Origin of the sequence: Azospirillum sp. Sh1 (assembly GCF_008365135.1) — a bacterium.
Taxonomy (GTDB): Bacteria; Pseudomonadota; Alphaproteobacteria; order Azospirillales; family Azospirillaceae; genus Azospirillum; species Azospirillum oryzae.
Genome location: NZ_VTTK01000028.1, coordinates 1 through 57,154, shown reverse-complemented (window position 1 = coordinate 57,154; position 57,154 = coordinate 1). Strand labels below are relative to the sequence as shown.

Here is a 57,154-nt window from a genome sequence, read left to right as displayed (position 1 = left end):
AAGGCGCGGCTGAAGGCGCTAACCTCCGAATAGCCGAGCAGGGCGCCGATGTCGGCGATGGGGACGTGGCGCTGGCGGATGTAGACGGCCGCCAGATCGCGCCGCACCCCCTCCACCAGATCGGAGAAGCTCAGGCCGTCGTCGGCCAGCCGGCGTTGCAGGGTCCAGCGGGCGATGCCCAGCCGGTCGGCGATGTCCTCGACATAGGGCGGACCTTCCGGCAGCCGCGCCCGCACCTCCGCCTTCACACGGTCGAGCAGCGGCGGCGTGCCGGTGCCGCGGGCGATGTCGATCAGCGTGCCGCACAGCCCGGTCAGCCGCGCCATGTCGCCGCCGGGCATGCGGCGGTCCAGATGGCGGTCGCGCAGCAGGATGGCGTTGGTGCGCTGGCCGAAATGGGCGGGCGCGTCGAACAGCGACTGATGCTGGCGCCAGCCCTCCGGCTTGGGATGCTCGAAATGCACCTCCTCCGGCATCCAGTTCGGACCAAGGCAGGCGCGCACCACATTGGCGAACATGCCCATGGTCAGTTCGGCATCCTGCCGCCGCTCGACGATACGGCCGTCGAGGATGCGGTATTCCAGCCGCAGCAACTCGCCCTCGCGGACGAAGCGGGTCTCGGTCGCCTGCTGGTGGAAGGGAAACAGCCGGGCCAGATGGTCCAGCGCGGCCCCCAGAGTCGGAGCGGCCAGCGCGATGGAGCCGATCAGCCCCAGCATTTCCGGCTGGAACTGCCGGCCGTAGAGCAGGCCGAAATTGTCGTTGCCGGTCTCCGCCGCCGCCACCTCCATCATCGCCACATAGGCGCGGAGGTCGAGCGCCACCGTCGGCTGGCCCAACGCCCGCTCCTCCACGCCGGCGCGGTGGAACACCCGGTCGGGACAGCCCCCCTGCCCGGCGATGAAGTTCGACACCCCGGACGCGGCGGCGGCCAGGATGTTGTGTTGCACAGAACCTGTGCGGCCATCGCCAAGCTGGCCGGCAGTCTGCCCAATAGTCGGTCGGTGCGGCGTCATGACACAGCCCCTCGCAGCCGTTTTGCCGCAGCGCAGCAAACATCGTGCCGGAGTTCAGCCTGCCAGAATTGGTTTGCTTAGGAAATTATACGATCGCCTTACGATCGCGCGGGAGAGCGACAGTCCCGTCAGCCCGGCGCCTGCCGGATCGCTTCGTAGGCAGCGTTCAACCGCTGCAAGACAGACTCCTGGACCGGCGAGCCGCTTGCATCGGCATTCAGGTGACGCGCGCGCAGTTCGCCCATCAGCGCTTCCCACAAGGGCGGGCCGCCCTCTTCGAGAAGCTGCGCGCGGATCGACAACTCTCTGGACGCAGGCGCATGCCGCCGCCCCCATGCGCCCATCTGGGCCAGCAACGGCACAAGCTGGATCGCCGGTTCGGTCAGGCTGTAGATCGCGCTCTGCCGGTGACGCGGGTCGTCGGACTTGGTCAGCAGGCCCGCCGCGAGCAGCCGCTTGAGCCGGTCCGCCAGGACATTGGAAGCGATACCCTCTTCCGAGCGGGTAAGGAGTTCGCGATAGCGGCGCCGGTCGCCGAAAATGATGTCGCGGATGACGATCAGGCTCCAGCGGTCGCCCAGGACCTCCAGCGTCAGGTTGATCGGACACCCCGATCGATGTGCGTCCTGCAAGACCGGTCTCCTTCCGCTTGCAAAGTAGGATCGGTCGCGGTAGCTTTCAACTGCTTGCAAATCGCAAGCAGTTGGAGGTGCCCCGATGTCGCTGACGCTCTATGCACACCCCTTCTCTTCCTATTCCCAGAAGGTGCTGATCGCGCTGTGGGAGAACGACATTCCCTTCACCTATCGGAATCTGGAGGATCCGGACGCGGCGGCGGAGCGGGCGGCGCTGTGGCCGCTCGGTCGCTTTCCCGTGCTGGTGGACGACGGCCGCACGGTCGTGGAATCCAGCATCATCATCGAGCATCTGGATCTCCATCATGCCGGGCCTGTCCGCTGGTTGCCCGGGGATGGTGACGCCGCCCTGGAGGTCCGGCTGATGGACCGCTTCTTCGACAACTACATCATGACGCCCATGCAGGCGCCGGTGTTCGAGTCGCTGCGACCGGACGCGACGCGGCTGGACGAGGTGAAGGAGAAGACCCGCCGGGATCTCGATACGTCCTATGCCTGGCTGGAGGAGAGGCTGTCGGGCCGACACTGGGCGGCCGGCGAGAGTTTCACCATGGCCGACTGCGCCGCGGCCCCGTCGCTCTTCTATGCCGATTGGGTTCACCGGATCGGCCCCGGTTTCCCGCGGCTGCGGGACTATCGCTCGCGCCTGCTGGCGCGGCCGTCCATCGCGCGCGCAGTCGACGAAGGGCGGCCTTACCGGTCCTACTTCCCGCTCGGCGCGCCCGACCGCGACTGACCGGCGGAGAGCGCATGCCGGCGACCACTGGGCAGGCGATCTCTGGGCAGGCGATCTCCGGGCAGGCGGTCTCCGGAAATGGCCGAGATCACGGGCTCAGACCGCCGCCGTCATCCCGCCGCCGCCCGGGGAGTTGTTCTCCCGATGGCAGTGCCGCAGCCGGAAGGCGGTCACCAGCGCCAGCACCCCGAAGGCGATCAGGTACGCCGCCACACCCCAGGCGAGCGCCAGCAGCCCCAGCGCCGGCAGCACCCACATGCTGAGCCCGAACAGGATCGACAGCACGCCGGCCACGCCCCAGGCCCATTTGCCATGGGTGCGGTCCATCCGCCAGGCGCCCATCACCTCGGCGAAGCCGGTGATGACCGACCATGCCGCGATCAGGAACACCAGCGCGAACAGGCTGGCGGCCGGCCACAGCGCGGCGACGATGCCGGCGATCAGGCTGACCACCCCCTCCAGAATGAAGGGCAGCGAGCGTTCATGATGGCGGGAGGCGCGGATGCCGGCCAGGATGGCGAAGACGCCGTCCAGCAGCAGATATGCGGCGAAGGTCAGCGCCAGGGTCGCCACCGTCACGCCCGGCATCAGCAGGGCCAGCACCCCCAGCAGGATCGCCGCCGCCCCGCGCAGGGCCAGAGCCCACCAGTTGCGCGCCAGCGCCATGTTCATGCTGCGCAGACGATTCGCCGGGTCTACCCGCGGCTGGCCGGCCCCAGTCGGGTTTGCCTGATCGATGGACATGGAACGCCTCCTGTTGCCAGTCACGCGAAATGACAACAGAAGGCGAAGGGTTTTGTTGCCCGGTTTGGAAGGCCGGTCAGTTGTTGCGGCCGAAATCCGACCCGCGCTGCGGCTCCTTGAAATAGAACATGTCACGGTCGAAGGTGACGTCGGTGCGCGGGTTCAGCAGCGCCACCTCGGTGGTCGTGCCCTGGGCGTCCAGCACCCGCCACTTGCGCAGCTGGAACGGATGATCCTCGAACACCAGGGTCAGGGTGCCCTTGCCGGGATCCTTGCTCTCCAGCAGGCTGACCTCGATCACGCCGGGTGCCTGGAACACGTCGGTGACGGTGACATCGCCCGACAACCGGATGTTCTTGCGCAGGATGAAGTCGGCCAGCGTCGAGCCGATGGGCGCGCTCGACTGCTGGCGCATCTCGCCGTCCCAATAGAAGACGAAGGTGCCGTCGGCGACGATGAAGTCCTTCAGCGGCCGGTCATATTCCAGCCGCATCCGGCCGGGCCGCCACAGATAGAAGGTGCCGGTCGCCTGCCGCCCGTTGGGGGCCACCTGCAGGAACTTCGACTGCAGGGTGGTGATGCCGTTCAGATACTCCTCCACCTTGGCGACGACCGCTTGGTCCTGCGCCGACAGCGAGACGGGAGTGGCCGGGGCGGCGATGGCGGACGGGGCGAAAGCCGCCGGCAGCGGGGCCAGAAGGGTGGCGAACAGCAGGGCGGCGGAAAGGCGGCGAAGCACGGTCTTCATCCTTGGTCGTAGTGGCCCGTATTGCTTGGCCGGGCAGTGTGGCGGACATAAGGCGTCCGCCCCCCGCTGCCAAGGAGCACCAAAGGCGGGACCACGGAAGTGAGGTCAGGCAGGCTGCGGATTTTCAGGGGCTTTTCTCGACCGTCATCCCCGCGAAGGCGGGGATCCAGGAAACCTCGCAGTTCAGCGGCTGAACCGGCTGGATTCCCGCCTTCGCGGGAATGACGGCCGAAAGACGCTCGTGATGGGAACCAATTTCACAATGGCTGCCCCTTGATCATCCGCGGCAGGTCGCCGACCACGCCCATCGCGTGCTTCATGAAGAAGCGCTTGACCGGCGGCAGCCGGTTGATCACCGCCATCCCCAGGTCGCGCGCCAGCTTCACCGGCGGGATGTTGTTGGAGAACAGATGGACCAGCCCGTCGCACACCGCCGCCAGCAGCACGGTGTCGAAGCGGCGCCAGCGCTGGAAACGGGCCAGCACCTCCGGCCCGCCGACGTCGAGGCCGAGGCGATAGGCGTCGACCACCACCTCCGCCAGCGCGGCGACGTCGCGCATGCCCAGGTTCAACCCCTGCCCGGCGATCGGGTGGATGGCGTGCGCCGCCTCCCCCACCAACGCCAGACGGTCGGCGATGAAGCGGTCGGCCAGCAGGACCGACAGCGGCCAGGCCTCGCGCTTGGTCAGAAGCGTGATCTCGCCGAGATAGCCGCCGGACCGGCGCTGCAGCTCGTCGACGAACTGGTCGACGGGCAGCTTCAGGTAGGTTTCGACCAGCGAGGTCTTCTCGCTCCACACGATGGAACAGCGGTTGTCCGTCATCGGCAGGACGGCGAAGGGGCCGTTGGGCAGGAAATGCTCGACCGCGACGCCCTTGTTCGGCTCGGTGTGGCGGATGGTGCAGATGATGGCGCTCTGGTCGTAGGACCAGCGCCGCACCTTGATGCCGGCACTGTCGCGCGCCATCGACCGCCGCCCGTCGGCGCCGACCAGCAGCCGGCCGCGCACCGTGCGCCCGTCGGCCAGCCGCACCGTCACGCCCGACCGCGTCCGCTCCACCGTCACCGCCTTGGCCGGCGCCAGATGGACCAGCCCCGGCAGCTCGGCCGCGCGGGTGAACAGGGCGTGGCGGATGTCCTTGTTGTCCAGGATCCAGCCGAAGGGCTGGTGCTTGCCCTCCATCGCCAGTTCGGTGTGGTCATAATGGATGAACAGGGGCGAGAACTGGTCGGCGATGCGGATGTCCAGCATCGGGCCGGCCTGATCGGCCATGTGGTGCCAAACCCCCGCCGCCTCCAGCACCATCTTCGAGGCATAGGAGATCGCGGTGGTGCGGATGTCGAAATCGCCGCCGCCCATGCGTTCGGGGCTGTCCTGGTCGATGCAGACCACCGGCACGCCGGCGCTGGCCAGCGCCGCCGCCATGGTCAGCCCGGCCAGACCGCCGCCCAGCACCACGACCTCCGTGGTGATGTCGCCGCCCTGCGGCGGGACGGTCGCGTTGCCCGATTCGGTGCCCGGTACGGCCATGATGCTCGCTGCCCTCTCGCCTTCGATGCCTGTGGCGCGGTCGTCGGCCGGAATTGAGCCTTGTGCCCAAGCCTTGCCGGCGCCGCCACGCGACCAAACAATTGTCGCACGGGCGCGTCCTGTCCAGTGTCCTGTCCCCGGCCGGGCGCGGCCGGCCACCGGACAGATTGTCGCTGAATGTTTTTTGGGCAGATGCCGCCCTTTTGGGCGCCCATTCGACAGGCATATTCCCATCCTTTCAGCGCAATTCAACCGGCACGATTCTTGTAATCGTTGATTTTTGCGGTCGACGCGAACAGGCTTGGGCCATCGGCGGAAGGACGGTACGGTGACAGGCCGGACTGGAACCGCAACGGGGCGGCCACAGCCTTACACGCGGCCGGAACAACGCTTTAAGGGGAAGCCACATGAAACTGGTTATGGCCATCATCAAGCCGTTCAAGCTCGACGAAGTGCGCGAGGCGCTGACGTCGCTCGGGATCCAGGGCCTGACCGTCAGCGAGGTCAAGGGCTTCGGCCGCCAGAAGGGCCAGACGGAAATCTACCGCGGCGCCGAATATTCCGTGAGCTTCCTGCCCAAGGTGAAGGTCGAGGTCGCCGTGTCCGACGACCAGTACGAGCAGGTGGTGGAGGCGATCCAGAAGGCCGCCAACACCGGCCGCATCGGCGACGGCAAGATCTTCGTGCTGGAGATCGCCCAGGCCGTGCGCATCCGCACCGGCGAGACCAACTCCGAGGCGCTGTAAGGCTTCTAGCCCCAGATTGCCGGCCATTACGGGTCCGCTCCTTCCGGCGGGAACGGACCCGATGGGCGCGCAGGCCGCGCGCCTTCCCGTTTTTCAGCCGCCTTCGTTCAGATTGACGAACGCCTCCGCCGCCAGCGCACGGGCATAATCGCGCAGGTCGGCCGGCCAGTCCGCCGTCAGCGCGTCGAACCGCGCGCGGTCCGCGGCATAGAGCGCCCGCACCGCCTCCTCGTATCCCGGCCGGTCGCCGGCAAGTTCCAGCATGACGCGATAGGCGGCCTCCTGCGCCCGGCGCACGCGGTCCTTCGTCTCGCTCCCTTTGCGCGCCTCATCCACCAATTTGCGCAGCGCCACCGACGCCCCACCCGGCTGGGCGTTCAGCCATTCCCAATGACGCGGCAACAGCGTGACCTCCCGCGCCACCACCCCCAGCTTCGGCCGCCCCGGCCCGCGCGGCAAGGGAGGCGGCGGCGGAGCAAGACGCCACGCGACCTCCTCGTCGCTTCCCCGCAGATCGAGGTCGACCCTCTTGCCGGTGGCATCGTCGAACACCAGCACCGGCGGTCCATCCGGCGCCGCGTCCAGTGCGGCCTGCAACGCCCGCGCAACGCTCAGCGCATCCCCGGCGGCAAGCCGGCGCTCGCCCCGGAAGGCAGTACAGAGGGTCTCGGCGGTGACGGGCATGATCGGAACTCCGGTTGTGAGGCCGGATTTATACCCGGATAAAATAGGCGCGTCAATATCACCCGGATGAAAAGGAGAAGTGCCCTCCTCCTCCCCCTGTGACCGTTCGGCCACCTGCCGCGCTCAGCCGCAATCAAAGGCTTTGTGCGCTTGTGCCCCCCGTGCCGCGCCGATAGGATCGGCCCTTCACGAGACGTGGCCGCCTCCCCGCGCCGGGGTGCGGCATCCGGGGTGCGAAGAGGGTTGCGGTCGCCATGGTCCTCACCGATTTCAGCGTCAACAGCGGTGCCGTCTTCACCGAGGCGATCGGCAACGACCGGCTCGACCTGCTGACCGACTATCCGTTCACCCGGCTGGCCAACCTGTTGGCGCCGATCACCCCGCGCGCCAACGTCGCTCCCATCCTGCTGACGGTCGGCGAGCCGCAGCACACCCCGCCGTCCATCATCGAGGAGACGCTGCGCGCCACCGCGTCCGGCTGGAACAAGTATCCGCCGGTCGGCGGCACGCCGGAGTTCCGCGCCGCGGTCGGCGACTGGCTGACCCGCCGCTACGAATTGCCGGCCGGGCTGCTGCATGCCGACAGCTCCGTCCTGCCGCTGTCCGGCACGCGGGAGGCGCTGTTCATGCTGGCGCTGCTGGCGGTGCCGACGCAGAAGGCCGGGCGGCAGCCGGCGGTGCTGATGCCGAACCCCTTCTACGCGCCCTATGAAGGGGCTGCGGTGATGGCGGGGGCGGAGCCGGTGTTCCTGTCGGCGACGCGCGAGACCGGCTTCCTGCCCGACCTCGACGCCCTGACGCCGGAGCTGTTGGAGCGCACCGCCCTCTTCTATCTCTGCACCCCCGCCAACCCGCAGGGCGCGGCGGCGACGCCGGCCTATCTCGCCAAGGCCATCGGGCTGGCGCGGCAGTACGGTTTCGTGCTGGCGGTCGACGAATGCTATGCCGAGATCTGGCTGGACGCCCCGCCGGTCGGCGCTCTCCAGGTCGCGGCGGGCCTTCACAAAGCCAATGGGCCCCACGAGGACGGCAAGCCCTGGGCCAACCTGCTGGTCTTCCATTCCCTGTCCAAGCGGTCGAGCGCCGCCGGCCTGCGTTCCGGCTTCGTCGCCGGCGACCCGGCGCTGATCGGCCGCTTCTCCCGCCTGCGCAGTTACGGCTGTGCCGGCATGCCGCTGCCGATCCTGGCCGCCAGCACCGCGCTGTGGCGCGACGAGGCGCATGTGGAGGAGAACCGCGCCGCCTACCGCGCCAAGTTCGCGGCGGCGGAGGCGGAGCTGGGCGGCCGCTACGGCTATTACCGCCCGGCCGGCGGCTTCTTCCTGTGGCTGGAGGTCGGCAACGGCGAGGAGGCGGCGAAGCGGCTGTGGGCGGAGGGCGCCGTCCGCGTCCTGCCCGGCGCCTATCTGTCGCGCAACAATCCCGGCGAGCCGAACCCCGGCGAGGCCTTCATCCGCGTGGCTCTGGTGCAGGACGCCGACACCGTCGCCCAGGCCTGCGCGTCCATCGTCCGCATTCTCGGCTGACCGGCCCCGGCCAACCAGGTCCGATCAGCTCCCTGTATTTTCGGTTTCTACAGCACGAGGTTCCCGCCCCATGGCCCGACCCGCCGGCCCCTCCTCCGCGCGCCCCCGGCCCAGCCTGGGACGGCCCGCCCCCAGCCCGCGCAAGGGGGCGCCCCGCGACGGCATGAAGGAACCGACGAAGGACCGCATCCGCGCCGGCCGCGGCCGGCAGGAGAAGCCGCCCTTCTTCTCGCCCGCCATGCGCGCCTTCGTCGTCGCCCGCGCGCGCGAGGCAATGGGGTTCGTGCTCGGCCTGTTCGGCCTGCTGCTGATGGTGCTGCTGGGCAGCTACGACCCGCATGACGCCTCGCTGAATTCGGTCCCCGCCACGGCGGGCGGCACGCACAACCTGTTCGGGCTCCCCGGCGCCTATGCCGCCGACCTGCTGATCCAGTCGCTGGGCTGGGCCGCCTTCGTCATCGCGCTGGTGCCGATGTTCTGGGGCTGGCGGCTGGGTGCCCAGCGCAAGCTCGGCAACCCGCTGTTCCGCACCGTGCTGGCGCTGTGGGGCGTGTTCCTGGTGTCGATGGCGCTGGCCGGCCTGACCGACGCCTCCACCGATCCGCTCGCCCCGCTTCCCGGCGGCAGCATCGGTCAGGTGTTGCTGCGCGGGGTCGGCAACCTGTTCGGGGCCGAGCCGATGGTGGCGACCGCCGCCGCCGTCGGCGGCGGGCTGGTGCTGTTCCTGGCCGCCGGTCTGACCATCGGCGAATGGATCGCCAGCGTCCGGTCGCTCGGCCGCGGCACGGTGAACGGCCTGCGCATGATCCGCCAGGGCGCCCGCAACGGCGTCGATGTCCTGCGCCGCCACGGCCGCACTGCCGCGCAGGCCGCCTCGGTCGCGGTGGACGATGCGTTGCGCGGCGACGATGCGCCGAAACGCAGCCGCCCGCGCTTCGACGAGGCCGTTCAGGTGACCCCGCTGCCCCCGGCCGGCCTCGACGCCGGCCCGGTTCCCGTGTCCGCCGGCCCGGCTGCCGCCCCGAACGCCGCCGACAAGCCAGTACGCGCCGTTCCGATCATCGCCCCGCCGAAATCCGCCGCGTCGGAGCGCGAGGCGGCCAAGGCCGACCCACGTCAGAGCCGCCTGCCGCTGGGGGAGGAGGACGGCCCGCCGGGCTACGAGCTACCGCCGCTCGACCTGCTGCAGGTGCCGCCCACCGGCATCCGCGGCGAGCAGTTGGACGAGGCGGCGCTTCAGCGCAATGCCGGCCAGTTGGAAGGCGTTCTGTCCGACTTCGGCGTGCGCGGCGAGATCCAGAAGGTCCATCCCGGCCCGGTCGTCACCCTCTACGAGCTGGAACCGGCCCCCGGCACCAAGTCGTCGCGCGTCATCGGCCTTGCCGACGACATCGCCCGTTCGATGAGTGCGGTGTCGGTGCGCGTCGCCGTGGTGCCCGGCCGCAACGTCATCGGCGTCGAGCTGCCGAACGCCAAGCGCGAGACCGTGCTGCTGCGCGAGCTGATGGCGGCGGAAGGCTTCGACAAGCATGGCGGCAAGCTGGCGCTGGCTCTCGGCAAGGACATCGGCGGCCAGCCGGTGGTCGCCGACCTCGCCCGCTTCCCCCATCTGCTGGTCGCCGGCACCACCGGCTCGGGCAAGTCGGTGGCGATCAACACCATGATCCTGTCGCTGCTCTACCGGCTGCCGCCGGAGCGCTGCCGCTTCATCATGATCGACCCCAAGATGCTGGAGCTGTCGGTCTATGAGGGCATCCCCCATCTGCTGACGCCCGTCGTCACCGACCCCAAGAAGGCGGTGGTCGCACTGAAATGGACGGTGCGGGAGATGGAGGACCGCTACCGCAACATGTCCAAGCTGGGCGTGCGCAACATCGAGGGCTACAACGCCCGCCTGCGCGAAGCGCGCGAGGGCGGCGAGTCGTTGACCCGCCGCGTCCAGACCGGCTTCGACCCCGACACCGGCAAGCCGCTGTTCGAGGAGCAGCCGCTCGACCTGACCGAGTTGCCCTACATCGTGGTCATCGTCGACGAGATGGCCGACCTGATGCTGGTGGCCGGCAAGGACATCGAAGCGGCGATCCAGCGCCTTGCCCAGATGGCGCGCGCCGCCGGCATCCACCTGATCATGGCGACGCAGCGCCCGTCGGTCGACGTCATCACCGGCACCATCAAGGCCAACTTCCCGACCCGCATCAGCTTCCAGGTCACCAGCAAGATCGACAGCCGCACCATCCTCGGCGAACAGGGCGCCGAACAGCTGCTGGGCCAGGGCGACATGCTCTATATGGCCGGCGGCGGCCGCATCACCCGCGTCCACGGCCCCTTCGTCTCCGACCACGAGGTCGAGCAGATCGTCAGGTTCCTCAAGGCGCAGGGCGAGCCCAACTATGTCGACGCCATCCTGGAGGACGAGGAGGGCGAGGAGTCCTTCGACGACGGCAGCCTGCCCGGCACCGGCGGCGGGTCCGGCGACGACCTCTACGACAAGGCGGTGGCTGTGGTCTGCCGCGAGCGCAAGGCCTCGACCAGCTTCATCCAGCGCCAGCTCCGCATCGGCTACAACTCCGCCGCCCGCCTGATCGAGCGGATGGAGACCGAAGGGGTGGTCAGCAAACCCAACCACTCCGGCAAACGCGAAGTGCTGGCGCGCAACATCGACGAATAAGTGTTTTCGGGGTGCCCGTTGACAGCGGACGGGTGCCGCACCAATATCGGGGGTAGGCGGGCCGGAGACTGGTACTCCCCGGCCCGCCCGCCCGATCTTAGTGCATCAGAAGGTCAAGCAGCCGCTTGACGATCTCCAGCACCAGGATCAGGAGAGTGAGGATCTTCTCCATCCTCCAGCCCTCCGTTCGTGCGGCGGCGATGGCGGCCCTTCCGCCATCGCGTCCGCCCGCGGACTATGGCGCAGGCGGATACGTCCGCAAACGGGAAATCAATACGGTCGTGTTCTTTTCCTGATTGCGGTCAGCGCCGCACTTCAGCGCCGCAAGGGCACCAGCGATCCCAGCAGGAACAGGGCGGCGGCGGCCACCACCACGCTCGGCCCGCCCGGCAAATCCCAGTTCAGCGAGGCCAGCAACCCGGCGGCCACCGCCAGGATGCCAAGGACCGACGCCAGTACCGCCATCCCTTCCGGCGTGCGGGCGAAACGGCGGGCGGATGCCGCCGGGATGATCAGCAGCGACGTGATCAGCAGGATGCCGACGATCTTCATGGCGATGGCGATCACCAGCGCGATCAGCAGCATGAAGGCCAGCCGCAGGGCGTCGACCGGCATGCCCTCCACCCGCGCCAGATCCTCGTCCACCGTCACCGCCAGCAGCCGGCGCCACAGCAGCGCCAGCCCGGTCAGCGCCACCGCGCCGCCGCCATAGATCGCCATCAGGTCGCCGTCGGTCACCGACAGGATGTCGCCGAACAGATAGGCCATCAGATCGACGCGCAGCGTTTCCAGAAACGCCAGCGCCACCAGCCCCAGCGACAGCGAACCGTGCGACAGGATGCCCAGCAGCGTGTCCGCCGCGAGGTTGCGCCGCCTCTGCAGCGCCACCAGCGCCAGCGCCAGCGTCACGCACACCACCATCACGCCGATCATCGGATTGACGCCCAGCAGGAAGCCCAGCGTCACGCCCAGCAACGCCGAATGGGCCAGCGTGTCGCCGAAATAGGCCATGCGCCGCCACACCACGAAGGAGCCCAGCGGCCCGGCCAGCAGGGCGATGCCGCCGCCGGCCAGCAGGGCGCGGATCACGAACTCATCCATGGCAGCAGCCCCCGTCATGCTCCGGAACCACCTTGCCGTCCTCGGCATGGGCATGGTCGTGGTGATGGACATAGACGGCGAGGTCACGGGCGTGGCCGCCGAACAGCGCATGGTATTCCGGGTGCCGGCTGACGTCCTCCGGCCGGCCGGAACAGCAGACATGGCTGTTCAGGCAGATCACCCGGTCGGTGCGCGCCATCACCGTGTGCAGGTCGTGACTGACCAGCAGCACGCCGCAGCCGCGCCGCTGCCGCACCTGGGCAATGCGGTTGAACAGTTCCGCCTGTCCATGCACGTCCACCGCCTGGTCCGGTTCGTCCAGCACCAGCAGGTCCGGTTCGCCCAGCAGGGCGCGGGCCAGCAGCACCCGCTGCATCTCGCCGCCGGAAATGGTCTGCACCGCCGAATCGGCCAGCCGCGTCACCCCGGCCTCCTCCAGCGCCGCCTCCACCTTGTCGGCGGTCACCGGCCGCCACAGCGCCAGGAAGCGGCGCACGGTCAGCGGTAGCGTGCGGTCCACCGCCAGCTTCTGCGGCATGTAGCCGACGCGCAGGTTCGGGCGTCGCAGCACCCGCCCGCCGTCGGGCGCCACCAGCCCCAGCACGGCGCGCACCAGCGTCGTCTTGCCGGCGCCGTTCGGGCCGATCAGCGTCACCACCTCCCCCGGCTGGACGGCGACGTTGACGCGGTCCAGCACGGTGCGTCGGCCGAAGCGCACGGTCAGATCCTCGGTCCAGGCGAGCGGACCGGCGAACAGCGTGGACTCATCCCGTGAAAGAGTGGGTGTTGACATGTTATGTTATAACGTGACACCAGTTGAACTTGACTTCCCTATGCGCTGAAACCAGCGACCTGTCCAGCAAGTCGAGAGGATCCCTCCCATGCGCCTTACCGCGCTGTCCGCCATTCTGACCGCGGCCCTTGCCGCAACCGCCTCCCTGCCGGCCTTGGCCGAGGCGCCGAAGGTGGTGGTGTCGATCAAGCCGATCCATTCCCTCGTCGCTTCGGTGATGCACGGGGTGGGGGAGCCGACGCTGCTGGTCCGCGGCGGCGCCTCTCCCCACAGCTACACGATGAAGCCCTCGGACGCGAAGGCGCTGTCGGCCGCCGATCTGGTGGTCTGGGTCGGCCCCGAACTGGAAGGTTTCCTGGAAAAGCCGCTGCAGGCCAACGCGCCGAAGGCGACGCGGCTGACCCTGATGGACCTGAAAAGCCTGACCCTGCTGCAAGCCCGCGAGGGCGGCGCCTGGGAGCCCCATGACCACGGCCATGAGCATCACGGTCACGACGGTCATGACCACAAGGACCACGCCCAGGACGACCAGGATCATGGGGACCATGACGAACTGAACAGCCACGTCTGGCTCGATCCCGCCAATGCCCGCGCCATCGTCACGGCGACGGCCGACGCGCTGGCCGCCAAGGACCCGGCCGATGCGGAGGCCTACCGCACCAACGCCGACCGCACGCTGCAGGCGCTCGACGCGCTGGACGCTGAGCTGAAGGCCACGCTGGCGCCGCTGAAGGACAAGCCCTTCGTCGTCTTCCACGACGCCTACCAGTATTTCGAGGCACGTTATGACCTGTCGGCGGTGGGATCGATCACCGTCAGCCCGGACCGCCGGCCCTCGGCCAAGCGACTGTCCGCCATCCGCGCCAAGATCGCCGGGCTGAACGCCGCCTGCGTCTTCTCCGAGCCGCAGTTCGAGCCGACGCTGGTCCGCACGGTGGTGGAGGGCACCAAGGCCAAGACCGGCGTGCTCGACCCCGAAGGCGCCGACCTGCCGGAAGGCGAATCGCTCTACCCGACCCTGATGCGCAACCTCGCCGCATCGCTGCGCGGCTGCCTTGGCGCTTAAGCCCAGGCCGGGCCTGTGCTAAACCGCTGGGAGGGCGGGAAGAAAGCCGGCCGGCAGAGTTGAACAGAGGATGGGCGTCATGAAGATCGGTATCGTCGGGTGCGCGGGGCGCATGGGCCAGATGCTGGTGCGCGAGATCGCGGCGACCGCTGGCTGCACGGTGGCCGGCGGGACCGAGCGGGTGGGCGGCCCGGCGCTGGGCAAGGATCTGGGCGTCCTGGCCGGGATCGACCCGCTGGGGGTGACCGCCATCGACGACCCGGTCGCCCTGTTCGCGGAGGCCGACGCGGTGATCGACTTCACCAGCCCCGAATCGACGGAGCGGCACGCCGCGCTGGCCGCCCAGTCGGAAACCGTGCTGGTCGTCGGCACCACCGGCCTGAACCCGTCGCAGCAGGCGGCCATCGCCACCGCCGCCACCCACACCGCCATCGTCCAGTCGCCCAACATGTCGCTGGGCGTCAACCTGCTGCTGGCGCTGGTGGAACAGGTGGCCCACACGCTGGGCGACGACTTCGACATCGACATCCTGGAAATGCACCACCGCCGCAAGGTCGATGCGCCGTCGGGCACCGCGCTGGGCCTCGGCCGCGCCGCGGCGGCCGGGCGCGGGGTGGCGCTGGAGGATGTCTGGCAGAAGGTACGCGACGGCCACACCGGCGCCCGCCCGCGCGGGGAGATCGGCTTCGCCACCCTGCGCGGCGGCGACGTCATCGGCGACCACACCGTCATCTTCGCCAGCGACGGCGAGCGGGTCGAACTGACCCACAAGGCCTCCGGCCGCCAGATCTACGCCAAGGGCGCCGTCCGCGCCGCCCTGTGGGCGCAGGACAAGACGCCCGGCCTCTACAGCATGCGCGACGTGCTGGGCGTATAAGCGCCAAAGGGGCGGCGGGACCTACACCCCCGCCCCGTCGCACTCCAGCACCGCCAGGAAGGCGTCGACCACGCGCGGGTCGAAATGGCTGCCCGACTCCGCGCGCAGCAGGTCCAGCACCTCGGCGATGTCCCACGCCTTCTTGTAGGGGCGGCGGTGCAGCAGCGCGTCGAACACGTCGGCGACGGCGACGATGCGGCCGGCCAGCGGAATGGCGTCCCCGGCCAAGCCCCGCGGATAGCCGCTGCCGTCGAACTTCTCGTGATGGCTCTCGGCGATCTCCGCCCCCATCGACAGATAGCCGCGGCGGTCGCCGCCGCAGGCGTCGCGCAGGATGCTGCCGCCGATGGCCGCGTGGTCGCGCATCACCGCCATCTCCGCCTCGTCCAGCCGGCCCGGCTTGCGCAGGATGGCGTCGGGGATGCCGACCTTGCCGACGTCGTGCAGCACGCTCGCCAGCCCGATGGTGTCGCAGAACCAGTCGTCCAGCTCGTCCGCGAAGGCGTTGCGGGCGTAGAGTTCGCGGGCGATGGCGGTGGCCCAGCGGCCCAGCCGCTTCACATGGTCGCCGGTGACCTCGTCCTTGTATTCGGCCAGCTTGCCCAGCGCATGGACGGTGGCGATCTGCGCCTGGTTCAGCCGTTCATAGAGCCGCAGATTGTCCAGCCCGACCGCCGCCTTGGTGCAGAGCAGTTCCACCAGCGGCCGGTCGCCCTCGGCAAATGGGCCGCCGAGCAGGCAGAGCGCCAGCGGTGCGACATCGCGGCCGCGCAGAACCGTCACCCCATGCCGGCTTCCCCAGCGCGCTCGACCATCGCCCAGCGCCGCCACGATGTCGGCCACAACCTCCGTCGGCAGGTCGGCCGGCAGCCCGGCCTCCGCCACGATCGCCGGCCCGCCGCCCTCCCCCGGCCCGCACAGCAAGGCGGACTGTACGCCGGTCAGCAGCGCTGCCGCCCGCCCGACCAGCCCGGCGAGAAATTGCGAGCGCGAGCGCAGGCCGGCCAGATGGTCGGCCGCCTCCATCACCCGCTCCAGCCCCTGCCGGCCGCGTTCGATGGTGGCGATGTGCTGGTAGGAACGCAATGCCGCGACGGCGGCGGTGTAGAGCTTCTGCGCCGTCAGCTCGCTCTTGGCCTTGTAGTCGTTGATGTCGTAGGCGGCGATCACCTGCCGTTCCGGCGCCTGCCCCGGCTGGCCGGTGCGCAGGATGATGCGGACCTGCCGGTTGCCCATCTCCTCGCGGATGTGGCGGACCAGCTTCAGCCCGGCGTCGTCGGTCTCCATCACCACGTCCAGCAGGATGGCGGCGATGCCAGGATGCTCGACCAGCAGCGACCGCGCCTGCCGCGCGGTGTAGGCCGACAGGAAACGGACCGGCCGCTCCTCGAAGCTCATCTCGCCCAGCACGACGCGGGTGATGGCATGGACCTCGTGGTCGTCGTCGACGATCAGGATCAGCCAGGGCGGATTGCGCCGCCAGCCGTCTCCATCACCATCGGCGGCGTCCTCGGTCTCGGCGGCGAATTCCAGCACGTCGCTTGCGGACTCCCGCCGGCGGTCATCCGTGCCGTCGCCGTTCCCGCCCCTGTCGCAGCCGTCGGCCATCACCGCCCCCGCGGTTCGATTCGCTCGGCCGGCGTCCCGAAAATTACCGGCGCGTGCATCCCCAGATGCGCCGGCAATTTTCGATGAAGCCATCATGATCTGTCAACAAACCGGCGTCCGCGTCAGGCCGTCCGCTTCCAGGCGACGGTCAGCAGCCCGGCCCCCATCAGCAGCGACCCGCCGACCCGGTTGACCGCGCGCTGCACCGACGGCCTCCGCACCGCGCGCCGCGCCGCCGAGGCCAGCATGGCGTAGCCGGCGGCGTTCAGCGTCGCCAGCACCAGGAAGGTCGCCTCCATCACCACCATTTGCCCGGCCAGTGGCCGGCCGGTGTCGAGGAACTGCGGCAGGAAGGCGACGAAGAAGACGATGCTCTTGGGGTTCAGCGCGGTGACGGCATAGGTGTGCAGCATCATGCGCCAGGGCCGCACCGCCGATTCGTCGGCCACCGTCTCCACCCCCTTGACCGGCGCCCGCCACAGCTTGATGCCGAGATAGACCAGATAGGCGGCACCGGCCCATTTCAGCACGGTGAACAGCGCCGCCGACGTCGACAGCAGCACCCCCAGCCCCAGCATGGAGGCGGTCATCGCGGTGAAATCGCCCAGCGCCACCCCCGCCACCGTCGCCATCGCCGATTGCCGTCCGTGGCCCAGGGCATAGGACACGACGATCAGCACCGTCGGTCCGGGGATCATCAGCATGATGGCGGACGCGGCGGCAAAGGCGAGCCATAGATCGGGGGACATCGGACGGGTCTCCGGTTGGTGCCAGGAACCCGTCCATCAATCCACAGCGCGGCGGCCGGCGCAATGGCTTGCTGGCGGCCGCTTGGCGTCAAATCCGCCGCAGCGGACGCCGGGCGCTCCACACCCCGGCCAGGAAGGGCAGAGCCAGCAGGATCTGCAGGGCCGCCCAGCCCAGCGCCTCCCAGTTCGGCCGCGTCCAATCGACCTCGTGCAGCGCCTCCATGAAGGGCAGCTGGCCGTAGATCAGCGATTCCAGCGGCACGAAACCCTCGGCCAGCACCGTCAGCAGCGCCCCCAGCAGCAGCCCGAAGCCCAGGACCGCTTCGACCGGCAGGCGGCGGACGGCGCCGCACAGGCCCCGCGGTTCGCCATCTGCGGTGGGCACCGCCGGGCGGAACAGACTGGCGATGCCCAGCGCGTTGCGCGTCTCCGTCCCGACCGGCCGGCGGGCGGCGCGGATCAGCCCCAGCGCCGGCAGCGCCACCGCCGGGATCAGCAGGTACGGGTTGGGAAAGTCGCGATAGCGGCCGTCGAAGACGATCAGCAGCGACCAGACCAGCGCGGCGACGCCCAGCGCCACGGCGCTCCACCGCCCCACCCGCTCGGTGCGGGTCAGGGCCGGGCGGGCATGGCGCAGGCCGACCAGCGGCTCGCGCGCCAGCCCGCCGCTCGCCAGCGTGCGATGGGCGGTCAGCAGCACCGCCAGCGCCAAGGCGGCGGTCAGCGCCAGCATGACCACGGCCAGCGTGGTGTCCTGCCAGTAATGCTTGCCATGCTCCGCCACGAAGGCGGCACGGACATAGAGGGTGGACAGCGCCTGCGCCAGCAGGATCAGCGCCACCCAGCCGGTTCCCGGCAGATGGCGGCGGAGCCCCGCCAGCCCGCCCAGCAGCACCAGCGCCAGCCCGCTCGACGCCGCGAACAGCCAGGGCCACGCGACATTGCCGACGACCGGCCCGGCCAGCGAGAATTTCGGCGTGCGGTCGGCGTTGTAGAGGCCCCAATGGCCGCCGACGGTGCCCTCCAGCTTCGCCTTCCATTCCTGGTCGAAGGCCTCGATCACGTTGTAATCGAAGCCCTCCTGCTCGGCCATGCGGACGAAGGCGTTGACGAACTTCGCCTTGTTGACCAGCCCCGGCACGGCGGCCCCGCGCGAGCGCCCCTGCGTCGGCCAGCCGGTCTCGCCGACCAGGATCGGCTTGCCCGGAAAGCGGTGGGCGATGGTGCGGTAGCTCTGGCGGATGCGCTCGGCCGCGCCCTCGACGCCGGCCGGCACGTCCTCCCAATAGGGCAGCAGATGGATGGTCAGGTAATCGACATGGTCCGCGATCTGCGGGTATTTCAGCCACCATTCCCACACGTCGGCATAGGACACCGGCTGCTTCACCGCCGCCTTGACGCGGTCGATGTAGCCGGCGACCTGCTCCGGCGTCAGTTCGCGGCGCAGCAGAACCTCGTTGCCGACGATGACGCGGGTGATGACGTCGGGATAGCGGTTGGCGAGGTCGATCAGCGAGGCGATCTCCGCCTCGTTCTTGTCGGTCCGCGAGGACAGCCACGCCCCCATGGTGACCTGCATGCCATGCTTGCGCGCCAGTTCCGGAACCACCTGCAACCCCTCCAGCGAGGTGTAGGTGCGGATGCCCGCCACCTGCGGCGCGAGGGCGACGATGTCCTCCTCGATCTGGGCGGTGGAGGGCAGGACGCCGGTCAGCGGGCTCTGCCCGTCGCGGAAGGGCGCGAAGGACACGCTGCGCAGCTTGCCGCCGGGCGGCGGGTCGAGCGGCACCGGGCGGTTCGGCAGGGACCAGACGGCGAGATTCGCGAGGCCGGCGACGATCATCGCGGCGAGGATGAGGATCAGGCGCATGGGCGGGATGTCTACACCAAAGGCTTGACGGTTTGAACGGTGACCGTCGCACCAACAGGCCGGACGGTGATTTTATTCACCGGCCCCACCGGAAAATCGGAGGACAGAAAATGGGCGCGCCCCCCGGAGGAGGCGCGCCCAGTCGGTCAAGGATTGAGTGACGTGCCTTCGTCACGGATTGGTAAACGGTCGGGAGGGGGAGTTTATTCCATCGGGAGGCGTGACTTTATGGGGGAAGTGCTCGGCCCCCTCCCTAACCCTCCCCCGCTAACGCGGGAGAGGGAACTCCGCCGCACTTCCCGCAAAGCTCCTACCCCCTCTCCCGCGGAACGCGGGGGAGGGATGGGGAGGGGGCATTCGTAATGCCGATACCCCCACCATCACCGCTCGACGAACGCCTTCTCGATGACGAAGCCGCCCGGCTCGCCGTTGGTGCCCATGACGAAGCCGCGGCGCTCCATCATTGCGGTGGTCTCGGCCAGCATCGCCGGGCTGCCGCAGATCATCACGCGGTCCTTGTCGGCATCCAGCTCCGGCAGGCCCAGGTCGCTGTACAGCTTGCCGGTCTCCATCAGCGTGGTCAGGCGGCCCTGGTTGCGGAACGGCTCGCGCGTCACCGTGGGGTAATAGAGCAGCTTTTCCTTCACCTGCTCGCCGAAGAACTCGTTCTCCGGCAGGCTGTGGTGGATCAGGTCGTCATAGGCCAGCTCCGCCACGGTGCGGGTGCCGTGGGTCAGGATCACCCGGTCGAACTTCTCGTACATCTCCGGGTCCTTGATGATGCTGAGGAACGGCGCCAGACCGGTGCCAGTGCTCAGCAGATACAGGTTCCGCCCGGGAAGCAGGTTGTCGGTGATCAGCGTGCCGGTCGCCTTGCGGTTCACCAGCAGCGTGTCGCCTTCCTTCAGGTGCTGCAGGCGCGAGGTCAGCGGGCCGTCCTGCACCTTGATGCTGAAGAACTCCAGCGTCTCCTCGTAGTGCGCGCTGACGAGGCTGTAGGCACGCAGCAGGGGCCGGCCGTCGACCTCCAGCCCGATCATGGTGAACTGCCCCGGCAGGAAGCGGAAGGACGGATCGCGCGTGGTGGTGAAGCTGAACAGCGTGTCGGTCCAGTGGTGAACGGTCAGCACGCGCTCTTTGATCAAGTTGCTCATTTGGGCGTTCCAGAAAGGGGGGCGTTCCAAAACCCGTCGAGGCCAAGTTCGGTTGGCGGTGTTCAATACCAAAGTCCGGGACGCTGCGTTCAGGTGGCCGGCGCGGGGACGCGAGCGGAGCTGCCGCGACGCAACGGCCGAAACCTATCAACAATCCCGGTCGAAGGCCACGGATTTCTACCAGTCGAATGACGGGCTTTCCGGCAAACAACACAAACGGCGCCGTACAACATTGATCCCGGTCAATTCGCCCGCTATCGCCCTCCTATTCCGCACTGGGCGGCGCGAACAGGTAGGGAGAGAGGCCGCGCAAATTCTCGTCGACGATAAGCCGATGATTCAGCGGCGGAAACGCCCGCTGCGAGCAATCCAGCCGCGGGCAGAGCCGGCAATTCACCCCGATCGGCGTCGCCGCATCGGTGTTCGACAGGTCGAACCCATCCGCATAGGTGACCTGAGCCGCATGCTGGACATCGCACCCCAGCGCCACCGCGAATTGCTGCGGCGGGCTGCGATGGCCGCCGCCGGCCTTCACCACCGTGCGGGCGATGGAGAAATAGGCGGTGCCGTCGGGCATCTCCGCCATCTGGCTGTGGATCTTGCCCGGCGTGCGGAAGGCCTCATAGACGATCCAGCGCGGACAGCCGCCGCCGAAACGGGCGAAGTGGAAGCCGGCGCCGGAAAAGCGCTTCGACACGTTGCCGGCGCTGTCCACCCGCATGAAGAAGAAGGGCACGCCCTTGGCCCCCGACCGGTGCAGCGTGGTCAGCCGGTGGCAGACCTGCTCGAACGACGCGTCGAAGCGCCGCCGCAGGATCTCGATGTCGTAGCGCAGCTGGGTCGCCGCCTCGTGGAAGCGGTCGTAGGGCATCAGCACCGCCGCCGCGAAGTAGTTGGCCAGCCCGATCCGCGTCAGCCGCCGCGCCTCGTCGTCGGACAGGTTGGCGGCGTCGACGATGCCGTTCAGCAGGTCGCGGTGGCGCAGCAGCGCGATCTGGCAGGCCAACTGGAAGGTGCGGCCCGACGGCGCCAGCATCTCCGACAGCAGGATGCGCCGGCTGTGGCGGTCGAAGCGGCGCACGGCATAGCCCATCACCTCCGACGGCAGCAGGCGGACGCGCACGCTGTGCTGGGTGTTCAGCCAATCGACCAGCCCGCGATAGAGATCGCCGCGCTCCAGCTTGCCGTCCTGCCACAGGCTTTCCGCCGCCGCCTCCAGTTCCGGGAAGTGGTTGGAATGGGTCTGGAACAGGTCGCGCACCTCGTCCTGCGGGAAGCCGGTGGCCTGCACCAGATGCAGCTTCTCGCGGTCGGCCACCCGCTCCGCCAGCGCCTGCAGGTCGTCGCGCGCCCCGCGGAACCCGCGATAGAGCGCCACCACCGCCTGCCCCAGCGTCGGCGCCACCGCCGCCAGTTCGCGGAAATCCTGGTTCTTGATGTCGGAACCGTCGAACAGCGGATCGGAGAACACCTCGCGCAGGCCCGCCACCAGCCGGCTCTCCTCATCCTCGGCGAAGGCCTGCAGGTCGACCCCGAACTGCTGGCCCAGCTTCAGCAGCAGCGGCACCGTCACCGGGCGCTGGTTGTGCTCGATCAGGTTCAGATAGCTGGGGGAGATGCCCAACTGCTCGGCCATCTGCGCCTGGGTCAGGGCGTGGTCGCGACGCAGGCGGCGGACCTTCGGACCCAGCATCGCCTTCTTTTCCATGGTCGCCACGATCAGTCCCCCAACCAGTTCTCTGACTTTCAGTTTTCTGGCTTTACAAGATTTACGGATTTACAGGATTGTGAAGACGGCAGTTTACAAACGGACCTTTTTACAAACAAGGGCTTATTGCAACGCACTCAGGCGCGGTTTAAGTCTTGGTTCACGGCCGCGCTGTAAAGCGCAAGCGGCCCCGAAGACGGCAAAGTGCAGTCGATTACGGCGGGAGGAAACGCCGCTGCACAACAGCCGCTGGGACCGACAAAAGGCCCGCCCCGAGACCCCAGTTCCGCCCCGATCAACCGGGCGCACCGGACAACAAGGAACCTGACCCATGTCGCTCGATGAAAAGACCAAGGCCGCCATCCACGCCGCCCGCTACGAGGGCATCCGCCGCGACTACACCATGGACGACGTCAAGCGTCTGAGCGGCTCGGTCAAGATCGAGTACACGCTGGCCGAGCTGGGCGCGCGCCGCCTGTGGGAGCTGCTGAACACCGAGCCCTACATCAACACGCTGGGCGCGCTGACCGGCAACCAGGCGATGCAGGCGGTCAAGGCCGGCCTGAAGGCCATCTACCTGTCGGGCTGGCAGGTCGCCGGCGACGCCAACACGGCCGGCCAGATGTACCCGGACCAGAGCCTGTATCCGGTGAACTCGGTCCCGGCGGTCGTCGAGCGCATCAACAACACCTTCAAGCGCGCCGACGAGATCCAGACCTCCGAGGGCAAGGGCGACACCTACTGGTTCGCGCCGATCATCGCGGATGCCGAGGCCGGTTTCGGCGGCCCGCTGAACGCCTTCGAGCTGATGAAGTCGATGATCAAGGCCGGCGCCGCCGGCGTGCACTGGGAAGACCAGCTGGCTTCTGAAAAGAAGTGCGGCCATCTCGGCGGCAAGGTCCTGATCCCGACGCAGCAGCACATCCGCACGCTGAACGCCGCCCGTCTGGCCGCCGACGTCTGCGGCACCTCGACCCTGGTGATCGCCCGCACCGACGCGGAGTCGGCGCAGCTCATCACCTCGGACATCGACGAGCGTGACCATCCCTTCATCGACTTCGACAGCGGCCGCACCACCGAGGGCTTCTTCCGCCTGAAGAAGGGCATGGGTGTCGATCACTGCATCGCCCGCGGCCTGTCCTACGCGCCGTATTCGGACCTGATGTGGTGGGAGACCTCCAAGCCGAACCTGGACGAGGCGCGCCGCTTCGCCGAGGCCGTGCACAAGCAGTTCCCGGGCAAGATGCTGGCCTACAACTGCTCGCCGTCCTTCAACTGGAAGGCCAACCTGGACGACGCCACCATCGCCAAGTACCAGCGCGAGCTGGGCGCCATGGGCTACAAGTTCCAGTTCGTCACGCTGGCCGGCTTCCACAGCCTGAACTACTCGGCCTTCACCCTCGCCAAGGGCTACGCCGAGCGCGGCATGGCCGCCTACTCCGAACTGCAGCAGGCCGAGTTCGCGGCCGAGAAGGACGGTTACACCGCCACCAAGCACCAGCGCGAAGTCGGCACCGGCTACTTCGACGCGGTCGCCACGGCGATCTCCGGCGGCACCTCCTCGACCACCGCGTACAAGGACTCCACCGAGGCTGACCAGTTCCATTGATCGCAGGTTCCGATCATCGGGATTGGTCCGTGATCCAGTGTGCGAGCTGGATCTTTTCGAACGGCTGATGCTTTGACTTGCCGACGGCCGGGGGCCTTCCCCCCGGCCGCTTTTTTGTGCCCAAACGGATCCCGCAAGGGTCATCGGGGATAATTCCCCGGCGAAGCCACGCCCCTATGGTATGGCAGCTCTGCGCCGCATCAACCGGTGGTACGGCCCGGCTGGCCCGAAAGTCTTGAACTGGGCTGGAAAATACCGGCAAATCCACTGTCGGGGCCGGTTTCGGGGCGGCGGCGGTCTTGGGTGCGCCGCGGAATCCCTTGTTGACTTGAAACGGCATCGGGACCAATTAAGTCCGCATGCTGAAAACAAACCGATCCGGGACGTAAAGGTCCCACACGCCGGCACCCGACCTCGGGCCACCGGCGGGCGGAACTGGCCGCCGCGCATCCCCGTGCGCGGCGATGACCGTTTCCCGACCGCCTCTTGCCCCGGCGGGTTCTCCCCTGGCCGACATGCCATCGGAGATGTTCCGGCGTTCTTTGGTGAAACGATGAAAGGACAAGACAGTATGGATCAATCGCTCGCAGGAAAGTCCATCGCCATCCTCGTCTCCAACGGCTTCGAAGAAGCGGAGATGACCGAGCCGCAACGCGCCCTCATCAAGACCGGCGCCACGCTGCGTACCATCTCCACCGAGACGGGTCTGGTCAACGGCTGGCACGGTAAGTCCTGGGGCCATTACTTCCCGGTGGACAAGCATCTGAGCGAGGCGCTGGGCGCCGACTTCGACATGCTGCTGCTGCCGGGCGGTGAGCGCAGCGTGGCGAAGCTGCAGCAGTCGGCCCACACCCGCCGCATCGTCGGCCATTTCCTGGATGCCGGCAAGCCGATCGCCGCCATCGACCAGGGCATCCAGCTGCTGGCGATCCCCGGCAAGCTGCGCGGCCGCCTGCTGGCCGCCCCGGAAGCCTACCGCGCCGACCTGACCGCCGCCGGCGGCCGGATCAGCGACGAGGCTCTGGTCGTCGACGACATCACGGTCTCGGCCCTGGGCCAGGATCAGCTGAACGAGTTCGTCGAAGCCGTGGTGAAGCTGTTCACCGAGCTGGGTTCCGTTCGCAAGGCCGCCTGATCTCCATCCTCAGCCGGTCCCGAAACGGCCGCCGCACCAACCGGGTGCGGCGGCCGTTTCGTTTTGGGGTCCTTTTTCAGGCCCGCCGCCTTCCCCGACTGTGACCATTGCCCGGCCCCCCTGTGATCTCCAACCATTTCACTCACCTTCCGCGTTGATAATTTTAAACATTCGGATTAGTAAGATTGAGGGTCGAATAATTCCTTCGGGCGGGATGACGTCTTGCCGGAAGCTTGGCGGGGGTGCGGGCAAATTGGCTAAAATTCGTGCATTCGGACGTCTCACCATCCGCGCCAAGATCATCGTCGCCGTGCTTGGCACTGTGGTGATGGCCGCCGCCTTCGGAGTGTTCACGCTCAGCCGGCTGGAAATCCTAAACAACGCCGCCGAAACGATGCGCAGCCGCTCGCTGCCGGCGACCCAGTTGGCCGGTCAACTGACCTCCGCCGCGCAGGGCCATCGCATCGCCGAGGCCGCCTATGCGCTCGCCACCAACGAGATGCAGGTGAACCAGGCCGAAAAGGGCTGGACCGACGCGGAGGCCGAGGTGAAAGCCCGCCGTCAGGCCGCAGGATCCCGCTTCACCAGCGGCGAGGGTGCGGCGCGGCTGGCGGCGTTCGACGAAGCCTGGACCGCCTACGCCTCCAACGCCGAGCGGGTGCGCGCGCAAGCCCGCGACGGCAACGCCCAGTCCGCCGTCAGCGTCTTCAAACGTCCCAGCGCCGTCGCCTTCACCCGCGTGCAGGAGGCTCTGGACGCGCTGGTCGACGGCACGATGGCCGATGCCGGCGCGGTCGCCGACCAGGGGGCGGCGGTCTATAGCAGCGCCCACGGCATGGTGCTGGGCGGGGTGACGCTCTGCACGCTGCTGGCGCTCGGCTTCGGCGCCGTGCTGGTGCGCGGCATCTCCCGCCCGATCCTCGATGTCGCCAGTTCGCTGGAACGGCTGGCCGCCCGCGATTTCACCGCCAGTTTCGAGGAGGGCCGCCGCGACGAGATCGGCCGCATGGCCACCGCCGCCCGTGTCTTCCGCGACACCATGCTCGACACCGAACGCCTGCAGCAGGAGCAGGAGCGGCTGAAGACCGCCGCCGCCGAGGAACGCCGCCGCGAGCTGCGCACGCTTGCCGACGGCTTCGAGGCGACGGTGAAGCGCCTTGTCGAGGCGCTGTCCGCCTCCACCGCCGAGATGACCGCCGCCGCCGCCGCGATGGCCGATGGTGCCGCCGAGACGGCGCGCCATTCCGACGCGGTGTCTTCGGCGGCCGGCCGCGCTTCGGCCAATGTCGACAGCGTCGCCGCCGCCACCGCCGAACTGTCGGCCAGCTTCGCCGGCATCTCGCAGCTGGTCGCCGATTCAGCCGGCATCGCCGCCGACGCCACCCGCGACGCCGAACGCAGCACCGCCGTGATGGGCAGCCTCGCCGAAGCCGCGGAAGAGATCGGCAAGGTGGTGGACATGATTTCCGGCATCGCCGGCCAGACCAACCTGCTGGCGCTGAACGCCACCATCGAGGCCGCCCGTGCCGGCGAGGCCGGCAAAGGCTTCGCCGTGGTGGCGAGCGAGGTGAAGCAGCTCGCCGGCCAGACCGCCAAGGCGACCGCCGAGATCCAGGCGCGCATCGCCGAAATCCAGAGCGCGTCGGGCACCGCGGTCGACACCATCGGCGCCGTCACCCGTACCATCGCCCGCCTGAACGAAATCGCCGGCGAGGTCGCCGCCGCGGTCGAGCAGCAGTCCGCCGCGGTGGGCGAGATCGCCGCCAACATCCAGGACGCGGCCGACGGCACCCGCAGCGTCTCCGACAACATCGCCGCCGTCACCGCCGCCGCCGCGTCCGCCGAGCAGGCGAGCAGCGTCATGGTGCGGTCGGTCGAGACCGTCACCGGCGACGCCGGACGGATGCGGCAGGAGGTGGATGGGTTCCTGGGGGCACTGCGGGCGTCGTAACCCCCCCGTCGATCCTCCTCTGCCGACGACGCGCCCGAGGGCCGTCGCGACTACCGTAAAGCAAGCCGGATACCCCTCGGACATACATGGATCCGGCGGGCGGGCGTGGCGGAATCGTGCCGCCCCCTGCCCAATCCAGAGCGCCGCAGTCGGTTATGTACCCGGCAGCGCCCCTGCCCCTTCGCCTTGCCTCTTCTGCATCGCACAAAATCGGAAAAACTGCGCCGACAGTGTATCGGGGCATGCCCATGCGCGCCCGTATCCGGCGGAGCGCGGCTCAAGCCATGCCCTGAATTTTCAAAGCAAGCGTCTGTTTTTCAAAAGATTTTTTGAGGTCAACCCACCCACCCCGAAAGCGACACACAATTCCGCTTTACAGTCTTTGATCTGTATCATATTTTGCTTTCAGAAAATGTTCGCTGGACGCGCAATCCATCTCGGGGATGCCGATGTACACGCAAGGTTTGGATGCCAAGACCGAGCAGGGCGCTCAACCGTCTCCCCGCCTGGTGACGGAACAGGAAGCCGCTCTCCAGGGCCGCTTCCAGGAGCGCGTCGATGCCGAGGAGAAGATCGAGCCGCGCGACTGGATGCCGGAGGGCTACCGCCGCACGCTGGTCCGCCAGATCTCGCAGCACGCCCATTCGGAAATCGTCGGCATGCTGCCGGAAGGCAACTGGATCACCCGCGCGCCGACTTTGCGCCGCAAGGTGGCCCTGCTGGCCAAGGTGCAGGACGAGGGCGGGCACGGCCTCTACCTCTACAGCGCCGCCGAGACGCTGGGCGTGTCGCGCGACGAGCTGGTCGGCCAACTGCTGTCGGGCAAGGCCAAATATTCGAGCATCTTCAACTATCCGACCCCGACCTGGGCCGACATCGGCGCCATCGGCTGGCTGGTCGACGGTGCGGCGATCATGAACCAGGTGCCGCTCTGCCGCTGCTCCTACGGGCCCTATGCCCGCGCCATGGTCCGCATCTGCCGGGAGGAGAGCTTCCACCAGCGCCAGGGCTATGAGCTGATGCTGGCGCTGGCCCAGGGCACGGCGGAACAGAAGCGGATGGCGCAGGATGCGCTGAACCGCTGGTGGTGGCCGTCGCTGATGATGTTCGGCCCGTCGGACGACCAGTCCGCCCACTCCGCCCAGAACATGGCCTGGAAGATCAAGCGCTTCTCCAACGACGAGCTGCGCCAGCGCTTCGTCGACGCCACGGTGCCGCAGGCGGAGTTCCTTGGCCTGACCATCCCGGACCCGGAGCTGCGCTTCAACGCCGAGACCGGCCATTACGAATTCGGCGCCATCGACTGGACCGAGTTCAACGAGATCCTGAAGGGCAACGGCCCCTGCAACCGCGAGCGCATCGAGGCCCGCCGCAAGGCGTGGGACGACGGCGCCTGGGTGCGGGAAGCCGCCGTCGCCCATGCCGCGAAACGCAAGCAGCGCGCCATGAAGAAGGCCGGCTGAGCCAAGAAATCCGAGGGAACGAGACCATGGACCGTAAAGACTGGCCGCTGTTCGAGATCTTCATCCGGCCGAAGAACGGGTTGTCGCACAAGCATGTCGGCAGCCTGCACGCCGCCGACGCCCGCATGGCGCTGGACAACGCCCGCGACGTCTACACCCGCCGCGGCGAGGGCGTCAGCATCTGGGCGGTCCCAGCATCCAGCATCGCCGCCTCCGATCCGTCGGAGAAGGCCAGCCTGTTCGATCCGGCCGACGACAAGGTCTACCGCCACCCGACCTTCTACGACATCCCCGCAGACGTCAAAAATATCTAGCTGGAAGACCATCTGATGAGCACGGATCTCAAGGATGCCCTGTTAGGCTACGCGCTGCGGTTGGGCGATACCTCGCTGGTGCTGGGGCACCGGCTGTCGGAATGGTGCGGCCATGCGCCGGAGCTGGAAGAGGACATCGCGCTGACCAACGTCGCGCTCGACCTCGTCGGCCATGCCCGCATGCTGCTGACCTATGCCGGCGAGCTGGAAGGCAAGGGCCGCGACGAGGACCGTCTGGCCTACCGCCGCGACGTCTTCGACTACCGCAACCACCTGCTGGTCGAACAGCCGAACCGCGACTTCGGCCACACCATCGTCCGTCAGTTCCTGCACGATGCCTGGTCGGTGGAGCTGTATGAGCGGCTCTGCGCCTCCAAGGACGAGACTCTCGCCGGCATCGCCGCCAAGGCGGTGAAGGAGGTGCGCTACCATGTCCGCCACAGCGGCGACTGGCTGGTGCGGCTGGGCGACGGCACCGACGTCAGCCATGCCAAGGTCGCCGACGCGCTCGGCCGCCTCTGGCCCTACACCGGCGAGATGTTCGAACGCGACGAGGCCGAACAGGCGCTGGTCGCCGCCGGCATCGTCCCCGACCCGGCCGAGTTGAAGGCCGGCTGGACCGCCCGCGTCGAAGCGGTGCTGGAGGAGGCCACCCTCGACCGCCCGGCCGACGGCTGGATGCAGAAGGGCGGCCGCCGCGGCGAGCACAGCGAGCATCTGGGCTATCTGCTGGCCGAGATGCAGTTCCTGCCGCGCGCCTATCCCGACGCGAATTGGTGAGGCCGAGATGCCGGATGCAGCAGGCTGCTGGGGACCGGAGCCGGGCGCCGATGCGGTCGTGAAGGCCGCCTGGGACGCGCTGGCCGGGGTGATGGATCCGGAGATCCCGGTGCTGAGCATCGTCGATCTCGGCATCGTCCGCGCGGTTTCCACCGATGCGGAAGGCCGGCTGTCGGTGGCCCTGACGCCGACCTACTCCGGCTGTCCGGCGACCGGCGTGATCGTGCTGGAGGCGGAAACCGCGCTGGCCCGCGCGCGCCTCGACGCCCGCGTCTCGGTGGTGATCGCCCCGCCCTGGACCACCGACTGGATCAGCGACACCGGCCGCGCAAAGCTGGCCGAGGTCGGCATCGTCCCGCCGCCGCATTCCGGCAAGCGGGCGCTGACGGCGCCGGACGAGGTGATCGCCTGCCCGCGCTGCGGATCGCAGGATACCCGGCAGATCAGCCGCTTCGGCTCCACCGCCTGCAAGGCGCTGCACGCCTGCAACGCCTGCCTCGAACCGTTCGACGTGTTCAAATGCCATTGAGTGGAAGCGCCGGCCGCGAATGCCCCCTCCCTAACCCTCCCCCACCTTCGGTGGGAGAGGGAACTAGCGCCGCTTCGCATAAGGCACCCTCTCCCGCGAAGCGGGGGAGGGTTGGGGAGGGGGCAACCGCCGCGGCCACTCCACCGGCACGACCCCAACCGGCCCGACCGAGGACCACCCCATGACCAGCCCCAGCTTCCACCCGCTGACCATCCGCGAGTGCCGCCGGGAGACCGCGGACACCGTGTCGATCGCCTTCGACGTGCCGGCCGATCTCGCCGACCGCTTCCGCTTCGTCCAGGGCCAGTACCTGACCCTCAAGACCCACATCGGGGACGAGGAGGTGCGGCGCTCCTACTCCATCTGCTCCGGCGTGGGCGAGGGCGAACTGCGCGTGGCGGTGAAGAAGGTCGATGGCGGCCTGTTCTCCACCCACGCCAACCAGTCGCTGGCGCCCGGCGCGGTGCTGGAGGTGATGACGCCGATGGGGCGCTTCCACACCCCCATCGACCCGGACGCGACCCGCACCTACGTCGCCTTCGCCGCCGGCAGCGGCATCACCCCGGTGATGTCGATCCTGAAGACCGTGCTGGCGCAGGAGCCGAAGAGCCGCTTCGTGCTGGTCTACGGCAACCGCACCGTCACCTCCATCATCTTCCGGGAGGAGCTGGAGGACCTGAAGAACCGGTACATCGGCCGGCTGGTCATCCACCATGTGCTGAGCCGCGAGCCGGAAGAGGCCGGGCTGCTGGGTGGCCGCATCGGCGCCGGTCTGGTCCGCGAACTGTGCGCCGGGCCGCTCAAGGCGGAAGACATCGACGCCGCCTTCCTCTGCGGCCCCCAGCCGATGGTGGAGGAGGTGCGCGACGCGCTGGCCGCCTGCGGCACGCCGCCCGCCAACATCCATGTCGAGCTGTTCGGCACCACGACCGCCGCGCGTCCCGCGGTCAGGAAGGTGGCTGCCGACACGCCGACCGACGCGGCCACCATCGCCATCCTGCAGGACGGCAAGCGCAAGGAGTTCACGCTGCCCTATGACGGCGAGAGCATCCTCGACGCCGCCCACCGGCATGGCGCCGACCTGCCCTATTCCTGCAAGTCCGGCGTCTGCTGCACCTGCCGCGCCAAGGTCCGCGAAGGCAAGGTGGAGATGGCCGAGAACTACTCGCTGGAACCGTGGGAGGTCGAGGCCGGCTATGTCCTGACCTGCCAGTCCCGCCCGCTGACCGAACGGGTCGTCATCGACTTCGACGCCGCCTGATCAACGAGAAAAAGGAAACGCCCCGCCATGACCACCACCCCGCAGAGCCTGTTCGAGACGCACGAGGCGACACTGCAGAAGGCCGTCGAGGCCTGCCGCAGCCGCGCCTACTGGTCGGCCTTCCCCGAAATGCCGAGCCCGCGCGCCTATGGCGAGACGGCGGCGGCGGATGGCGAAACGGCCTTCGCGGCCTACCGCGACAAGCCCTTCGAGCTGGACCAGCCGGGCGTGACCGGAACGGCGGGGGGCGAGCGCTCGCCCTTCGGCTTCGACCTCGGCATCACCTATCCGGTGTCGGACGTCGATGCGCTGGTGAAGGCGGCCAAGGCGGCGATGCCGGGCTGGCGCAAGGCCGGGCCGAACGGCCGGGCCGGCGTCTGCCTGGAAATCCTGAAGCGGCTGAACGCGCGCAGCTTCGAGATCGCCAACGCGGTGATGCACACCACCGGGCAGGCCTTCATGATGGCCTTCCAGGCCGGCGCCCCCCACGCGCAGGACCGCGGGCTGGAGGCAGTCGCCTACGGCTGGAAGGCGATGACCGACCAGACCCCGGCGGCGCGCTGGGAGAAGCCGCAGGGCAAGAACCCGCCGCTGGTGATGGACAAGCGTTTCGAGGTGGTCGGCCGCGGCGTCGGGCTGGTCATCGGCTGCGCCACCTTCCCGACCTGGAACGGCTATCCCGGCCTGTTCGCCAGCCTCGTCACCGGCAACGCGGTGATCGTCAAGCCCGGCCCGACCGCCATCCTGCCGCTCGCCATCACCGTGAAAATCGCGCGCGAGGTGCTGGCGGAGTGCGGGCTCGACCCCAACCTCGTCACGCTCGCCATAGGCGATACCGTCGCCAAGGATCTGGCGCTGCGGCCCGAGGTGGCGGTGATCGACTACACCGGCTCCACCGGCTTCGGCGACTGGCTGGAGCAGAACGCCCGTCAGGCCCAGGTCTACACCGAGAAGGCCGGCGTCAACACGGTGGTGATCGACGGCACAGACGACCCCAAGGGCATGGTGCGCAACCTCGCCTTCACGCTCAGCCTCTATTCCGGGCAGATGTGCACAACGACCCAGGTCATCTTCGTGCCCAAGGACGGCATCCAGGCCGGGCCGGAACGGATGAGCTTCGATCAGGTCGTCTCCGCACTCGCCGGCGGCGTCGACAAGTTCCTGTCGGACCCGGAACGCGCGGTGGAGGTGCTGGGCGCCATCCAGTCCGACGCCACGCTGGCCCGCATCGACGAAGCCGCCAAGCTCGGCACCGTCGTGCTGCCGTCGCGCGCCATCACCCATCCGAAATTCCCCGACGCCCGCATCCGCACGCCGCTGATCCTGACCATGGATGCGGCGGACGAGGACAAGTACGGCCATGAGCTGTTCGGCCCGATCTCCATCATCGTGAAGACGGACAGCACCGCCGACAGCCTGGAGCGCGCCGCCCGCCTGACCCGCACCAAGGGCGCCCTGACCACCGGCCTCTACAGCACCGACCCGCAGTTGATCGAGCAGGCGACCGACCTGTTCGTCGAGGCCGGCGTCGCCCTGTCGGTCAACCTGACCGGCGGCGTCTTCGTCAACCAGTCGGCGGCCTTCAGCGACTTCCACGGCACCGGCGCCAACCCGGCGGCCAATGCGGCGCTGTGCGACCTCGCCTTCGTCGCCAACCGCTTCCGCGTGGTGCAGAGCCGCGTTCCGGTTCTGGAGGCCGCCCAATGAGCGACAAAACCATCCTCCTCGACATCGCCGACGGCGTCGCCACCATCACGCTGAACCGGCCGGACCGGCTGAACAGCTTCACCGCGGCGATGCATGAGGAGCTGCGCGAGGCCGTCGGCGAGGTACGCGACGACAAGGCCGTGCGCTGCCTGCTGCTGACCGGTGCCGGGCGAGGCTTCTGCGCCGGGCAGGATCTGTCCGACCGCGCCGTCGCGCCGGGCGCCCAGGGTCCCGATCTCGGCGTGTCGATCGAGACCAACTACAACCCGCTGGTCCGGTCCTTGCGCGCCCTGCCGATGCCGGTCATCTGCGCGGTGAACGGCGTCGCCGCCGGGGCCGGGGCCAACATCGCTCTCGCCTGCGACATCGTCCTGGCGGCGCGGTCGGCCAGCTTCATTCAGGCCTTCTGCAAGATCGGGCTGATCCCCGACAGCGGCGGCACCTGGACCCTGCCGCGTCTGGTCGGCCATGCCCGCGCCATGGGCCTCGCCATGCTGGGCGACAAGGTGTCGGCCGAGCAGGCGGAAGCCTGGGGCATGATCTGGAAGGCGGTGGACGACGACAGGCTGATGGCGGAGGCCGGCGCGCTCGCCCGCCAGCTCGCCACCCAGCCGACCCGCGGTCTGGCCCTTATCAAGCAGGCGCTTAACGCCTCCTCGGCCAACGACCTCGACACCCAGCTCGACCTGGAACGCGATCTCCAGCGCGAGGCGGGCCGCACGCATGACTATCGCGAGGGCGTTTCCGCCTTCGTCGAGAAGCGCGCGCCGAAGTTCGAGGGGCGGTGATGGCGGCGCTCGATCCCTCCATCACCGTCGCGGTGGTCGGGGCCGGGGCCATGGGCCAGGGCATCGCCCAGGTCGCGGCCCAGGCCGGCCACCCGGTCCTGCTGGTCGATACCCGCCCCGGCGCCGCGCAGTCCGCCGTGGAGTCCATCGCCAAGGCGCTGACCGCGCTGGTCGACAAGGGCAAGCGCACGGCGGCGGAACGCGACGCCACCGTCGACCGGCTGCGCGCGGTGAACGGCCTGTCCGACCTCGCCCCCGCCGGTCTGGTGGTGGAGGCCATCGTCGAGGACCTCGACGTCAAGCGCCGCCTGTTCGCCGAGCTTGAGGGCATCGTCGGCCCTGACGCGATCCTCGCCACCAACACCTCGTCGCTGTCGGTCACCGCCATCGGTGCCGGGGTGCAGCGGCCGGAACGGCTGGCCGGCCTGCATTTCTTCAACCCGGCGCCGCTGATGGCGCTGGTGGAGATCGTCAGCGGGCTCGCCACCGACGCCGCGGTGCTCGACACGCTGTTCGACACCGCGAAGGCGTGGGGCAAGAGCCCGGTGCGCTGCCGCTCCACCCCCGGCTTCATCGTCAACCGCGTCGCCCGCCCCTTCTACGCCGAAGGGCTGCGGCTGGTGCAGGAACAGGCGGCCGATCCCGCCACCATCGACGCCATCGCCCGCGAGGCCGGCGGCTTCCGCATGGGGCCGTTCGAATTGATGGACCTGATCGGCCATGACGTGAACTTCGCCGTCACCCGCTCGGTCCACGCCGCTTATTTCGGCGACCCGCGCTTCCAGCCCTCGCTGATCCAGCAGGAACTGGTCGAGGCCGGCCGTCTCGGCCGCAAGACCGGCCGCGGCTTTTACGACCACAGCCCCGGCGCCGCGAAACCGGTGCCGCGCAACGCCGAACCGGCGCCCAAGCCGCAGCGGGTGACCGTGCAGGGCGACCTCGGCCCCGCCGCGCCCCTGGCCGGGCTTCTGCGCGAGGCCGGCATCGCGGTGGAGGAGACCGCCGGCCCCGGCGTGCTCGTCGCCGATGGCGTCACGCTGGCCCTGACCGATGGCCGCACCGCCACCGCCCGTGCGGCAGAGGACGGCATCGCGCCCCTGGTGCTGTTCGACCTCGCGCTGGACTACGTCAAGGCCACCCGCGTGGCGCTGGCCCCCGCCGACGGCACGCCGGCCGAGGCGGTCGCCGTCGCCGCCGGGCTGTTCCAGGCGCTGGGCAAGGCGGTGTCGGTGATCGACGACGCCCCCGGTCTGGTGGTGATGCGCACCGTCGCCATGCTCGCCAACGAGGCGGCGGACGCGGCGATGCAGGGCGTCGCCAGCGCCGCCGACATCGACATCGCGATGACCAAGGGCGTGAACTACCCGCTGGGTCCGCTGGCCTGGGCCGACCGCATCGGCCTGCCCCATATGCTGGCCGTGCTCGACGCGCTGGCCCGCACCTATGGCGAGGATCGCTACCGCGCGTCCGCTCTGCTGCGCCGCAAGATTTCCGCAAGCCGGATCCCCTCTCCCCCCCGGGGAGAGGGTCAGGGTGAGGGGGTCGCATCGCGTGGCTCAACAAGCAGCGGAAACCCCAACGCCACCACCGACACCACGCCGCGCATCCCCCTCACCCCAACCCTCTCCCCGGGGGGGAGAGGGGGTAAGGAGCCGACCCTATGACCACCGATCCCCAAAGCCTCGCCGAAGCGGTCGGCCGCGGCATGTACGAGCGCGACCATTGCGCCCAGGCCCATGGCATCGAGCTGCTGGAGATCGCCCCCGGCTATGCCCGCATGGCGATGACCGTGCGCAAGGACATGGTGAACGGCCATGACATCGGCCATGGCGGCATGACCTTCACGTTGGCCGACACCGCCTTCGCCTATGCCTGCAACGCCGCGAACGAAGTGACGGTGGCGGCAGGCTGCTCCATCACCTTCCCGGCTCCGGCCAGGCTGGGCGACGTGCTGACCGCCGAATGCCGCGAGGTGCACAAGCGCGGCCGCTCCGGCGTCTACGATGTCACCGTCACCAACCAGGACGGCACGGTGGTCGGCCTGTTCCGCGGCCAGTCGGCGCGCATCGCGGGGGCAGTCATTTCGGTGGAGTGATTCCCGTGGACTAAACGCCTCTGGCGGCCACGGTCACGATCCCCATCTGTTAGTTTCTGGAGCGAACCATGCGTGAAGCCTACATCTGCGATGCCGTCCGCACCCCCTTCGGCCGTTACGGCGGCGGGCTGGCCCCGGTGCGCCCGGACGACCTCGCCGCGGTGCCGCTGAAGGCGCTGATGGAGCGCAACCCCGGCGTCGAATGGTCCGCCGTCGACGACGTGATCCTCGGCTGCGCCAACCAGGCCGGCGAGGACAACCGCAACGTCGCCCGCATGGCAACATTGCTGGCCGGCCTGCCCGACACGGTGCCCGGCACCACGGTCAACCGTCTCTGCGGCTCCGGCATGGACAGCATCGGCATGGCCGCCCGCGCCATCAAGGCGGGCGAGGCAGAGCTGATCGTCGCCGGCGGCGTGGAGAGCATGACCCGCGCCCCCTTCGTCATGGGCAAGTCCGACAGCGCCTTCTCCCGTCAGGCCGAGATCTTTGACACCACCATCGGCTGGCGCTTCGTCAATCCGCTGATGAAGGCGAAGTTCGGCATCGACAGCATGCCGGAGACGGCGGAGAACGTCGCCGCCGACCACAACATCTCCCGCGTCGACCAGGACGCCTTCGCCGTCCGCAGCCAGCAGCGCGCCGGCCGCGCCCAGGAGTCGGGGCGTCTGGCCCGCGAGATCGTCCCGGTCTCCATCCCCCGCCGCAAGGGCGAGCCGACCATCGTCGCCGCCGACGAGCATCTGCGCCCCGACACGACGCTGGAGGCGCTGGCCAAGCTCTCCACCCCCTTCCGCAAGGAGGGCGGCAGCGTCACCGCCGGCAACGCGTCCGGCGTCAATGACGGCGCCGCCGCGGTGATCGTCGCCTCGGCCGAAGCCGTCAAGCGCTATGGCCTGACCCCGCGCGCCCGCGTCGTCGGCACCGCGGTGGCCGGCGTGCCCCCGCGCGTCATGGGCATCGGACCGGCCCCGGCGACGCAGAAGCTGCTGGCCCGCCTCGGCCTCTCCATCGGCGACGTCGACGTGATCGAGCTGAACGAGGCTTTCGCGGCCCAGGGCCTCGCCGTGCTGCGCATGCTGGGCCTGCCCGACGACGCCGAGCATGTGAACCCCAACGGCGGCGCCATCGCTCTCGGCCACCCGCTGGGCGCCAGCGGCACCCGTCTGGTCGCCACTGCCGTCATGGAGTTGGAAGACCGCAAGGCGACCCGCGCGCTCTGCACCATGTGCATCGGCGTCGGCCAGGGCATCGCCATGATGGTGGAGCGGGTCTGAACGAAAATCGGCAACACCGGCCGTCAAGCGCCGGGCATCAGTACGAAGGGAGAAGCGCACCATGTCCATCATGACCGATACCGGCGTTAACCAGGGCGCGAAAGCCGGCATGGACCGCTACGAGTTCGCCAGCCGCGACGAGATCGTTGCGATGCAGACGGAGCGGCTGGCATGGTCGCTCCGCCATTCCTACGCCAACGTCCCCTCCTTCCGCGCCAAGTGCGAGGCGAAGGGCGTCCATCCCGACGACTTCAAGGAACTGAAGGATCTGGCGCTGTTCCCCTTCACCGTGAAGGACGATCTGCGCCAGGCCTATCCCTTCGGCATGTTCGCCGTGCCGATGGAAGACATCGTCCGCGTCCATGCCTCCAGCGGCACCACCGGGCGGCCGACGGTGGTCGGCTATACCAAGGGCGACATCGACGTCTGGGCGGAGGTCGTCGCCCGCTCCATCCGTGCCGCCGGCGGCACGCGCGGCGACCGGGTGCACATCGCCTATGGCTACGGCCTGTTCACCGGCGGCCTCGGCGCCCATTACGGGGCGGAGCGGCTGGGCTGCACCGTCATCCCGATGTCGGGCGGCCAGACCGAGAAGCAGGTCCAGCTGATCCAGGACTTCAAGCCGACCATCATCATGGTCACGCCCTCCTACATGCTGAACATCGCCGACGAGATGCGCCGCCAGGGCATCGACCCGCGCAGCACCAGCCTGCGCGTCGGCATCTTCGGCGCGGAGCCCTGGACCGGCGCATTGCGCGAGGAGATCGAGCGCACCTTCAACATCCACGCCGTCGACATCTACGGCCTGTCGGAGGTGATGGGGCCGGGCGTGGCGTCCGAATGCGTGGAGACCAAGGACGGCCCGGTGATCTGGGAGGACCATTTCTATCCCGAGATCATCGACCCCGAGACGGGCGAGGTGCTGCCCGACGGCTCATACGGCGAGCTGGTCTTCACCACCCTGACCAAGCAGGGCATGCCGGTCATCCGCTACCGCACCCGCGACCTGACCCGGCTGCTGCCGCCGACGGCGCGCGGCATGCGGCGGATGGACAAGATCACCGGCCGGTCGGACGACATGCTCATCATCCGCGGCGTGAATGTCTTCCCGACCCAGGTCGAGGAACTGATCTGCAAGATCCCGGCGCTCGCCCCGCACTATGAACTGGTGGTGAGCCGCGACGGCCACATGGACAACCTCGCCGTCCGGGTGGAGATGCACGAAGACATCCACCCGTCGGAATGGGACGGCCATGCCAAGCACCTGCAGCACTCGATCAAGTCGCTGATCGGCATCAGCACCCGCGTCGAGGTGGTGGAGCCCGGCGGCATCGCCCGGTCCATCGGCAAGGCCAAGCGCGTGCAGGACCTGCGTCCGAAAGCTTGACCCCCTCAGCCCTTCTGCGACAGCAGCGGGAAGGCGTCCAGAACACCGGTCAGCAGGATCTGGACGCCGACGCAGAACAGCAGGAAGGCGAACAGCCGCGTCAGCACCCGCACCCGCGTCGGACCCAGGAAGGCGACGATGCGGTCGGCGGAGCGGTAGGACAGCCAGACCAGGGCGGCGATTGCCAGCGCCGCCCCCGACATGCCGATGAAGAACTCCATCAGCCCGCCGGCCCCGCGCGTCGGGCGGGTGGATCCCAGCGCGATGGCGACCGAAATGGTGCCCGGCCCGGTGGTGAAGGGGATCGTCATCGGGAAGAAGGCCGATTCGGCAAGCCGGTCGTTGTCACCGGTCGGGGCGGCCTGTTCCTGCTTGCGCGCCTCGTGCCGTTCCGGCGCGGTCAGCAGAGCCCAGGCCCGTTCGGCCACCACGAAGCCGCCGGCGATCCGCAGCGCCGCCATCGACACACCGAAGAAGTTCAGCACATAGGCACCCGCCCACAGCGCGGTCAGCATGACGATGGCCGAATAGACGCTGACCAGCCCGGCCAGCCGCGCCCTGTCGCGCGGACTGCTGTCCGCCGTCACCTGACTGAAGATCAGCGCCATCGCCAGCGGATTGACGATGGAGAACAGGGCGGTGAAGGCGAGCAGGAAACTGTCGAACATGGGACCCGTGCGTTTGTCGGCCGTCCGAACAGTTAGCGGGGACTGGGCAGGACTGGCAAGGGGGGTTTGATCATCCTCTCCCGACGCCCAATCCCCTCTCCCCCCCGGGGAGAGGGTTAGGGTGAGGGGGGCGCGTGGCGAGGATTCCCGGAAAATCCGGCATGTGCATCCCCCTCACCCCGACCCTCTCCCCGGGGGGGAGAGGGAGATTTCCCCACCTCTGCCCGAAAATTCACCACCGATACGGCCTCAGCCCGAAAATTGTGCGCACCGGATACAGCATCCCCACCCGCACACTGTCCACCCCGTCAATTCCTGTCCCAACGGACAAGTTTTAAAGCAACGAAATCAATCCACTACCCACCAACCTCCCCGCCCCCGCGCCATCTGGCTCGCTTCTTGCTCCCGTCCTCCGCGACAGACGACAACGCGAAGGGACGACCGCCGTGCCAGCCGCCCAGCCCGCACCGCTCACTCTGGTTCCGCCGGCCGCAGACACGGCACCGCGCACCATCGTCGACATCCGCAACCTGACCCTGACCTATCAGGCGGCCGACCACCCGGTCTACGCGCTGAGCGACGTCAGCCTGTCGATCGCCAAGGGCGATTTCATCTCGCTGATCGGCCCCAGCGGCTGCGGCAAGACCACCCTGATGCGGGTGGTCGCCGACCTCGAACAGCCGACCTCGGGCGAGGTGACGGTCAACGGCATGACGCCCGAACAGGCACGGCTGAAGCGCGCCTATGGCTATGTCTTCCAGGCCCCGGCGCTCTACCCGTGGCGGACGGTGGAGCGCAACGTCATGTTGCCGCTGGAGATCATGGGGCTGCCCAAGGCCGACCGGCAGCAGCGCGCCCGCGAGCAGCTGGAGCTCGTCGGCCTGTCCGGCTTCGAGCGCAAATTCCCCTGGCAGCTGTCGGGCGGCATGCAGCAGCGGGTGTCCATCGCCCGCGCGCTGGCCTTCGACCCCGACCTGCTGCTGATGGACGAGCCGTTCGGCGCGCTCGACGAGATCACCCGCGACCACCTGAATTTGCAGCTCACCCGCCTGTGGCTCAGCACCCGCAAGACCTGCATCTTCGTCACCCACTCGATTGCCGAGGCGGTGTTCCTCTCCACCCGGATCGTGGTGATGAGCCCGCGCCCCGGCCGCATCCTCGACGTCATCGACTGCGACCGCGACCTGCCGCGCGAGCGCACGCTCGACATCCGCGAAAGCCCGGAGTTCCAGCGCATCGCCCACCGCGTCCGCGAAGGGCTGATGGAGGGCCACAGCTATGACGACTAAGAACATGCTCCCCGTCGCCGTGATGGCGCTGGCGGTGCTGGTGCTGTGGTACGCGGGCGCGGTCTGGCTGAACGCGCCGATGGCGACGGACGCGCTGAACCGCGCCGGCCACGACTGGACGACCGCCGACCTGATCCGCGCCACGCTGGCGATGAAGCGCCCGATCCTGCCGACGCCGGATCAGGTGGCGCTCGACCTCTACACCTCCCTGACCGGCTATCCGGTGACCAGCATCCGCAACCTGCTCTACCACACCGGCGTCACCGCCGGGGCGGCACTGGCCGGCTTCGGCATGGGGGTGGTGCTGGGCGTGGCGCTGGCGGCGGGGATCGTCCAGGCGCGCACGCTGGAATCGAGCCTGCTGCCCTGGGTCATCGCCTCCCAGACCGTGCCGATCCTGGCGATCGCGCCGATGATCGTGGTGATCCTCGGCAACCTGGGCTTCACCGGCCTGCTGCCCAAGGCGATCATCGCCGCCTATCTCTGCTTCTTCCCGATCACCATCGGCATGGTGAAGGGGCTGCGCTCCGCCGATCCGCTGACGCTGGACCTGATGCGCACCTACAGCGCCGGCACCGCCCAGACCTTCCGGCTGCTGCGCCTGCCGGCCTCCCTGCCCTACCTGTTCACCAGCCTGAAGATCGCGGTCGCCGCCAGCGTCGTCGGCGCCATCGTCGCGGAGTTGCCGACCGGCGGACAGGCGGGGCTGGGCGCACGCCTGCTGTCCGGGTCCTACTATGGTCAGACCGTCCAGATCTGGAGCGCGCTGGTGATGGCTGCCCTGCTGAGCGTCACGCTGGTCGCCGCCGTCGGCCTCGCCGAGCGGGTGCTGGTGCCGGGTGGCCGGGGAGGTGCGCGATGACTCGGTCCAACATGGCCCGCCCCGCCATGGCGCCTTGGCCGCTGGCGATGCTCGCCGCCCCGCTGCTGCCCTTCGCCACGCTCGACGGCACCACCCTGTATTTGCCGCAGATACCGGCGGCCCTGGCCCTCTTCGCGCTGACCGTTGCGACCATTCTGGCGAGGCGACTGCCCAATTCCGCCCTTGGCGAGGCCGTTCTCCTGCTGGCCGGAGTCGCCGCCGCCTATGCCACGCCGCTGGTGCTGCTGACGCAGGGCCACGCCCTCGCCCAGGGCGGTGGGCTATGGCTCTATCTGGCCGGCGCCACGCTGCTGCTGTGGCGGGTGCTGGCCCTGCTGGCGGGGATGAGCGGCCCGGCGCGGCTGGCCGGTCCCGCCCTGTTCGGGCTGGCGCTGGTCATGCTGTGGGAGATCCTGACCCGCGGCTTCCAGGTGCCGACCATCCTGCTGCCGCCGCCCAGCCTCGTGGCAACCGCCTTTGCCGCCAATGCCGCCGATCTGTGGGACGATTTCCGCCAGACGGTGCTGATCTCGGTCCTGCGCGGCTATCTGATCGGCTGCGGCGCCGGACTCATTGTGGCGATCCTGGCCGACCGGGTGCCCTTCCTGGCGCGCGGGCTGCTGCCGCTGGGAAACCTCGCCAGCGCCGTGCCGGTGGTGGGCATCGCGCCGATCATGGTGATGTGGTTCGGCTTCGACTGGCAATCGAAGGCCGCGGTCATCGTCGTGATGACCTTTTTCCCCATGCTGATCAACACGCTGGCCGGGCTGCAGAGCGCCGAGCGCATCCAGCTCGACCTGATGCGGTCCTACGGCGCCGGCTACTGGCGCACGCTGGCGATGCTGCGGCTTCCCTGCGCCTTGCCCTTTTTGTTCAACGGACTGAAGATCAACTCGACCTTGGCCCTGATCGGGGCCATCGTCGCCGAGTTCTTCGGGACGCCGGTGGTGGGGATGGGCTTCCGCATCTCCACCCAGGTCGCCCGCATGAATCTGGACATCGTCTGGGCGACCATCGCCGTCGCCGCTCTGACCGGATCGCTGCTCTACGGTGCGCTTGCACTGGCGGAGTGGCATGTCACCGCCTGGCACCCGTCTTTGCGCAAACGCTGACCGCCTTTCTTCAAGCCAAAACAAACTCCAGCCAGAAGAGGATCGAACGCGATGAAGACCCTTGCCTCCGCCGTCCTGCTCGCCGCCACCGCGCTCACCGGCCTCGCCGGCTGGGGCGCGCCGGCCGCCGCCGCCGATCCGCTGACGCTCCAGCTGAAATGGGTCACCCAGGCCCAGTTCGCCGGCTATTACGTCGCGGCGGCCAAAGGCTTCTACAAGGACGCCGGGCTGGACGTCACCATCAAGGCCGGCGGCCCCGACATCAACCCGACCCAGGTCATCGCTGCCGGCGGCGCCGACGTGATCGTCGATTGGATGCCCTCGGCGCTGGCCAGCCGCGAGAAGGGCGTGCCGCTGGTCAACATCGCCCAGATGTTCCAGAAGTCGGGCATGATGCTGACCTGCCGCAAGGACGCCAACATCAAGGATCCGAAGGACTTCAAGGGTCACACGCTGGGCGTCTGGTTCTCCGGCAACGAATATCCCTTCCTGTCCTGGATGAGCAAGCTGGGCTACTCCACCTCCGGCTCCAGCCCGGACGTCAAGGTGCTGAAGCAGGGCTTCAACGTCGATCCGCTGCTGCAGAAGCAGGCCAGCTGCATCTCCACCATGACCTACAACGAATATTGGCAGCTGATCGAAGCCGGCATGAAGGCCGACGAGCTGACCGTCTTCAAGTATCAGGACCAGGGCGTCGCGACGCTGGAGGATGGCCTCTACGCCACCGAAAAGGCGCTGGCCGATCCGAAGGTGGTGGAGAAGCTGGCGAAGTTCGTGAAGGCGTCGGCCAAGGGCTGGGAATACGCCGCCAAGAACCAGGCGGAGGCGGTGAAGATCGTGCTTGAGAACGACACCACCGGTGCCCAGACCGAGGAACACCAGACCACCATGATGCAGGAGGTCGCCAAGCTGATCGACGGCGGCGCCAAGGGCACCGGCTATCTCGACCCGGCCGACTTCAACCGCACGGTGGACATCCTGATGTCGGGTGCCTCGACCCCGGTCATCTCGAAGAAGCCGGAAGGCGCCTACAGCCACGCAGTGTTCGACGCCGCGGCCAAGCTGTAAGGCGGTTGTCAGTTGGGGAGCGGGTGCCTCGCGTGCCCCCTCCCCGACCCTCCCCTATGGCATTCATACGTCTCAGCGTCAGGTAAGGCATTGGAATAAAATTCCTTTCTCGGCCGTCATTCCCGCGAAGGCGGGAATCCAGACGGTGAAAGCGCTTGCACTGGAAACTCTGGATCCCCGCCTTCGCGGGGATGACGAAAAGTTCTTTTTATTCCAGAGACTTAATAGCGCCCGAAAATATATGAATGCCACAGGGTAGGCGCCGCGGTTACAGCACTGCCCCTACCCCCGCGCCGCCATCAGCGTGCGCAGCATCCGCTCGAACCGCGCGCCGGCGAGCGAGACCTGATCGAGCAGCCCCTCGTCCAGCTCGTCCTCCATGATGCGGCCGGCGTCCATCGACTGGCCCTTGCCGTATTTCAGCCGGTCGACGGTGCCGCGCAGGCGGTCGGCCAGGAAGATCGCCAGGGCCTTGTAGAAGCGCCCGGCGAAGCCGCCGTCGCTGCGCAGCCGCGCCTCGATTTCCCGCTTCGCCAGCGCCAGGACGATGCAGCGCCCGTCCGCCGACACGGTGGCAGAGGGCGGGGCCGAATCGACGAAGGACACCTCGCCGACCACCTCGCCGCTGCCCAGCCGCGCCACCGTCCCGACCCCGGCGACATCGACGGTGGCGTGCCCCTCCAGCACAATGAACAGCGAGTCCGCCGCCTCCCCCTGGCGCACCAGCACCTGCCCGCCGGCCAGATCGAGCCTCCGGCCGGCGCGGGCCATCCACTCGATGTCCTCGTCGCTGAGATTTCCCAGAATATACAGGACCTTACGCATAATCCCCCCTAAAGCAGCTGCCGGCTGGCCAGCGTCCGGAACGGCCCGTCCACCGCCATCAGATCCTCATAGCGCCCGGACTGCACCAGCCGGCCGCCCTCCAGCACCAGGATGCGGTCGACGTCGCGGATGGTGCTGAGCCGGTGGGCGATCACCACGCGGGTGACGCTGAGCTTGGCGAGCGACGCCGTCACCACCGCCTGGGTGCGGTTGTCGAGCGCGCTGGTCGCCTCGTCCAGCAGCAGCACGCGCGGGCGGTGGACCAGGGCGCGGGCGATCATCAGCCGCTGGCGCTGGCCGCCCGACAAGGTGCCGCCGCCGTCCATCAGCACCGTGTGCATGCCCATCGGCATCTGTTCGATGTCGCGGTCCAGCCCGACCAGCCGCGCCGCGTGCCACGCATCGTCCAGCCCGAGCGGCGCGGTGCCGGCGATGTTCTGGAACAGGCTGCCCGAGGTGATCCGCCCGTTCTGCAGCACCACGCCGATCTGCCGGCGCACGGCGGCGAGGTCGAGCCGTTCGGCGGCGCGTCCGTCGAAGAACACCTCCCCCTGGTCCGGCCGCTCGAAGCCCAGCAGCAGGCGCATCACCGTGGATTTGCCGCTGCCCGACGCCCCGACGATGGCGACGAACTCCCCCGGCCCGATCGACAGGCTGAGGTCGTGCAGCACCGGCGGCGCATCGGGGGCATAGCGGAAGCCGACGCGGCTCAAGGTGATGCCGCCCTGCAATTCGCCCGGCGCGTCGCGGCCGGCCTGAACCTCGGGTGCGGTGTCCAGGATCGGGCGGGCGCGCTCCAGCAGCGGCAGGACGGTCAGGCTCTTGGTCAGGGCATGCGCCATCTCGGTCAGCGCCGCCAGCAGCTGGCCGAAGGCGGTGATGAAGGCCAGGAAACTGCCGGTGGAGAAGGCGGCCGGCGCCTCCTGCCCCGGCGTGGCGGCGAGCGCCTGGAGCGCCTGCTGCTTCGCATCCGATTCCATCAGCAGCGCCACCGCCAGGAACACCGCGATGGTCGCCAACGTCGGAAAGGCGGCGTGGAAGGTCTCCAGCGCGTTGCCGTAGCGCTGGGCGGCCACCGCGCGGGACTTCTGCGCCGAGAAACCGCGCGCCCATTCCGCCATCGCCCGCGGTTCCGCCCCGGCGACGCGCAGCTTGCCGATGCCGACGATCAGCTGCAGCACCAGCCCGTCCAAGCGGCCCTGACGGCGGATATGCTCCCGCTCGTGCCGCAACTGGCCATAGGACAGCGCCCCGGTCACCAGCGCCGACAGCAGCGCCAGCCCGGTGGCGATCAGGGCGAGGCGCCAGTCATAGACCGCCAACAGCCCCAGGCTGACCGATCCGAACAGCCCGCCCAGCAGGCCGGTCACCGTGCTGGCGGCCAGGATCTCGCGCACGGTCTGCAACCCCAGCGCCCGGTCGGCGAGGTCGCCGGCGGTGAAGCGGCGGAAGAAGCCCACCGGCAGGGCGAACAGCCGGTCGATGAAGGCCGCCTGCATCACCCCGTCGATCCGGCTTTCCAGCCGCAGCACCGCCATCACCTTGACGATGTCGAACGCCGCACCGCCGATGGCGGCGGCGACCAGCCCGGCGATGATGAAGAACAGCTGCCCGGTATCGGCGCGCGGGATGGCGCTGTCGAACAGGAAACCGGTGGCGACCGGGACCAGCAGCCCCAGCACCGCCGCCGCCAGCCCGCACAGCCCCAGCCGCATGCCGTCGCCGCCCAGGCCGCGCAGAGGAAAGCGGATCGCCTCCGCCGCACCCAGCGCGCGGGCCGGCAGCGGGCGGTAGAGATGCAGCGCCTCCGCCGCCATGCCGTCGGCCAGCGCCTGCGTCACGCGGCGGCGGCCGCCGGGGCCCAGCATCTCGAAGCCGGCGGGGGTGGGCAGCAGCGCCACCGGCACCCGGCCCTCCTCCAGCCAGCCGAGCATCGGCGCCCCTTCGCTCCGCCACCAGCCGTCGCGCAGGATCACCCTGCGACCACGCAGGCGCGCCCCGGCCAGCATCCGGTCCAGCATTTCCGAGGCCGGCTTGCCGGCGGCATCGATGCGGGGAAGCGGCTCCTCCAGCCCCATATGCGCCAGCAGTGCGGCCAGCGCGCCCGACAGCGGGTCGCCAAGGACCGGAGCGGCCGTGGACGCCTGCCCGTCGACGAGGTCGGACAGGCCGCCCAGCGCCTGTGCCAGCGACTCCCTTGCCGATTCCCGGCTGCGCAGGGCGCGCTTCGCCTCGCCTTCGGACTGGGCGGCGATGCGGCTGCCGATGCGGTCCAGCACCAGCCCATGGAAGCGGTCGAGGGCCGGCCACAGCGTATCGGCGTCGGGCCAGGCCTCGGTGACCGAAACGGCGGCCCCGCCAGCGCCCTCGATCCTACCTTCTATCCAGGCGCGGTCGGCCATCGGCAGCGGCGGCTCTCCCGCCGCCGTCGCCGGGCCTCCCAGCCACGCGGCTTCCCCCTCCGTCACGATCAGCCACAGCGGCCGGCGCGGGTCGGCGTGGAGCCGTTCGCCGGGGCCGAGCGAGCGCTCGCCCGGTTCCGCCACCCGGTCGGGCCAGACCGCCTCGCCGCCGGTCGCGGCATCGGTCAGGCGCAGGATCCAGGCCTCGGCATGGGGCAGGAAATCCTCCGCCCCGGCCAGCGCCTCCCGCTCCACCCCGCTGAGGCGCGAGCCGATGGACCCGACCGCCACCAGGGTGGCGTCCTCCCGCTTGCCGACCCCGAACAGCAGCGCCCCGGTTTCCGCCCGGAACAGGTGGCGGCGCCGGCCGCTGTTTCCCGCGAGGTGGAACAGGTCGACATAGCCGTCCTCCACCCGCCAGCCGAGCCGCGGGTCGTCCAGCGTCAGCGGCCGGTGGTTGCCGCCCTCCACCAGAATGGGGGCCCGCAGGGTCGTGGGACTGTCCAGAACGTCCATCGCCTCACCCCGCCGCGATCAGCGAGGCATACTCGCCGCCGCGCGCCAGAAGGTCCTCGTGGCTGCCGCGCTCCACCACCCGGCCCTGGTTCAGCACGATGATCTCGTCGCAGTCGCGGATCGTGCTCAGCCGGTGGGCGATGATGATGCAGGTGCAGCCGCGCCGCCGCAGATTGTCGTCGATCAGCTTTTCCGTCGCGACGTCCAGCGCCGCCGTCGCCTCGTCCAGCACCAGGATTGACGGGTTGCCGGTCAGCGCGCGGGCGATCTCCAGCCGCTGGCGCTGGCCGCCGCTGAAATTCACGCCCCCTTCGGCGACCGGCGCGTCGAGCTGGCCCTGGCGCCCGGCGACCTCGCCCAGGATGGCGGCATCCTCCAGCGCGCGGGTCAGCGCCGCTTCCGGCACCGTGCGGTCCCACAGGGTCAGGTTGTCGCGCACCGAGCCGTCGAACAGGAAGACGTCCTGGTCGACATAGGCGATGGAGGCGGCGCGCAGCCCCACCGGGATCTCCGCCGGCGGGCGTCCGTCGAACAGGATTTGCCCCGACCAGGGCTGGACGAGGCCGCAGATCAGCCGGCCGACGGTGGATTTCCCGCTGCCCGAGCCGCCGACCAGCGCCACCCGCATCCCCGGCGCCAGCGCCAGCGACAGCCCCTCGATCAGCGGCGCGTCGAGCACGCTGTAGCCGAAGGACACGTCGACCAGCTCCACCGCCCCGCTCAGCCGCGCCGGCCCGTCAGCACGCTCGTCGCCCGTGGCGGCAAGGCCGGACTGCGGGTCGGGCGCATGGTCCAGCGTGTCGTTCAGCCGCTGCAGGTCGGCCTTCACCCGCTGCAGCGTCCCGCCCATGCCGACCAGCTTGGCGACCGGGTCGGAGAAGCTGGCGGCCAGGCTCTGGAACGCCACCAGCGCGCCGACGGTCAGCGCCCCGTCCATCACCCGCACCGCACCCAGCCCCAATATCGCCGCCGTGCCCAGCGCGTTGAGAAAGGCCGGCGCCACCGCCAGCATCGCCGAATGCACCCCCAGGGTCTGGCGCACCGACAACAGCCGCGCCTGATAGCCGGCCCAGCGTTCGAACGCCTGCCCCTCCAGCCCGGCCGACTTCAGCGTCTCGATCGCCTGGATGCTGCCGATGGTGACGGCGCCCAGCTTGGCCTGTTCCGACAGCAGGCGCCGCCCGGCATCCTCCCGCCCGCGCGAGGCGCCGCGCAGGAACAGCACGTTGCCCAGCACCAGCAGGATGGTCACCGCCGCCAGCGCCACGTCGTAGGTCAGCATGACCAGCCCGAAGAAGACGACCGTCAGCAGGCTCATCGCCGCGGTCGCCATCTCGCCCGACAGCAGCCGCGCCACCCGGTCGTTGGCGGCGACGCGGCCGGCGATGTCGCCGGGATGGCGCTGGCCGAAGAAGGGAACCGGCAGTTGCAGCAGCCGCCAGACATAGCGGCTGGCCATAACCATGGCGAATTTGGTCTCCAGCTTCAGCAGGGCCGACTGCTGCAACGCCGTCAGCGCCGCCCGCAGCAGCGCCGTGGCGCCCATCCCCAGCAGCAGCGGCACCAGCCAGCTGCGCTGCCCACCGATCAGCACCTCGTCGACGAAGGCCTTGGTGAAGGCCGGCAGGGCGATGCCCGGCAGCACCAGCGCCAGGCTGGCGGCCAGCGCGAATCCCACCGCGGCGCGCGACCGCTTCAACTGCCGCCCCAGCATGCCGGCAAGGCCGGGCGGCCGGGCTCCGGCGACGAACTCCGGACCTTTCTCGAAAGCCAGCGCCACGCCGGTGAAGGCCTCGGAGAACTCTGCGCGGGTGACGCGGCGCGGGCCGGTGACCGGATCGTTCAGATAGGCGTATTCGCCCTTGAAGCCTTCGAAGACCAGATAATGGTTGAAGTTCCAATGGACGATCAGCGGCCAGGGCATGTCGGCCAGCGCGTTGGGCTCCTTCTTGAAGCCCTTGGCGGTCAGGCCGTAGCGCCGGGCGGCGCGCAGCAGGTTGCTGGCCTTGCTGCCGTCGCGCGACACGCCGCAGGCGACGCGCAGTTCCTCCAGCGGCACCCAGCGGCCGAAATGGGCCAGAACGATGCCGAGCGAGGCGGCGCCGCACTCCACCGCCTCCATCTGCAGAAGCGTGGGCGTGCGGACTCTGGTCTGACGACGAACCGGCTTTTCTCGGCTCACAGGCCGGTCGCCTTGCGCAGGGCCGGGATGACGAAGGCCATCGGCGGCTGTTCGCGCACCGTCACCTCGCCCTCGGCCAGGGTGCCGCTGGTGATGGTCATCGCCGGCCCGGCGCCGGACGACCAGCGATAGCCGGACGGCGTGCCGGCCTCCGGCACCAGATCGACGCGCACGGCGAAGGGCGGCCCCTTGGCGGAGAACTGCGTCACCAGCCGGTCGTTCTGCAGCACCGCCTGCATGCCCTGCGGGGTGGAGGGGAAGTCCGACACCCCGGCGACCCGGCCGACCAGCGTGCCGTATTCCTCCTTGCGCACCGTCGACGGCGCGATGCGGACATCCATGCCGGGCTTCAGCTTCTTGCCATGCTCCGGCGGGACATAGAGCACCAGCTGCAGGCCGCGCGATCCGCTTTCGATGCTGACCACCGGGGTGCCGGCGGCGACCCGCGCGCCCTCCGCCACCTTCCATTCGGTGACGCGTCCGTCGGTCGGGCTGAGGATCCGCGTGTCCTGCTCCAGCTGCAGGGCAAGCTCGTCCACCCGCCGGCGGGCGTCGGCGACGCGGTCGCGCCCCTCGGTCAGCGTCTGCTCGGCCCGGCTGGCCATGTCCAGCTCCTCGGTGTCGATCTGCAGAAGCTGGCTCTTGGCGTCGCTGACCTTCTGGCGGGCGGCGGCCAGCTCCTGCCGCGTGTCCTCCACCCGCTGGCGGGTGGTGAAGCCGCGGCTGGCGATGTCCTCCTGCCCGCGCAGCAGGGTGTCGAGGAACTGCACGCGCGTCTCCGCGGCGGCCACCACTTGGCCCAGGGCGGCGCGGCGGGCGGCGAAATTGGCGCGGCGGGCCTGCGCCTCGCGCTCCAGCTGATTGGTGCGGCGCGCCAGATCCTGCTCCCGCTCCCGCACCACCGCCCGCGCGTGGTCGAGCGTCTGTTCAAGCTCCGCCTTGTCGACGCGGGCCAGCAGCTGGCCGGCGGTCACCGTGTCGCCCGGCTTCACCAGCGGCGCGACCAGCGCACCGGATGCGCTGGCGACCGCGTCGAACACCCGGCCGCCACTGCTGACCAGCAGGCCGGAGCCGGTCACCCGCGTCGCGATGGTCCCCACCACCGCCCAAATCAGCGCCAGCGCCAGCAGCCCCAGCAGCACGGTCAGGGCCAGCCAGCCCCGCGGCGTGGTCAGCGTGACCAGCCGGTCCAGCTCCTCCGGCGACGACAACCGGTCGAGCGCCGCCTTGCGGAACAGCCGTTCCGACGGCGAGGGAGTGGTCGGCGCTGCGGTCATGCGGATCGGGCTCGCGATGGGCGGTGTAAAGGTGGGTATACGAATGGGTAGGTTGTGGAGAGTGAAACAAGCAGCGGGGCCAATGCAACCCTGCTGAACCGCCCGTCCCAAGCTGTCACAGGAACCGTTACTGGACGGCCATGAATTTCCGGCGGCAAAAGGCTTTTCGCTCACGGAAGCACAGCGATATATTAGTAACTGCGGCATCAGGCCGAAGGACATGAACGGGACGACCATGGATTCCAATGCGGGCGATTCGAATTTGGTGGCCGTGGCCGCACCGGCGCGCCGCCGCCGTCGCCGGCCCGCCAGCGCCACCGCAAGGCCCGCGCATCGCGGCGCCACCGTGTCGGGCACCATCTATCGCGACCTGCGCGACGACATCGTCTCGCTGCGCCGCAAGCCGGGCGAGCCGGTGATCGAGAAGGAGGTGGCGGAGGCCTATGGCGTCAGCCGCACGCCGGTGCGCGAGGCGATGCTGAAGCTTGCCGACGAAGGGCTGGTGGAGGTGTTTCCGCAGTCCGGCACCTTCGTCGCCCGCATCCCCCTCAGCGCCCTGCCGGAGGCCATCGCCATCCGCCGCGCGCTGGAGGAGGCGACGGTGCGCTACGCCGCCGAACAGGCGACCGGCAGCCAGATCGCCCGCCTGCGCGCCAATCTGGAACTGCAGCGCGAGATGAAGGAGGCCGGCAATTTCGACGGCTTCCACGATGCCGACGAGGCGTTCCACGCGCTGCTGGCGGAGATCTCCGGCTATCCCGGCTTCTGGGCGGTGACCCAGCAGGTGAAGCGGCAGATCGACCGCTACCGCCACCTGACCCTGCCGGCGGCCGGCCGGATGGACAAGGCGCTGGGCGAACACAGCGCCATCGTCGAGGCGGTCGCCGCCCGCGACCCCGACCGCGCGGTGGGCGAGTTGCGCCACCACCTGACCGACCTGCAGCTGGGTATCGCCGACGTCCGGCAGACCTATCCGCAGTACTTCACCGCATGACGACGGCGGGACGCGCTCATACCTTGCGCGTCTCATAAGCCGTGAAGCTGGCGGCGCGCGGGGCGTAGCCGCTGGCGAAATGGGCGGAGGAGACGATCATGTCGGCCGTCGCCTCGTTGCAGGCCATCGGGATGTTGTAGAGCGTCGCCAGCCGGGTCAGCGCCTTCACATCCACGTCGTGCGGCTGGGCGGTCATCGGATCGACGAAGAAGACCAGCAGGTCGATCCGCCCCTCCGCGATCATCGCGCCGATCTGCTGGTCGCCGCCCAGCGGGCCGCTCTTCAGCGGGGTCACGTCCAGGCCGGGATGGGCGTCGTGCACCTTCTGGCCGGTGGTGCCGGTCGCCCAGAAGGCGTGGCCGTCCAGCGCCGCGATGTTGGCGCCGATCCAGGCGATGAGGTCCGCCTTGCGGGCGTCGTGGGCGACGAGGGCGATGCGCTTGCGGGGCTGCTGGCCAGATTGGTGGGTGGACATGACTGGACACTCCGGACGAGGAGCGTCCACTAATATATTACTCTGGTCGCCAGCGCAACGCGGGGACCCCGGCCCGCCACGGTTCGACCGCCCCCGGCGTCTTTGTCGCACCCTCCGCTGGATGAAATGTCCGGATTTCCATCATTAAGCCTTGCCCTGCTTACTAGTATATTAGTATGATGGCGCCAGACCCGCCGGACAGCCGGCTGCACAGATTTGAAAGGACCACCCCATGAAAATCTCCGTCCGGCACGCCTCGCACCCCGATGCCGTCCGCGCTTTCGACACCGAGACGCTGCGCGACCATTTCCTGGTCCCGACCCTGTTCGAGGCCGACGAGACCGTCTTCACCTACAGCCACATCGACCGTTTCGTCGTCGGCGGCGCCATGCCGGTCGCCGGCCCGGTGAAGCTGGAATCCTCCAAGGAGATCGGCTCGCCCAACTTCCTCGATCGGCGCGAGCTGGGCGTGGTCAATGTCGGCGGCGCCGGCCGCGTCACCGTCGACGGTGCCGTCTATGAACTGGCGCCGCGCGACGCGCTCTATGTCGCGATGGGCAGCAAGGACGTCACGTTCGAAAGCCTGGACCGCCGCGAGCCGGCCAAGTTCTACCTGAACAGCACCCCCGCCCATGCCCGGTTCGAGACGATGAAGATCTCGATCGGCCAGGCCAAGGCCGTGCATCTGGGCGACCCGGCCCAGTCGAACGAGCGCACCATCTACCAGATGATCCACCCGGATGTGGTCCGCACCGCGCAGCTGGTGCTGGGCATGACGGTGCTGAAGCCGAACAACATGTGGAACACGATGCCGTGCCACACCCATGACCGGCGTTGCGAGGTCTATTTCTACTTCGACCTGCCCGATGACGCCCGCGTCATCCACATGATGGGCGAGCCGGAGCAGACCCGCCACATCGTCGTCGCCAACGAACAGGCGGTGATCTCGCCGCCCTGGTCGATCCATTCCGGCGTCGGCACCCGCAACTACACCTTCATCTGGGCGATGGGCGGCGACAACCAGGACTTCACGGACATGGACTTCGTCGCCATGGACCGCCTGCGCTGACGCGCCGCCGGATTTGAAACCCCGGATTTGAAACCAACGTATAAGAACGGAAACCGACCATGAGCATTTCGTTCGACCTGACCGGCAAGGTGGCGCTGGTCACCGGCGCCAACACCGGCATCGGCCAGGGCATCGCCGTGGCGCTGGCGCAGGCCGGCGCCGACATCGCCGCCGTCGACGTGGTATCGCTGGACGAGACCAAGGGGCTGGTCGAGGCGGCCGGCCGCAAGTTCCACGGCATCCACGCCGACCTGACCTCCATCGCCCCGGTCCAGGGGCTGGTGGAGGAGACGGTCGGCAAGTTCGGCCACCTGGACATCCTGGTCAACAACGCCGGGCTGATCCGCCGCGCCGACGCCGTCGACTTCAGCGAGGCCGACTGGGACCTCGTGATGAACATCAACATCAAGACGGTGTTCTTCCTCTGCCAGGCCTTCGGCCGCTACGCCATCAACGAAGGCCGCAAGGGCAAGATCATCAACATCGCGTCCATGCTGTCCTTCCAGGGCGGCATCCGCGTGCCGTCCTACACCGCGTCCAAGAGCGGCGTCGCCGGCATCACCAAGCTTCTGGCCTGCGAATGGGCCGGCAAGGGCATCAACGTGAATGCCATCGCGCCGGGCTATGTCGCCACCAACAACACCGCCGCTCTGCGCGCCGACGAGAACCGCAGCGCCGAGATCCTCGGCCGCATCCCGGCCGGCCGCTGGAGCATGCCGTCCGACATCGGCGGCCCGGCGGTGTTCCTGGCCTCGGAGGCCGCCGACTACATCCACGGCACCATTCTGCCGGTCGACGGCGGCTGGCTGGCGCGCTGAGGGAAAACGGCCCTCTTCGGCACCCAAGGACTGCGTGACGTTCGCATCATGGCCGATGTAACGCACTGGAAATGAAAGGTTTCTTTGGCCGTCATTCCCGCGAAGGCGGGAATCCATCCCGCTCGGCGGCTCAACCGCGGAGCTTCCTGGATCCCCGCCTTCGCGGGGATGACGCAAAGTTCCTTTGATCCCGGACGTGCGGTCATTCCCGAAAATGCGTGCGTCACGCCGGGGCCGGAACGGGCATTTGATGGGAGGGGAACGGAAAATGACCACCGACGTGTTCGTGACCGCGGGCGACATTCCGTGGCAGGATCTCGGCGACGGCGTGCGCCGCAAGATTCTCGGCTACAACGACACGATGATGATGGTGCGGGTTGAGTTCGAGGCCGGCGCCATCGGCGCGCAGCATCGCCATCCCCATGTCCAGTGCGCCGTGGTCGAGAAGGGGTCCTTCGACGTCACCATCGACGGCCGCACGCAGCGCCTGAACACCGGCGACGGCTATATGGTGCCGTCCAACATCCTGCATGGCGTGGTGGCGCTGGAGCCGGGCGTGCTGCTCGACATCTTCACGCCGATCCGCGAGGACTTCCTGGGCGAGCCGGTGGCCTACGCCGCGGAAGCCGACGCGAAGTAACCTTCAGACCGGATCCCCCGGCGCGGTGAAGTAACGCGGATAGTCGCGCCGGATGTCGGCGATCGAGATCTGCAGGTCGTCCAGATGGTCGTCCAGCGCCTTGATGGCGGCCGCGGGATCGTTGGCCGCCACCGCTTCGAGGATGGCGGCATGCTCCGCGATCACCTCGGCGATGCGGCCGCGCACCGGCAGGGTCAGCAGGCGGTAGCGGTCGATCTGCACCTTGGTCTGCTGGATCAGCGTCCAGAATCCGGGATAGCCGGCGATCTCCGCGATCAGCGCGTGGAACGCCTCGTCGGCCTGATGGAAACCTTCATAGTTGGCGGTTTCCTGCATCTCCCGCTGCAGTTCCAGATTGGCGCGGAGCGCCGCGATCTGGCTGCGGCTGGCCCGCGCCGCCGCATAGCGCACCGTCGCCTCCTCCAGCGCCTTGCGGATGGCAAAGGCCTCCGGCAGGGCATCCAGCGGGATGCGCGACACGAAGGTGCCGGACTGCGGGAAAATCTCGATCAACCCTTCGTCGGCCAGCTTCAACACCGCCTCGCGCACCGGCGTGCGGCTGACGCCATAGGCCTCGGCGATCTGCTTCTCGGCGATGGCGTCGCCGGGCTTGCGCTTGAGCGAGACGATCTCCGCCCGCAGATCGCGGTAGATGCGCGACGCCACGGTCGCGGCGCGGCGCGGCGGACGGACCGCCGCGGCCGGGGCCGCCGCGCGGCGCACGGTTGCGGAAACCAGGCCGCCTTCATCCTCTGTCGTCGCGACCTTCTTCACCGATGGCTCCATTCCGGCAGGCATGTAACCGGGCGGCGCTCCGCCACCCGTGGGAAATTCGTCATACCCGTCAATCTACCCGTCCCTCTTCACCAAGGTCAAATCCATCGCCGTCCTCGCAAAAGGATCGGGTGCGGCGACTGGGCGCAGGCTGCAGGGCCGCCGAAGCCGCGGAGCGGGAACGATTGGGCTTGCAATCTAATCTGATATATTAATATTATACAGCCAGCCGGTAGGGACGGTCCCCCGCACGGACCCCGCCTTCTCCCCACCCTGCTTTTGCCCTTTTCTTGCAGCGTAGAGGCTTCCGATGCTTCACCCCGACCGTCTTTTCCCGAGCGACCCGACGCAACGCGACATCGCGCGCCGCCTGTATGGCGAAGTCGCCGCCCTGCCGATCGTCAGCCCGCACGGCCACACCGATCCGTCCTGGTTCGCGAAGGACGAAGCGTTCCCGGACCCGGCCAGCCTGTTCGTCAAGCCTGACCATTATGCATTCCGCATGCTCTACAGCCAGGGAATTCCGCTGGAGCAGCTGGGTGTTCCGCGCCGGGACGGCGGCGAGACCTCGTCCGATTCGCGCGCCATCTGGCGCCTGCTGGCCAGCAACTGGCACCTGTTCCGCGGCACGCCCACCTCGATGTGGCTGACCCACGCCTTCGAGACGGTCTTCGGCGTCACCGAGCGTCTGAGCGCCGCCAGCGCCGACCGCATCTATGACCAGATCGAGGACTGCCTGCGCAAGCCGGAGTTCCGCCCGCGCGCCCTGTTCGAGCGCTTCAACCTCGAAGTGCTGGCAACCACCGAATCGCCGCTCGACCCGCTGGTGCACCACAAGGCGATCCGCGAGAGCGGCTGGAAGGGCCGGGTCATCACCGCCTTCCGTCCCGACCCGGTCGTAGATCCGGAGTTCGAGGGCTTCCGCGACAACCTCGCCGAGCTGGCCCGCATCACCGGCAAGGACACCGCGACCTGGGACGGCTATCTCGCCGCGCTGGCCGACCGCCGCCTCTATTTCAAGAGCTACGGCGCCACCTCGACCGACCACGGCCACCCGACGGCGGCGACCGCCGATCTGGCCCGCGCGGAAGCCGAGAAGCTGTTCGACATCGTGCGCCGCGGCGGCGCCACGGCCGAGGAATCCGAGCTGTTCCGCGCCCAGATGCTGACCGAGATGGCGCGGATGAGCCTGGAGGACGGTCTGGTCATGCAGATCCACCCCGGCAGCTTCCGCAACCACAACGACCTCGTGTTCCAGCGCTTCGGCCGCGACAAGGGCGCCGACATCCCGAGCGGCACCGAATATGTGCGGGCGCTGAAGCCGCTGCTCGACCGCTTCGGCAACGAGCGTGACCTGACCATCATCCTGTTCACGCTGGATGAGGACAGCTACGCCCGCGAACTGGCGCCGCTGGCCGGCCATTACCCGGCGCTGCGCGTCGGCCCGGCCTGGTGGTTCCACGACAGCCCCGAGGGCATGCGCCGCTACCGCGAGATGATCACGGAGACCGCCGGCTTCTACAACACGGTGGGCTTCAACGACGACACCCGCGCCTTCTGCTCGATCCCGGCCCGCCACGACGTGTCGCGCCGCGTCGATTGCAGCTTCCTCGCCCGTCTGGTCGCCGAACACCGGCTGGCCGAGGACGAGGCCGCGGAACTGGCCGTCGACCTCGCCTACCGCCTCGCCAAGAACGCCTACAAGCTGTGATTGGTTGGCTGTAACGCCTCTATCCCCCTCTCCCCCCCGGGGAGAGGGTCGGGGTGAGGGGGATGCACGGCGTGGCTATCCCAAGAATCCTCGCTGTGCGGCCCCCCCCCCCCCACCCCCCCCCCCCGGGGGGGGGGGGGGGGGGGCCCGGCGCAGTCCCCCCCCAGGGGCCGCCCCGGACGGCCGTCACCACCCGCCCCCCCCCCCCCCCCCCC

Annotated in this window: 49 protein-coding genes (1 of these 49 cut by a window edge); 29 read left to right on the top strand and 20 right to left on the bottom strand. The window is 69.0% G+C overall.

Annotated features, from left to right (window positions below):
- Together FZ029_RS23605 and FZ029_RS23600 are read right to left on the bottom strand one after the other, a co-directional pair.
- On the bottom strand, positions 1-950 hold the 5' portion of the coding sequence (locus tag FZ029_RS23605; RefSeq protein WP_149272212.1) for an AraC family transcriptional regulator. 52 nt of this gene lie to the left of the window's left edge; the window shows 950 of its 1,002 coding nt (coding positions 1-950); the start codon lies at positions 948-950; the stop codon falls past the left edge of the window.
- A 194-nt stretch (positions 951-1,144) separates the two neighbouring features.
- On the bottom strand, positions 1,145-1,648 hold the full coding sequence (locus FZ029_RS23600) for a helix-turn-helix domain-containing protein (protein ID WP_149272181.1): 504 nt from the start codon (positions 1,646-1,648) through the stop codon (positions 1,145-1,147).
- An 85-nt stretch (positions 1,649-1,733) separates the two neighbouring features.
- Between FZ029_RS23600 and FZ029_RS23595 the strand changes: the two genes are divergently transcribed.
- Positions 1,734-2,387 (top strand): glutathione S-transferase family protein, encoded by a 654-nt coding sequence (locus tag FZ029_RS23595; RefSeq protein WP_149272180.1) that lies wholly within the window; start codon positions 1,734-1,736, stop codon positions 2,385-2,387.
- 96 nt (positions 2,388-2,483) lie between these two features.
- Here the strand turns inward: FZ029_RS23595 and FZ029_RS23590 are convergent, their stop codons facing one another.
- The 3 genes from FZ029_RS23590 to FZ029_RS23580 all read right to left on the bottom strand — a co-directional run bounded on the left by FZ029_RS23590 (position 2,484) and on the right by FZ029_RS23580 (position 5,411).
- A complete protein-coding gene (locus tag FZ029_RS23590; RefSeq protein WP_149272179.1) occupies positions 2,484-3,131 on the bottom strand; it encodes an HdeD family acid-resistance protein in 648 nt (215 codons plus the stop codon).
- A gap of 76 nt (positions 3,132-3,207) precedes the next feature.
- Positions 3,208-3,879, bottom strand: coding sequence for an outer membrane lipoprotein carrier protein LolA (locus FZ029_RS23585; RefSeq protein ID WP_149272178.1), 672 nt, complete (start codon positions 3,877-3,879; stop codon positions 3,208-3,210).
- Positions 3,880-4,136: 257 nt separating this feature from the next.
- Positions 4,137-5,411, bottom strand: a complete 1,275-nt coding sequence (locus tag FZ029_RS23580; protein WP_149272177.1) for a UbiH/UbiF/VisC/COQ6 family ubiquinone biosynthesis hydroxylase — start codon at positions 5,409-5,411, stop codon at positions 4,137-4,139.
- 407 nt (positions 5,412-5,818) lie between these two features.
- Here FZ029_RS23580 and glnK point away from each other — a divergent pair, with 407 nt between their 5' ends.
- Complete coding sequence (glnK, locus tag FZ029_RS23575; protein WP_014189833.1) at positions 5,819-6,157, top strand: P-II family nitrogen regulator; 339 nt, start codon at positions 5,819-5,821, stop codon at positions 6,155-6,157.
- Positions 6,158-6,250: 93 nt separating this feature from the next.
- Here the strand turns inward: glnK and FZ029_RS23570 are convergent, their stop codons facing one another.
- On the bottom strand, positions 6,251-6,841 hold the full coding sequence (locus tag FZ029_RS23570; RefSeq protein ID WP_149272176.1) for a DUF2239 family protein: 591 nt from the start codon (positions 6,839-6,841) through the stop codon (positions 6,251-6,253).
- A gap of 254 nt (positions 6,842-7,095) precedes the next feature.
- Between FZ029_RS23570 and FZ029_RS23565 the strand changes: the two genes are divergently transcribed.
- Both FZ029_RS23565 and FZ029_RS23560 read left to right on the top strand, forming a co-directional pair.
- Entirely contained in the window at positions 7,096-8,367 is a 1,272-nt protein-coding gene (locus tag FZ029_RS23565; protein ID WP_149272175.1) for an aminotransferase class I/II-fold pyridoxal phosphate-dependent enzyme, read from the top strand.
- A 238-nt stretch (positions 8,368-8,605) separates the two neighbouring features.
- Entirely contained in the window at positions 8,606-11,035 is a 2,430-nt protein-coding gene (locus FZ029_RS23560) for a DNA translocase FtsK (RefSeq protein ID WP_149272211.1), read from the top strand.
- Positions 11,036-11,350: 315 nt separating this feature from the next.
- On the opposite strand, the gene znuB is transcribed toward FZ029_RS23560, so the two are convergent.
- Both znuB and znuC read right to left on the bottom strand, forming a co-directional pair.
- Positions 11,351-12,136: a zinc ABC transporter permease subunit ZnuB gene (gene znuB, locus FZ029_RS23555; RefSeq protein WP_149272174.1), complete on the bottom strand. Its 786-nt coding sequence runs from the start codon at positions 12,134-12,136 to the stop codon at positions 11,351-11,353.
- Positions 12,129-12,929, bottom strand: a complete 801-nt coding sequence (znuC, locus tag FZ029_RS23550; RefSeq protein ID WP_211104197.1) for a zinc ABC transporter ATP-binding protein ZnuC — start codon at positions 12,927-12,929, stop codon at positions 12,129-12,131. The genes znuB and znuC overlap by 8 nt, the downstream gene beginning before the upstream one ends.
- 88 nt (positions 12,930-13,017) lie before the next feature.
- Between znuC and znuA the strand changes: the two genes are divergently transcribed.
- The gene (znuA, locus tag FZ029_RS23545) at positions 13,018-13,995 is read left to right on the top strand and encodes a zinc ABC transporter substrate-binding protein ZnuA (protein WP_149272173.1); all 978 of its coding nucleotides are present in this window, start codon (positions 13,018-13,020) and stop codon (positions 13,993-13,995) included.
- A gap of 79 nt (positions 13,996-14,074) precedes the next feature.
- Positions 14,075-14,872, top strand: a complete 798-nt coding sequence (gene dapB / locus FZ029_RS23540; protein WP_149201138.1) for a 4-hydroxy-tetrahydrodipicolinate reductase — start codon at positions 14,075-14,077, stop codon at positions 14,870-14,872.
- Between the two features lie 21 nt (positions 14,873-14,893).
- Here dapB and FZ029_RS23535 read toward each other — a convergent pair whose 3' ends face one another.
- The 5 genes from FZ029_RS23535 to FZ029_RS23515 all read right to left on the bottom strand — a co-directional run bounded on the left by FZ029_RS23535 (position 14,894) and on the right by FZ029_RS23515 (position 21,961).
- Positions 14,894-16,480 carry a response regulator gene (locus FZ029_RS23535; protein WP_149272172.1) on the bottom strand — a complete coding sequence of 529 codons (1,587 nt, stop codon included), beginning with the start codon at positions 16,478-16,480 and terminating at the stop codon, positions 14,894-14,896.
- A gap of 122 nt (positions 16,481-16,602) precedes the next feature.
- Positions 16,603-17,229, bottom strand: coding sequence for a LysE family translocator (locus FZ029_RS23530; protein ID WP_149272171.1), 627 nt, complete (start codon positions 17,227-17,229; stop codon positions 16,603-16,605).
- Positions 17,230-17,317: 88 nt separating this feature from the next.
- Positions 17,318-19,099 carry a glycosyl hydrolase family 17 protein gene (locus tag FZ029_RS23525; RefSeq protein ID WP_149272170.1) on the bottom strand — a complete coding sequence of 594 codons (1,782 nt, stop codon included), beginning with the start codon at positions 19,097-19,099 and terminating at the stop codon, positions 17,318-17,320.
- Positions 19,100-19,479: 380 nt separating this feature from the next.
- Positions 19,480-20,253, bottom strand: coding sequence for a ferredoxin--NADP reductase (locus tag FZ029_RS23520; RefSeq protein WP_149272169.1), 774 nt, complete (start codon positions 20,251-20,253; stop codon positions 19,480-19,482).
- Between the two features lie 265 nt (positions 20,254-20,518).
- Entirely contained in the window at positions 20,519-21,961 is a 1,443-nt protein-coding gene (locus FZ029_RS23515) for a short-chain fatty acyl-CoA regulator family protein (RefSeq protein ID WP_149201199.1), read from the bottom strand.
- 331 nt (positions 21,962-22,292) lie between these two features.
- Between FZ029_RS23515 and aceA the strand changes: the two genes are divergently transcribed.
- From aceA to paaK, 14 genes are all read left to right on the top strand, one after another.
- A complete protein-coding gene (gene aceA, locus FZ029_RS23510; RefSeq protein WP_109152186.1) occupies positions 22,293-23,570 on the top strand; it encodes an isocitrate lyase in 1,278 nt (425 codons plus the stop codon).
- A gap of 571 nt (positions 23,571-24,141) precedes the next feature.
- Positions 24,142-24,705: a DJ-1/PfpI family protein gene (locus tag FZ029_RS23505; RefSeq protein WP_042697580.1), complete on the top strand. Its 564-nt coding sequence runs from the start codon at positions 24,142-24,144 to the stop codon at positions 24,703-24,705.
- A gap of 253 nt (positions 24,706-24,958) precedes the next feature.
- A complete protein-coding gene (locus FZ029_RS23500) occupies positions 24,959-26,656 on the top strand; it encodes a methyl-accepting chemotaxis protein (RefSeq protein ID WP_149272168.1) in 1,698 nt (565 codons plus the stop codon).
- 449 nt (positions 26,657-27,105) lie between these two features.
- A complete protein-coding gene (gene paaA, locus FZ029_RS23495; RefSeq protein ID WP_149272167.1) occupies positions 27,106-28,119 on the top strand; it encodes a 1,2-phenylacetyl-CoA epoxidase subunit PaaA in 1,014 nt (337 codons plus the stop codon).
- Between the two features lie 26 nt (positions 28,120-28,145).
- The gene (paaB, locus tag FZ029_RS23490) at positions 28,146-28,433 is read left to right on the top strand and encodes a 1,2-phenylacetyl-CoA epoxidase subunit PaaB (protein WP_085092120.1); all 288 of its coding nucleotides are present in this window, start codon (positions 28,146-28,148) and stop codon (positions 28,431-28,433) included.
- Between the two features lie 15 nt (positions 28,434-28,448).
- Positions 28,449-29,213 (top strand): 1,2-phenylacetyl-CoA epoxidase subunit PaaC, encoded by a 765-nt coding sequence (paaC, locus tag FZ029_RS23485; RefSeq protein WP_149272166.1) that lies wholly within the window; start codon positions 28,449-28,451, stop codon positions 29,211-29,213.
- Positions 29,214-29,220: 7 nt separating this feature from the next.
- Positions 29,221-29,742, top strand: a complete 522-nt coding sequence (gene paaD / locus FZ029_RS23480; RefSeq protein WP_149272165.1) for a 1,2-phenylacetyl-CoA epoxidase subunit PaaD — start codon at positions 29,221-29,223, stop codon at positions 29,740-29,742.
- 181 nt (positions 29,743-29,923) lie between these two features.
- Positions 29,924-31,003, top strand: a complete 1,080-nt coding sequence (paaE, locus tag FZ029_RS23475) for a 1,2-phenylacetyl-CoA epoxidase subunit PaaE (RefSeq protein ID WP_149272164.1) — start codon at positions 29,924-29,926, stop codon at positions 31,001-31,003.
- A 27-nt stretch (positions 31,004-31,030) separates the two neighbouring features.
- On the top strand, positions 31,031-32,710 hold the full coding sequence (gene paaN / locus FZ029_RS23470; RefSeq protein ID WP_149272163.1) for a phenylacetic acid degradation protein PaaN: 1,680 nt from the start codon (positions 31,031-31,033) through the stop codon (positions 32,708-32,710).
- Positions 32,707-33,498 (top strand): 2-(1,2-epoxy-1,2-dihydrophenyl)acetyl-CoA isomerase PaaG, encoded by a 792-nt coding sequence (gene paaG, locus FZ029_RS23465; RefSeq protein WP_149272162.1) that lies wholly within the window; start codon positions 32,707-32,709, stop codon positions 33,496-33,498. Before paaN ends, paaG begins: the two co-directional genes overlap by 4 nt.
- On the top strand, positions 33,498-35,162 hold the full coding sequence (gene paaH, locus FZ029_RS23460; protein ID WP_149272161.1) for a 3-hydroxyacyl-CoA dehydrogenase PaaH: 1,665 nt from the start codon (positions 33,498-33,500) through the stop codon (positions 35,160-35,162). Before paaG ends, paaH begins: the two co-directional genes overlap by 1 nt.
- A complete protein-coding gene (paaI, locus tag FZ029_RS23455; RefSeq protein ID WP_085092113.1) occupies positions 35,159-35,593 on the top strand; it encodes a hydroxyphenylacetyl-CoA thioesterase PaaI in 435 nt (144 codons plus the stop codon). Before paaH ends, paaI begins: the two co-directional genes overlap by 4 nt.
- A 68-nt stretch (positions 35,594-35,661) precedes the next feature.
- The gene (gene pcaF / locus FZ029_RS23450; protein WP_149272160.1) at positions 35,662-36,870 is read left to right on the top strand and encodes a 3-oxoadipyl-CoA thiolase; all 1,209 of its coding nucleotides are present in this window, start codon (positions 35,662-35,664) and stop codon (positions 36,868-36,870) included.
- Positions 36,871-36,931: 61 nt separating this feature from the next.
- Entirely contained in the window at positions 36,932-38,257 is a 1,326-nt protein-coding gene (gene paaK / locus FZ029_RS23445; RefSeq protein ID WP_188052030.1) for a phenylacetate--CoA ligase PaaK, read from the top strand.
- A 5-nt stretch (positions 38,258-38,262) separates the two neighbouring features.
- Here the strand turns inward: paaK and FZ029_RS23440 are convergent, their stop codons facing one another.
- The gene (locus tag FZ029_RS23440) at positions 38,263-38,925 is read right to left on the bottom strand and encodes a MarC family protein (protein WP_149272159.1); all 663 of its coding nucleotides are present in this window, start codon (positions 38,923-38,925) and stop codon (positions 38,263-38,265) included.
- A 446-nt stretch (positions 38,926-39,371) separates the two neighbouring features.
- Between FZ029_RS23440 and FZ029_RS23435 the strand changes: the two genes are divergently transcribed.
- The 4 genes from FZ029_RS23435 to FZ029_RS23420 are packed head-to-tail and all read left to right on the top strand — an operon-like array spanning position 39,372 to position 43,256.
- The gene (locus tag FZ029_RS23435; protein WP_149272158.1) at positions 39,372-40,214 is read left to right on the top strand and encodes an ABC transporter ATP-binding protein; all 843 of its coding nucleotides are present in this window, start codon (positions 39,372-39,374) and stop codon (positions 40,212-40,214) included.
- The gene (locus tag FZ029_RS23430; RefSeq protein ID WP_149272157.1) at positions 40,204-41,076 is read left to right on the top strand and encodes an ABC transporter permease; all 873 of its coding nucleotides are present in this window, start codon (positions 40,204-40,206) and stop codon (positions 41,074-41,076) included. Before FZ029_RS23435 ends, FZ029_RS23430 begins: the two co-directional genes overlap by 11 nt.
- Positions 41,073-42,188 (top strand): ABC transporter permease, encoded by a 1,116-nt coding sequence (locus FZ029_RS23425; protein WP_188052029.1) that lies wholly within the window; start codon positions 41,073-41,075, stop codon positions 42,186-42,188. The genes FZ029_RS23430 and FZ029_RS23425 overlap by 4 nt, the downstream gene beginning before the upstream one ends.
- Before the next feature lie 51 nt (positions 42,189-42,239).
- Positions 42,240-43,256, top strand: coding sequence for an ABC transporter substrate-binding protein (locus tag FZ029_RS23420; protein WP_149272156.1), 1,017 nt, complete (start codon positions 42,240-42,242; stop codon positions 43,254-43,256).
- 282 nt (positions 43,257-43,538) lie between these two features.
- Here the strand turns inward: FZ029_RS23420 and FZ029_RS23415 are convergent, their stop codons facing one another.
- Genes FZ029_RS23415 through FZ029_RS23400 form a run of 4 tightly spaced genes read right to left on the bottom strand, consistent with a single transcriptional unit; the run spans position 43,539 to position 50,458 of the window.
- A complete protein-coding gene (locus FZ029_RS23415; RefSeq protein WP_149272155.1) occupies positions 43,539-44,081 on the bottom strand; it encodes a cyclic nucleotide-binding domain-containing protein in 543 nt (180 codons plus the stop codon).
- Between the two features lie 8 nt (positions 44,082-44,089).
- Positions 44,090-46,999, bottom strand: a complete 2,910-nt coding sequence (locus FZ029_RS23410; protein WP_149272154.1) for an NHLP bacteriocin export ABC transporter permease/ATPase subunit — start codon at positions 46,997-46,999, stop codon at positions 44,090-44,092.
- Positions 47,000-47,003: 4 nt separating this feature from the next.
- Positions 47,004-49,181, bottom strand: coding sequence for an NHLP family bacteriocin export ABC transporter peptidase/permease/ATPase subunit (locus tag FZ029_RS23405; protein ID WP_247892463.1), 2,178 nt, complete (start codon positions 49,179-49,181; stop codon positions 47,004-47,006).
- Entirely contained in the window at positions 49,178-50,458 is a 1,281-nt protein-coding gene (locus FZ029_RS23400; protein ID WP_188052028.1) for an NHLP bacteriocin system secretion protein, read from the bottom strand. Before FZ029_RS23400 ends, FZ029_RS23405 begins: the two co-directional genes overlap by 4 nt.
- Positions 50,459-50,693: 235 nt before the next feature.
- Between FZ029_RS23400 and FZ029_RS23395 the strand changes: the two genes are divergently transcribed.
- Entirely contained in the window at positions 50,694-51,452 is a 759-nt protein-coding gene (locus FZ029_RS23395) for a GntR family transcriptional regulator (RefSeq protein WP_149272152.1), read from the top strand.
- A 16-nt stretch (positions 51,453-51,468) separates the two neighbouring features.
- Here FZ029_RS23395 and FZ029_RS23390 read toward each other — a convergent pair whose 3' ends face one another.
- A complete protein-coding gene (locus FZ029_RS23390) occupies positions 51,469-51,927 on the bottom strand; it encodes a methylglyoxal synthase (protein ID WP_149272151.1) in 459 nt (152 codons plus the stop codon).
- A gap of 232 nt (positions 51,928-52,159) precedes the next feature.
- Between FZ029_RS23390 and kduI the strand changes: the two genes are divergently transcribed.
- From kduI to FZ029_RS23370, 3 genes are all read left to right on the top strand, one after another.
- Positions 52,160-52,996, top strand: a complete 837-nt coding sequence (gene kduI, locus FZ029_RS23385; RefSeq protein ID WP_149201116.1) for a 5-dehydro-4-deoxy-D-glucuronate isomerase — start codon at positions 52,160-52,162, stop codon at positions 52,994-52,996.
- A 59-nt stretch (positions 52,997-53,055) separates the two neighbouring features.
- Positions 53,056-53,814, top strand: a complete 759-nt coding sequence (kduD, locus tag FZ029_RS23380) for a 2-dehydro-3-deoxy-D-gluconate 5-dehydrogenase KduD (RefSeq protein WP_149201115.1) — start codon at positions 53,056-53,058, stop codon at positions 53,812-53,814.
- 268 nt (positions 53,815-54,082) lie between these two features.
- Positions 54,083-54,454 carry a cupin domain-containing protein gene (locus FZ029_RS23370; RefSeq protein ID WP_149201114.1) on the top strand — a complete coding sequence of 124 codons (372 nt, stop codon included), beginning with the start codon at positions 54,083-54,085 and terminating at the stop codon, positions 54,452-54,454.
- Positions 54,455-54,457: 3 nt separating this feature from the next.
- On the opposite strand, the gene FZ029_RS23365 is transcribed toward FZ029_RS23370, so the two are convergent.
- Complete coding sequence (locus tag FZ029_RS23365; protein ID WP_109073397.1) at positions 54,458-55,240, bottom strand: GntR family transcriptional regulator; 783 nt, start codon at positions 55,238-55,240, stop codon at positions 54,458-54,460.
- Between the two features lie 298 nt (positions 55,241-55,538).
- Here FZ029_RS23365 and uxaC point away from each other — a divergent pair, with 298 nt between their 5' ends.
- Positions 55,539-56,939: a glucuronate isomerase gene (gene uxaC / locus FZ029_RS23360; protein ID WP_149272150.1), complete on the top strand. Its 1,401-nt coding sequence runs from the start codon at positions 55,539-55,541 to the stop codon at positions 56,937-56,939.
- Positions 56,940-57,154 lie beyond the last annotated feature (215 nt).

Bases quoted from the DNA above. Each gene is read 5' to 3' on its own strand.
- pcaF (WP_149272160.1), top strand. From the start codon at position 35,662: ATGCGTGAAGCCTACATCTGCGATGCCGTCCGCACCCCCTTCGGCCGT.
- FZ029_RS23420 (WP_149272156.1), top strand. From the start codon at position 42,240: ATGAAGACCCTTGCCTCCGCCGTCCTGCTCGCCGCCACCGCGCTCACC.
- FZ029_RS23365 (WP_109073397.1), bottom strand. From the start codon at position 55,240: ATGGAGCCATCGGTGAAGAAGGTCGCGACGACAGAGGATGAAGGCGGC.
- paaA (WP_149272167.1), top strand. From the start codon at position 27,106: ATGTACACGCAAGGTTTGGATGCCAAGACCGAGCAGGGCGCTCAACCG.
- FZ029_RS23415 (WP_149272155.1), bottom strand. From the start codon at position 44,081: ATGCGTAAGGTCCTGTATATTCTGGGAAATCTCAGCGACGAGGACATC.
- FZ029_RS23525 (WP_149272170.1), bottom strand. From the start codon at position 19,099: ATGCGCCTGATCCTCATCCTCGCCGCGATGATCGTCGCCGGCCTCGCG.
- paaI (WP_085092113.1), top strand. From the start codon at position 35,159: ATGACCACCGATCCCCAAAGCCTCGCCGAAGCGGTCGGCCGCGGCATG.
- paaK (WP_188052030.1), top strand. From the start codon at position 36,932: ATGTCCATCATGACCGATACCGGCGTTAACCAGGGCGCGAAAGCCGGC.
- FZ029_RS23565 (WP_149272175.1), top strand. From the start codon at position 7,096: ATGGTCCTCACCGATTTCAGCGTCAACAGCGGTGCCGTCTTCACCGAG.
- dapB (WP_149201138.1), top strand. From the start codon at position 14,075: ATGAAGATCGGTATCGTCGGGTGCGCGGGGCGCATGGGCCAGATGCTG.
- FZ029_RS23440 (WP_149272159.1), bottom strand. From the start codon at position 38,925: ATGTTCGACAGTTTCCTGCTCGCCTTCACCGCCCTGTTCTCCATCGTC.
- uxaC (WP_149272150.1), top strand. From the start codon at position 55,539: ATGCTTCACCCCGACCGTCTTTTCCCGAGCGACCCGACGCAACGCGAC.
- paaD (WP_149272165.1), top strand. From the start codon at position 29,221: ATGCCGGATGCAGCAGGCTGCTGGGGACCGGAGCCGGGCGCCGATGCG.
- FZ029_RS23580 (WP_149272177.1), bottom strand. From the start codon at position 5,411: ATGGCCGTACCGGGCACCGAATCGGGCAACGCGACCGTCCCGCCGCAG.
- znuB (WP_149272174.1), bottom strand. From the start codon at position 12,136: ATGGATGAGTTCGTGATCCGCGCCCTGCTGGCCGGCGGCGGCATCGCC.
- paaH (WP_149272161.1), top strand. From the start codon at position 33,498: ATGGCGGCGCTCGATCCCTCCATCACCGTCGCGGTGGTCGGGGCCGGG.
- paaC (WP_149272166.1), top strand. From the start codon at position 28,449: ATGAGCACGGATCTCAAGGATGCCCTGTTAGGCTACGCGCTGCGGTTG.
- FZ029_RS23530 (WP_149272171.1), bottom strand. From the start codon at position 17,229: ATGTCCCCCGATCTATGGCTCGCCTTTGCCGCCGCGTCCGCCATCATG.
- FZ029_RS23590 (WP_149272179.1), bottom strand. From the start codon at position 3,131: ATGTCCATCGATCAGGCAAACCCGACTGGGGCCGGCCAGCCGCGGGTA.
- znuA (WP_149272173.1), top strand. From the start codon at position 13,018: ATGCGCCTTACCGCGCTGTCCGCCATTCTGACCGCGGCCCTTGCCGCA.
- aceA (WP_109152186.1), top strand. From the start codon at position 22,293: ATGTCGCTCGATGAAAAGACCAAGGCCGCCATCCACGCCGCCCGCTAC.
- FZ029_RS23430 (WP_149272157.1), top strand. From the start codon at position 40,204: ATGACGACTAAGAACATGCTCCCCGTCGCCGTGATGGCGCTGGCGGTG.
- znuC (WP_211104197.1), bottom strand. From the start codon at position 12,929: ATGTCAACACCCACTCTTTCACGGGATGAGTCCACGCTGTTCGCCGGT.
- FZ029_RS23400 (WP_188052028.1), bottom strand. From the start codon at position 50,458: ATGACCGCAGCGCCGACCACTCCCTCGCCGTCGGAACGGCTGTTCCGC.
- FZ029_RS23505 (WP_042697580.1), top strand. From the start codon at position 24,142: ATGGATCAATCGCTCGCAGGAAAGTCCATCGCCATCCTCGTCTCCAAC.
- paaN (WP_149272163.1), top strand. From the start codon at position 31,031: ATGACCACCACCCCGCAGAGCCTGTTCGAGACGCACGAGGCGACACTG.
- FZ029_RS23520 (WP_149272169.1), bottom strand. From the start codon at position 20,253: ATGAGCAACTTGATCAAAGAGCGCGTGCTGACCGTTCACCACTGGACC.
- paaE (WP_149272164.1), top strand. From the start codon at position 29,924: ATGACCAGCCCCAGCTTCCACCCGCTGACCATCCGCGAGTGCCGCCGG.
- kduD (WP_149201115.1), top strand. From the start codon at position 53,056: ATGAGCATTTCGTTCGACCTGACCGGCAAGGTGGCGCTGGTCACCGGC.
- FZ029_RS23425 (WP_188052029.1), top strand. From the start codon at position 41,073: ATGACTCGGTCCAACATGGCCCGCCCCGCCATGGCGCCTTGGCCGCTG.
- FZ029_RS23570 (WP_149272176.1), bottom strand. From the start codon at position 6,841: ATGCCCGTCACCGCCGAGACCCTCTGTACTGCCTTCCGGGGCGAGCGC.
- FZ029_RS23595 (WP_149272180.1), top strand. From the start codon at position 1,734: ATGTCGCTGACGCTCTATGCACACCCCTTCTCTTCCTATTCCCAGAAG.
- FZ029_RS23535 (WP_149272172.1), bottom strand. From the start codon at position 16,480: ATGGCCGACGGCTGCGACAGGGGCGGGAACGGCGACGGCACGGATGAC.
- FZ029_RS23370 (WP_149201114.1), top strand. From the start codon at position 54,083: ATGACCACCGACGTGTTCGTGACCGCGGGCGACATTCCGTGGCAGGAT.
- FZ029_RS23560 (WP_149272211.1), top strand. From the start codon at position 8,606: ATGCGCGCCTTCGTCGTCGCCCGCGCGCGCGAGGCAATGGGGTTCGTG.
- FZ029_RS23395 (WP_149272152.1), top strand. From the start codon at position 50,694: ATGGATTCCAATGCGGGCGATTCGAATTTGGTGGCCGTGGCCGCACCG.
- FZ029_RS23410 (WP_149272154.1), bottom strand. From the start codon at position 46,999: ATGGACGTTCTGGACAGTCCCACGACCCTGCGGGCCCCCATTCTGGTG.
- glnK (WP_014189833.1), top strand. From the start codon at position 5,819: ATGAAACTGGTTATGGCCATCATCAAGCCGTTCAAGCTCGACGAAGTG.
- FZ029_RS23585 (WP_149272178.1), bottom strand. From the start codon at position 3,879: ATGAAGACCGTGCTTCGCCGCCTTTCCGCCGCCCTGCTGTTCGCCACC.
- paaB (WP_085092120.1), top strand. From the start codon at position 28,146: ATGGACCGTAAAGACTGGCCGCTGTTCGAGATCTTCATCCGGCCGAAG.
- kduI (WP_149201116.1), top strand. From the start codon at position 52,160: ATGAAAATCTCCGTCCGGCACGCCTCGCACCCCGATGCCGTCCGCGCT.
- FZ029_RS23390 (WP_149272151.1), bottom strand. From the start codon at position 51,927: ATGTCCACCCACCAATCTGGCCAGCAGCCCCGCAAGCGCATCGCCCTC.
- paaG (WP_149272162.1), top strand. From the start codon at position 32,707: ATGAGCGACAAAACCATCCTCCTCGACATCGCCGACGGCGTCGCCACC.
- FZ029_RS23515 (WP_149201199.1), bottom strand. From the start codon at position 21,961: ATGGAAAAGAAGGCGATGCTGGGTCCGAAGGTCCGCCGCCTGCGTCGC.